Source organism: Candidatus Woesearchaeota archaeon (assembly GCA_021734105.1).
GTDB lineage: Archaea > Nanobdellota > Nanobdellia > Woesearchaeales > SKGA01 > SKGA01.
This window is the reverse complement of record JAIPJP010000003.1, coordinates 1-57,671: the sequence shown is the minus strand read 5'-3', so window position 1 is coordinate 57,671 and position 57,671 is coordinate 1. Positions and strand designations below refer to the sequence as shown.

Here is a 57,671-nt window from a genome sequence, read left to right as displayed (position 1 = left end):
TTATTGAGCATAAATTAGAGAATTATCTTTATCAAACAAAATATTTTACTGAATCTTTCATAAAATATAAGGAAAAAATAGTTAGAGATGTAGCTAAAGCATCTTTGTTTTATGGGACTCATTCGGATGATTCAATTAATTTGAATAAAGAAACTTCGTTGGTTCTACTAAATATGTTAATAGTTTCACCTTCGATTGCAGACTATGTTTTTTCAAATCCAAAATTTAGAAAAGAATCTTCAGCAAGGCATCACTTTGCTATTGAGTTTTTTGATTTGTGGTATGATAATAAATATGTTCATCCAAAGGATTACAAGCCTATTAAAACCGAAGACTTATTTGTTCGATTAATTCAAAATCATTTTTTTATTGAAGTGAAAGGTTTTAACAAAAGATTAGTTGCTAATTTTCTTGTTTTTTATTTATCTGATGTTGTATCAGGAAGAATATTGGATTCTCTTCTCCCACTCCAATGTGATTATTCAACTACTGAAGGTCTTGTTGAAGCAGTATATCTAAGAATAAATAAGGAGTTTAAATATAAAAAAGAAACAATAATTAATGAAGATTCTCGGGTAAGACTGGCACAATCAACAAGACCTGATCCTTTAAAGAGAAAATTAGAAGAAGATCTTGAAGCATATAGAAAGCGTAGAACCTCCAAACAGACAAAATAAAGTTAAATTTATTCCAGGTGTTCAACTAAACAAAGAAAATTATATAAAGAACCTACCACATAACAAAAAATAAGCATCCAAACAGAATACTGGTTTGGTGTCTTGATGACGTTCCGGGAATGCATTAAATTTCCGGCATGTGTTTATAAAGAAAACCTTTCAGAATTGATCGAAAATCTTTCGGACAAGAAGGCGTGAAACTTATAAATTTCGAGGATATAAGCGTTTTATGTTCTTTGAAATTTTACTGGCAATCATCATCGGGGTGAATGCCGGGATAATCACAGGCCTTATTCCTGGAGTTCATGTAAATTTAATTACTGCTATTGTTGTTTCTAGTGTTGGTGTTCTTTGTGGTGTTTCTCCGTTTTTAATTGCATTATTTATTATTAGCCTTGCGCTCACACATTCCTTTTTAGATAGTATTCCTTCCATTTATTTAGGAGCTCCTGATGAGTCGATGGTCGTGGGTGTGCTTCCTGGTCATCAACTTTTAATGCAAGGTAAAGGTCATTTGGCAATTACTTACACCCTTCTTGGTTCTTTAGCTGCTTTACTTTTAACTATTCTATTTATTCCTATCGGCATAAAAATTTTGCCTCCTGTGCAAGCATTTATCTCGCCTTATATTGGTAAGTGTTTACTAGGAATTATTATTTTTCTTATCATTCTTTCAAAAAAAATTTTTAGAAATTCTTTTTTCTTTTTAACTGCAGGGCTTCTTGGTCTAATTTGCTTTTCTTTAGTTTCTCAAAAACAAATTTTATTACCGCTCCTTTCAGGACTTTTTGGTACAAGTACACTATTATACAGCTTAGCAACGGCAAGTATTATGCCTGTGCAAAAATTATCTAAATTAATTATTCCAATTAAACAAAAATCTTTAGAAGGTGTAACACTAAGAGCAACACTTGTTGGTATGCTTGCTTCTTTTCTACCAGGCTTTGGAAGTAGTCAGGCAGCGCTCGTTGCCAGCACAACGCTTAAAGAAAAAACACCTGCTGAATATCTCTTGCTTGTTGGTGGAATTAACACGGTAAACTTTTCGTTCTCTTTAGTAACGATGATGGTGTTAGGGAAAGCTAGAAATGGCGCAATAGTTGGCGTGAAAAGTTTATTAGGAAGTATTTCCTCAAATCAGTTACTTATTTTTGTTTGTGTGCTTTTACTTGTGGGTGGCATTGCAACCATTCTTGGTTTAAAGCTTTCAAGAAGGTTAGCAAGATTTCTTCCGAAAGTTAATTATCAAAAACTTGTGTGGGGAGTTATTATTTTTCTAGTGATTATTGTTATATTACTTTCAAAACTTCAGGGATTATTAATTCTTCTCACTGCAACAAGTTTGGGAATTCTTGCAAGTAAATATGGTGCGCAGAAAAATATGCTTTTAGGTTGTCTAATTCTTCCTGTGATATTATATTTGTGGTAGATTTTATTTTCCATAGCTCCCATATTTGAAACTAACATATAATCCGATGCCCAAAGCAAAACTAGAAATAGTTTTAATGGAGTCCGTAGTTTGTTGAGCTATGGTGTGGCTATCATCTAAACCATAGCTAGCAATAACTCCCGCAAGCCCTGCAAAACCCAATATTCCCCCAATTAATCGGACAGGTTTATTTTTTTCCCATTCAGTTTTTTCTCTTGCTTTTTCGTGTGATTTGTAATTATACTCGCGTGTGTTTCTTGGTTTTAAATATTGTTGACTCTTCAAAGATGTGGAATATCGTTCTCTAATGTTATTCCTTTTTTGTTTAAGTATGTTTATTTCGTTATCGTTTGCTTCTCTTTCTTGTCTATCTTTTTCTCTTAGTTTAGCTAAGTTTTCTTTTTTTCTTTGTCTATTGTAATAATTGTTTAATTTTTGTTTTTCTCTTTCTTTCTTTTTTTTCCTAGCTAGCTTCTTTTTTTGTATTGCTTCTTGTTCTTTTTGCTTCTGTTTCTCTCTGAGAATATATACTTGCTCTCGCTCTTGAAGTAGTTCTCTGACCTTATCAGCAATATTTTTATCAGTCATTTTATAATTTTCTTTGTTGTGAGAGGAATAATAAAATTAATTTCAGCACCTTTTGTTTTTTATTTATAAAAGTAGGCTTATCTATCTTTTCTTGTCACTTTTTCTAATTCTTTTTCCAGTTTGTTTTTTTCTTTTGACAATGCAGGAAAATTTTCTTTAGCTGATTGATAACTGCCTTTATATTGTTGTTGTAGTTGTTTGAGTGAGTTTATATCTTGGTTTAGGGCTTGTATTGTTTCTTGTTGCTCGGGTGTTAGTATTCGGGTGCTTGTATAAAAAGCTCCAAGATATATTCCTGTACCAATAAGTCCTATGGTGAAATAATTTTTTACAATTTTGTTGTATTCTTTCATGGCACTTCCCTTCTTATTTGTTACATATTTTGAAACTTTTTTATGTATTGCTGATTATTTGTTTAGTTATTTCACGATAGTTCCTGTTTCCATAATGGCGATATCTTGAGGAATATTATTGCTAAAATTTGCTTTAACATTAATTCCTGCGTATTTGCTGTGACTTATTGCTCCTCCGCCTAAGTCTTTACTTGCTTTGTTGTTGTTAAAACGAGAGTTTTTTATGATTACATTTTGTGAAGTGTATATTCGAGGTTGTTTTGTTCCTGCGAGGTATCGTTGCATGTATGCTTCTGCTCCTGTACCCTTATTTTCTCCTATTCCTCGAGCTTCGTTAAATTGAATGGACATCGCTCCGCCTATTTGTGCATTATTATCTTCAAATGTGCATCCTGTAAATAATGCTCCTGTGTTGCCAAACATGAGGATAGCTCCGCCTGCATAATTTGCCTTGTTGTTGTTAAACTTGCAGTTCTCAAAATTAAACTCATCGGAAAGTTTACGTCCTGAACTTGTTCTGTGCACATAATCTACAAAGAAAACACCCCCGTTGTTTGCTTTATTATTTGAAAATGTTGAGTTTGAAAATTTTGCAGTTCCTAGTTGCACATAAAGCACGCCTCCATTGGCTTTATTGCCGTTATGATTGAATTCCGATTTATTTACCTGTATTGTTCCTTCTTTTAGAATCATTGCTTGTTGTCGGCTTCCTTCTATTTTACAGTCGTCTAATGCGAGGTAACCTCGTTGGATATATATTGCTGTAAGCGCATCAGTAATCATTGTATGGATAAATTGTTGTTGTGCTTGGCCGCTTTTTTGTTTTATTCCATATCTTTCTTCTGCTACTTGCGCTCTAAAATGTTTAATATCGTGGATGTGCGCTTCATTAACTGTAATTCCTCGCCAAAGGTTTTCTTCAGGTTCAAGATGAATCTTTTCTTCGCTTGTTCCCTTTGCCTGGATATATCCTCTTATGTCGATTCCTGCGGTTCTCGCAAAATAAAGATGTGTTCCTGGCTCAATTATTAATGTGCCTTGATCGGAGACTGTGATTGTTTTGTTTACTCGGTAATGTCCTGCAGAAATTATTTCTGTTCCTGAAATAGAGTATCGTTCAGTTGGCAAGTCTACTTTGTTGATTTTTTCTTCGATTGTTTGTTGATTGTTTCGAGAACTTGTTTCTTGATTATTTGCTGTATTGGTTCTTACTCTGTTAGTATTTCTTTCTACTGGTTTGGTTTGAACCCCTTCGATTTTTTCTAATGGGAATTGAAGGAGTGTTTTTTCTTTAGCAAGAACATTTTTTTTAGTCATTGGTTTGTAACCTTCAAGTCGAGCTGTTACACTGTCTATTCTCCTATTGTTTGTTGAAGATTCCCAAGAAATATCAAAGATTCCGTACTTTGCATCTTTTTGATCAATAATCTTTCCGTCATCCCAAATAACGATTTTTGCATTATCTCTTGTTGATCCTGCGATTGATAAATTGTATATTTTTGATTCTGGTTGTGTTTTTATTTCTTGTTTTTTTGTTTTGGCTATTTTTGTTGATTTCGAGCTTGTTTTTGTTGTTGTAGTATTTGTAGTTTTTTGTTTTGTTGATTTTTCGTTTTTATTATTTGTTATTGTTTCCCTTGGCGTGTTTGTTTTTTTATTTTCTTTTGCTGGTTCTGTTGTTATTTGTTCGTTTTGTTGTTTTAAACTATTATTTGATTGCCTTATTGTTTGATCGTTTTGTGGTGTTGTTCTAGTGTTGTTTTCTGGAACTTCGTATTTTTTCTTTACTTTGCCAAAAACATTTCTTCTTTCCTCTTCTTTCTCAATTTGATTAGTGAGATTGGCAATTTCATTTCGATAACTATTGTTTCTTTCTTTGGCGATGTTTGCTCTGCCTTCTTCAAATGTAACATCTTTTTTGAGTTGTTCTATTTGTTGTTCTTTTCGATTTATTTTATACTCAAGTGTTCTTGGTGGTAGTTGATTAATATATCTTGTTCCTAAAATAATCATTCCAGCAAGTACTGTTGTTATTCCTAGATTCTTTATTCCAAGATTGATTAATTGTTTTTTTTCTATTTGTTTTTCCCTTTCTCTAACTAGGTTAATTCGTCTAGTTGCTTCGTTCTTGACAAGTTCTGCAAGGTCTGGTTTCATAGTGGTTCACCATTGATAGTATTTGGATAGTTTGTTGAATATTTATTGCATGGTTTTCTTTGTTGTGAGAGGAATAATAAAATTAATTTCAGCACCTTTGATAAATTTTTTTTCTGGCAAATTATATTCTTCTATGCTGCCATGTGTATTAATGTCTTGTATTCTTCCAATAAGATTAATTGTTAGTCGACCATCATTTTTTGTTCTCAATGCTATACCGAATTGTGGCGACCAGCCCGTATAATCAACACGCATTTCTTCTTTTGCAGAAGTATAATTTTTAATGGAACCATATGTAGTGTTCTCGCAGTCCGAAAAATCTGCTTTCAAAATTGCTGTATAGTCTTGTTTTCCTAAACCTAAAATAAATCCCATTCGTGCCTGTTTGTTAAGATAAAATGTGAGTCCTGCTTCATATGCAGGCGTTGCTTCTGAGTTCCATACAAGCTCTGTTAATCCATTAAATTTTACGTTATCTTCTTCAGGTAAGTCTAGCGTATAAGTTCCCCACGCACGCAAGCTTCTATCTTCGAATTGAAGTGGCAAGCCCACTCCTACGTGAAACCATCTGTAATTTAGTTGAAAATTAAGATTTGGAATGTCTACTACAATATCTTCATTTTCTTCGTTGCTGTATGGCTGGTCAGGAACATCAATAACCGTTTGTCCAATATTCTCGATACCTACGCCAACACCCCAATGCATATATTGTTCTATTTTAAGGTTAATATCTTCTGAAACTGCTTGAAAATCCCTACTATTTATTTTTTTGTTTGATGCGCATCCTGTGCTCAGAAGCAAACTTGCTCCTGCGATAATACTTACTAATGTAGTTGCTTTCATTTTTTATTGTACTTTTCGTAATTCTTTTTCTAAATTATTTTTTTGTCTACGAAGGTTAGTATTTTTATTCTGTTCTAAACTGTATGTTTTTTCTAATTTGTTTACTTCCGTTTCAAGTTGATTAATTCGTTTATCATATTTTGCAAATTCAAATTTATTTTCTTCGGTTGGCAATCTAGTACTAACTGCTTTTACACCCATATAGCTTGCAATTACTACTCCTCCCCAAAGAAGATACTTTCCAACAAATTTGTTAATTTTATTTCGTTCTTCTTTTTCCCAAGGTGATAATTTATTGTTATTAGGGTTATAGTTTGCTTGTATCATTTTAATCATTTTTTATTTTTTTGTTTGATGCGCATCGTGTTGTTAACATGTTTGCTAAAGTGATAACTACTCTTGTTTTGATTATATGTGTGAGTTTCATTTTTCTATAAAATTATTTGGTTTGTTATTGGAGAATGGTTGTCTAAAGGAGTCTAACGAAGGGCCAATTTTAACAAAATAGCCTCCCCCTCCAGAAACTGTTGCGATATTGTTATGGATGTTACTAGTTCTAAAATCATAAGCGCCCTTTTCTCCATAAACTCCTGCACCGTATTGCGCTTGACAATGACTTATTTCAGTATTAGTTATTTTTGTCCCAATATCTATCAAACAAATACCTCCTCCTTTTGTTGTAGCGACACCTTGAGTAACTTCACTAGTAGTAATGACTATATATGGTTTTTCTGCATATGCTTTTTTACCTTCTTTTATATCTCTTATTTTAGTACTTTCAACGTAAATATTTCCTCCTTTTTTTGCCGAACCTTTGGTGATTGTAGAATTTGTTATGATGTATGGCGAATCGTAGATGTAAAGGTTTCCTCCATAAAACCCTGCCTTTCCTCTAACTAATTTACTGGTAGTAAGTTCAACGTCAGATCGATATGCTGCAATACTTCCACCACTACCCGCTGTTTGCGCATTATTAACAGTAAGGTTATCAAAGTAAATTTCTGTGTTTCGTAATGTAAATGCTCCTCCATCGTCGGTATCGTAATCTATAATATCTGAAAGAACTAAGTAGCTAACTTTATTTTTTTCTGAATTAATAAGTTCGATTCCTTCTCCGCCAATAATACCTACAGGGTTTTCTTGTGTGCCTTTAACATGAAGTGATCCTCCAGTGGCGTTAATTCCAAATCCTGGCGACTTTTGAATAATGACTCCTTTCTCAATGATAAGTGTTTTTCCTGAAGGGATATTAATTGACTGAATTTGTTCATACACGCCTGATTCAAGAATTAACTTATTTCCTCTTTCTTTTAAGGGAGCGGCTGTTAATTTCCGTGTTCTTTTTTTATCGCCGCTTTCTATTGGCATGTTTATTTCTTGTTCTAGTCGGGGTTTTGTTTGAATTATTTTATTTTCTTTTTCTGAAGAAATTTTTTCTAAAATGAAGTTCTGAGTAGTCTGTTCATTTACTTGCAAGTCGATTATTTTCATTCGTTTATATCCTTCTAATGCTCCTATTATGCTATCTATAACTATAGATTTAGAATTGCCAGTCCATGAAAAGGTATAGGTAGTTCCATAGTCTTTTGGTTTTAATTCCTTTTTATTATGCCAAGCCGTAATATTTGCACCTTTTGTTTTTTTTCCATTAAGAACTAAGGGGTATTTGGCTTGAGGCGTTATTGGAATTTCTTTTCGAGATTCGGGAATTTTTTTTAGTTGTAAATTATAACTAACTTTTTCTCCTATTGAGACATTTGTTGCTTTTGCTCGTTTGTATCCATCAAGAAATGCGATGATGCTGTCTGCGAGAAATGTTTTATTTTTATCTTCCCAAGTAATATTAATTTTTCCACTATTATTTATTATTCCGGTTTTAGCTTTTCCATTTTTATAAATTTGAACAGTTGTGTGCGGTATTCCTTTTCCTGAAAAATTATGTGTGCGAATTTTATTTTTTTCAACAATTATTTGATTTTGAAGTTCTTTATTAGTTTCTTCAAAAGTAGCATTCTCTTCTTGAAGTTTTTGAGTGCTTAGCACATAAGAGGCGCTATCTTTTTCTAACTCAATGATTTTATTTTCGTATTTTTTTATTTTATGTTTAAATTCTCGAGGAGGAACAGTATTAACTAACTTATTGCCTATCATTAAACCACCAAAGAGGAGTGCTGTTGTTCCTAAGAACTTAGCGCTGCCAAAGAATTTTTGTCTGTTTTTCTCCCAAGCTTTTTGCCTGTCGCGCCGTCGCTCCCATTGCTCGTGTATTTTAAGTCGTCTATTGGCTTCTTGCCTTACTAATTCTCCTAGGTCTTGCGGCATTTTTCTTTACTATAATTGTTTAATTTTATTGATGAGTTGTCTTGTTTCTAAAATATATTTATCATCTAACTTTTCAATGTCCTGAAGAGAATACATTTTTTCTTCTTTATTTAAGCCAAGTATCATTGCTTTTGAAAAGATTTCCCACATTGGCTTAGCAATTTTCTTATTTTCTAAATCTTTATTTTTTTGTAGGTAAGCTCTCATCTTTTCAAACTCGCTAAAGACAATTTGCTCTTTGATATCTTCAACTTCTTTTAAATGTTCTTTACTTTGTTGTAGAGGACTAACATGCTCGTTTGCATACCAAGAATAAACATTCTTGTATGTTGATCGAACAGCTTCAGCATTTTCTATCGTTAGCGATCCTTCAAGCCCGCTTGATTTTTGAGTCACTCTTTCTTTTAAGTCCTTGAAATCTTGAACGCTTTTTAGAAATGCTTGATAATCTTTATGACTTAGTTTTTGTTCAAGAAGTGAGTCTTCTCCTTTTTCAAGGAACCCTCTTGTCTCTTCAGTTGTTCTGAATCTGAAATCAGTGTATGTTTTTCTTTCAGGCAAGAGTTCTCCTTCAAGAACGTATCCCATTGTTCTTTGCATGAAATGACGATGAACTTCATTAGGAATTTGGTTAATCATTCCAAGAAGGCATTCTACTTGTTTATTTTTATCGGCAATTTCTTTTTCTTGGAAAATCACATTAGGTGTTGTTTCGTAGTATGCTTCGAAAAGTGTTGTTCCTACCGCATACCAGTCTGTAAGTATGGATAGAGGGTCATGAAGTTTGTCTTCTAATTGCCAGTCTGCATAGTCTTTTGTTCTTCCACTTGATGAGTGGCTACCTTCAACACGAAGTTTTGGATCAAATCGTTTACTTCCTAATGGTTTAAAACTCTCTGGATCGACTATCATCCACTCGTCATCTGAGAAAAAAACCAAATTAGTTGGCTTAAAATCACACACTATTGATTTATTTTGATGGAGTAATTGCATTCCTCTTGTTGATTGTTGAATTGCATGAAATGTTGTATTTGCACGTTCTTGCTGATTGCTTGTATGTTGAAAGTAATCTTGTAGATTATGATGACCTCGTTCTGTTACAATTCCATAAAGACCATTTAAGAAAAGAGGCTCATCGCGAACAATTCTAAACAAAATTTCATTTGCTAGAGGATTAACTTCGGTTAGAGCCTTTCTAAGCTGAACAACTCTTGTTATTTGCTGTTTGTTTGTTTCCGGCTCAGTAGGAAAAGGAATTTTTATGAACACAGAATTTCCTTTTGTATCTCTTGCATTAAATGTTATTCTTGTTTTTTTTGTGTCTCTTTCTACGCCTGTTTGTCTGTCGTACTCTAGTTCATATAATTTTGAATTCTCAAGAGCATCTATTAGTGTTTTTTCTTTTTTAAGAAGTACTTTATCTATATATTTTTTTTTGTTTGTCGAGCTATTATTTTCTTTTGTCATATGTATTACCTACTTGATATATTACGAAAGAAGCATTATCTCCTAAGTATTGTTGGAGTGTATGTTTTTTTCCTTTTTTTTGAAGTTCAATAAGTCTTCCTACAGGATTATTAACTCGTTCGATAATCTTTTTACTAACGTCAACTATTCTATTATTAGTAAAAATGTCAAGAATATCATCTGTTATTAATGGGTTAGTAACTCCATCAGTACAAGAAAATATGATATCTCCAGGTTGAAGTTTATATATGTTAAATTCGAATTTGTTTTCGGATAGTTTGCTGTCTCTGCCTAAGTAACTTGTAACAAATCCTGTTGTGTTTTCTTTATTACTATTATGTTCTTGTGCTAGTTTTTGAATTGAACCATGCATAGACCAGTTTACATAATTTTTTTCATTTGGTCTGATGATAAATGTCGCACTATCGCCTATGTGTGCATAATATAATCGGTTCTTGTAGATATGCAGTGCCTCAAGTGTAGTTCCTGTATTTTTGAACTGTTCAGTTTTATGGGAAAGCTCCGCGATAAGTTCATTTGTTTTTTCTAAACTTACTTTGAACCAATAGGTAATTTCGCCTTCTGAAATAATTTTCTCTTTAATCATATAATTATTTGATTCGATATGTTTTCTCATCTCTTCAACAGCTAATTGGCTTGCATAATCTCCTCGGAGATGTTTTTCTCCACCAAGTCCGTCTGCAACTAAAATTATTCCTTGTTCTAGGTCATAATAAGTTCTATCTTGTTGTTCAGATCGTTTGTTTTGAAATTCTGTTTTTGTAATAAACTCTAAATAATTCATTTTTCAAAAAACCCTCCAAAATCTAAGAACTGTGCTCCTGAAACTAAATTCACTGTTTTTAATTGTCCTAAATCGTTATGGCTTGTTGCAAAGATATTATCTTGATGAAATGTTATAAGAACATTTTTTCTTGGTGCATATATTTTCCAAGGATCTTCTAACTGGCTTTCTCTGATAAATCGTTCCTTACTTTCTTTAGAGACTGCTTCCTCTTTGCTTCTAAATTCTTGGATAACTATGCCTTCTTCGTTTGATGTTGCTAATTGCAAATATTTTTTCTCAGATGCAATAGTTCCAAGATAATTTGTAGTTGGATAAGAAGTTATCAAACCTTTTTCCAAATCAATAATGTTGGCCCTGTTTTCAGACATCGTTAAAAGAATATTTCTATCACTAAGCAGTTCATACTCCCGTCCTTTGTTATTTGGAGCAATTTTTTTCCATTTATTCGTGTATTGATAAACATTCTCCTCTCCAATAAGCAATAATCCTTCTTTATATTTTTGAAATCCATATATTTGTTCAGGCAAACTCGTGGTTTCTCTTATTTTTCCTTTTTGATCTATTCGTTCAAGAAACTGGCCATCGGGTGTTGAGACTATTGCAACAGTTTGATTTTTTTGAATGATAAATTCTTCTATAATTGAGTCCATTGGCTTTTCACATTGCCAGATAATTTGTCCTTCTAAACCATTGTTTTTTTCAAATTCAACCAGTCCTAGTGTGCAAAAAAGATTGTTTTTTCCTTGAGTTGCGATAGTTGCATAAATATGTTCTTTGTAATGGTTAATTTTTGTAATTGGTGATTTTCTGAGGAATTCTTTTTCTTCTTCGTAAGAAAGATTCTTGTTTCTCACTTGATATGGCTTGGAATTGAAGGGTTCAATTGAACCTGCGAATTCGTAATAAGTAAATCCTGTTTTATTGTTTGATTTTTTCAGAGCAAATGTGGTGTATAAACCTTCCTCAAGAACTTTTTTCATGTTTTTATTTTGAAGATGTTTTATGGTTGCTTCATCAACTTCTTTTATGTTGAGCTTTTTTCGCTTACCAAACTTCTCTGCTAATTCTTCATCGGTTGCTCGCGGGGTTTGACATGCTATTATTATTTTATCATGCTTGCTTCGTTTTCTATTAACTTCTTTAGTCGTTTCTTCAATGATTGTTTGAAGTGTTTTTGGCATTATTGAATTTTTTCTTTGATTTGGTGTTGTATGCTTGGAATCTACAATTGTTGCATCTATAAGTCGTTTGTCTTCTTCGGAGAGCTTTCTGATTACTTCTTCATCTCGTTGGGGAAAACCATTTTCAAATGTAACTGGTAAGTTTTTGAAATAGTATTTATCTCCTACTAGTTCAGGGATGCCTGTAATTGTTTTTTCTCCATTAATTACTGTTTGAGTAAATCTAAAAATTCCTGCACCTGTTGTTTCAATGGTTGCACCTTGTTGCCATTCAAACCCTTTTGCTTTTAAGTACGCTTCTAATAATTCAAAGTCTTCTTTTGCATATTTACTTACTTGTTCTCTAACAGCTCCTTCAAATCGAGGATCTCTTGCAATGTATTCGTTAAATGTTTTAAAATTTCTTTCTGTTGTGTTTTTGTTTATGGTGTAGCCAGTCCAAATTTTGGAGTGTTCTAAAAAGGGTATTATTTGATCATGAAATCCTGCCATAACTATTTCAAATCCTGTAAATCCAGAAATTTCTTCTCTTATTTCATTATAGATTATTGATTCTGCTCGAAGAAGATCAAGTGGAACATTTGCAGTTATTTGTCTTGGGTCAATATCTAGAATTTGTGTTGCATAAGCTGCTAAGACTTCTGGCAGATTGGAAACAAAATTGATGATTCCTGTAAAATCTGCTTTGACTTTACCTTTGAGTTTTTCTACTAAACTAATATTTTCTGCGGATAACTTGCTTCTATCATACTCATTAGATGGATTTTTATCTAGTGTAAAAAAGACTAAATCAGTTTTATTGCCTTGAAGTAGTTCTTCTAAATATTCAAAACTTCTTGGTTTGATCTTAATTTCATTGTTATCTATCCTTGTATGTATCTTGCCATCTCTAATTGCTTTTTCTCGTTTCTGTACACTTCCTTCTTGAACTCTTCCGACGATATAAATATGGTCGATATCAAATATGAATTTATTGGCATTATTTGCAATAAGATTTATGGCGTTTTGAGTAACGCCACCATCACCAATAAAAAGAATATTATATTTTTTTGGATTGAGATGATCCCAACCGCGTAGTGCTGCTTCAACTTGTTGTCGTTGTTGTCTGGCCATTAGTTGGTTTGCATCAAATACAGCTGTCATACGTTCTTCCCCGTGTACTACTTTACAGTAGAGGGTGGCAGCAATATTTATATATCTTTGCTGAATTATATAGTTTAAACAGGGTTATTTATAAATGAACGAAGATATTTTGGTCGATATTGGTCTGAGTCGCAGCGAAGCAAAAATCTACTTAGCACTCCTTCACGACGGTGTTTCAACGGTTACAAAAGTAGCAGATACAACTAAACTTCACCGTGCAAACATTTATGATGCTCTTAAAAAACTTGTTGCTCGTGGCCTTGCAACGTATATGCAAAAAGAAAAAGTTTCTTACTATGAAGCTGTTGAGCCAAGCGCTTTGATGAATATTCTAAAGGCAAAAGAAAATCAACTTACTGCCATTCTTCCGCAATTAGAACTTTCAAGACGATTAGTAGAAGATACGAGCGAGTCTTACGTGGCTGAAGGTCTCCAAGGTTTGTTTAATGCCATGCGTGGCTTTCTAAAGTACAACGATGATATTCGAGTCTATGGTATTCCTAATACAGTTCCTGAACTGGTAAGAACAAAAATTCCTCATTTTCACAAAGATAGAATACAGCAAGGTGTAAAGATGCTCCATATTTACAATCATGATGCGACTGATCGAATTAAATTCTTAAATAAAATGAAATTAACCCAAGCAAGATTTCTGCCTGAGTCTTTTGATTCGCAAGTTTCAACTTGGGTCTGTGGTGATGAGATAATGATTACGCTTTGGGAAAAACCTCTAGTCTGCATCGTTGTAAAAAATAAACAAGTCGCGCAGAGCTACAAAAAATATTTCGCACTTCTCTGGGAAGCTGCAAAAAAGTAACGCTAAGCAATATCTTGAAAATTTCTAAGAACTAAGTGTTTGAAGCGTCTTGTATGTCTCTTTAGCTGTTTTTACGGGGAAGTCTGGTTCTGGCTTCTCTGCTGCAAGATACATGCCTTCTGCAATTGACTTTAAATATGTTTTATCTTCTGTACTCATCTGAAGCACAGCTTTTGTCGCTGTTAAATTAGTAAGATATTTGTTAAATCGTTCGAATCGTTTCGGCCAAGCGTCTTGCTCAACAAGTGAGCTTCTAAGTGGAAAGTATTGGAAGTTTTGTGGATAGCCAATGGAGAACAGGTGCATGGACAGTGAATATTGAGGTGTTTTTTCTTCAGGCTCTAGAGCGGAAACTGGTTGCTTTGTTTCTTCTTGTTTTACTTCATAAGGTGTAATTGTTTCTGCTGGTTGCGTCTGTTGTTTAATTCGTTGTTGTGCTCGTTTTGCTACTTGATATTCTTTTGGGTGTTTTCGTGCATCTTTAAGTAGTTCGTGTAAGTCTTTAAGCTCTGCAACACCTTCAACATAGCCAATGGCCTTTGCGTTAGTAATGAGATCTTTTTTCCACCATTGTTTAATTTCATGTTGGAGTTCTTTGATATCTTTTTGACCTTTCTTTGAAAGTAAATCAGTGTATTCATATTCTTCTTTGATGCGCGCTATATTGCCTTTAATCTTGTTAATTTCATTACGGGTGGTGCTGTATTCTGTAATGGTCTGTTTATTCATGTAAGGGATTTCATCATCAATTTTTCTTCGCTGTGCAAGACGATGTAGGCCTACAACCACTTCGTGTATAGAATCAACTTGTTCTCGTTTTTTTTGAACAATTGATTCGTTTTTTCCATTTTTGAGATTTGTATAGAAAAAGTCAAAGTCCAGATAATTTTTTATCTCGGCACCAAGAATGAAATTATCATATGCATCTCCTAGCTTTATGACTCTGATAAAATGTCCGTGAAGCTCGAATAAATCAACTTTATCAGCAATATTTTTTTCTGCAGCTTCTATAGGTTCAAGGATTTTCTCTAATGCTGGAATGGATGGTTTAGTGATGGGTAGGCTATTTATTTTTTTAAGAAGAGGTTTACTTTGAAATGAAGCGATTTGGTTAATGGCTTGTGAACTAGCATCTAAGTCTTTGTAACCCATTATTTTAGTAGAAGAGGGTTTCTCGGGCTCAAGTCTTTTTAACTCGCCTTGCTCGTATCTTTTCCAAATTTCAGGAAATCGTATCATTTTTATTTAACTCGACGTTGCTTGTAAGTGTGAAAAGTTCACCAGTTTTATAATTCTTTGTGTATATGCTACTTTGGTTGAGTTGTCGTAACTCCCAGTTCTTTAAAAGAGTAGGATTTCTTTCTATTATTGTGTGTAAGGCTTCATTGTTATACAAATTTTCTCTTCCTTGCTCAAAACAGTCTTTCCAATCAGGAGCTGTAAATTCTTGTTTTGCTTCATCTTCTTGTGCTAAGTCATCAAGTGTTTTCATAAACTCGTTATAGTAGAGTGCATGAATGTACTGATGATCTTGGACTTGCGCGAGCAAATAATCTTGCCCATTAATATTGAAATGTTCTCTTTCTTGGTAATGGAAACGCGTGCAGGCGTCAACCAAGTGGTAGTAATGGTCGATATATCCGACCGATTTCTGTGTTTTTGGAATAAATGCTTGGAGGTATTCTGCGAATGGGTCAATCACCTGCACGGAAAAGTTACGAAGAGTGTGAAGATGATTGCTCAGACGTTGTGCTAAGTCTTTGCTTGTACCATTAGTTTTGAGTTGTAATCGAGCATTCGCTTTATAATTATGAATTGCTTCAAAATGTTCTGGTGATGAATCAGTAACTAGTCGCATAATTCTTCTGGAAAGTTCTGTATCTTTCTTAAACGAATTTTCTTTTGCAAGCGTGTAGATAATAATTTTATCTTTTGTAATAATAAATTCATCACTGCCTTCTAAATTTTTTGAAGTAACGAGTCGTTTTGCATCTCGACCTTCGGTAATATTTTTAATAAGCTCTAGAGCTGGTGCTGTTTTGTCTTGTAATGCTTTTTGTAATTCTGGAAAATAGAGTATTTTTGCTTCATTAATTCTGCCTTCATCGTGAAAGATTGCTTGCTTTGAAGCAAGTTCTGCTCGATAAATTTCTTCTTCAGGAATAAGGTCGATAATTTTATCTGTAAGAAATGTTTTTCCTGAACCACTATACCCTTCAACTCCCAAATGAATATTATGAGATAGTGCAAGGTATGCAGTAACTACTAATGCTTCTTCACCAACAATACCTTTGTTTTGTGCATATTTGACAATATCGTGTAGTTCTGGAGTTTTTAAATCTGAAAACCGTAAGGATTCTTCTTTATGTTCTGGAGTTGTTGTTATTGATGCTTCAGGAATATGCTCTCCTTTAGTAATAAGACTATCGATACTAACTGTTGAGGTCGGGATACTATTTTTTGGTGTCTGTTTGAATCTTGTTTTGATTGCATCGTCTACTGCTGGTACAGAACTTGTTGTTCTTATGACCTTATAATTTTGTTTTGATTTTTCTTCTTTCTTCTCTTTTCCATGCAAGAAATCCCATATTTCTTTTGCTTCTTTACTGCGAAGCATTTCCCGAGGGAGCATTATGCACTACCTCTAAATTGTTGATTGAGTTTATTTAATTTTTCGTCTAATTCTTTGGCTCGATGTATTAATGAATACATTTGTTCTTGGCCTACTTTTTGTGTGTCTTTTTTGATGATATCTATTACTTGATTTCCATCAGAATTAAAGTACACATCGTCTTCAATGAATTCATTATCTTTGTATACTTCACCTTTAACAAGTTCAGCAACTCCTGAAAGCGCTCTTGCACTAACTTTATCACTTCTTCTTCCTATTTCGTTCCAGTCAGTGATGTTGATATATTGTTCAACTTCGTGCTTTTTCAAATACTGTTTAATAAGTTTTATTCGTTCTTTTGCTGTTTCAGGTCCATTACAAAAATGAACGCCTCCTATTCTCGCATATCTATCCATTATTGCAGGGTCGATATTTTTTCCTCTGTTAGTTGTTGTTAAGATGAGGTAATTTCCTGCATTTGGATATATTGCAGGGTTATCGATTTGTAAAAACGTATTTATTGTTTTAATGATGTTTTGATCAATTGTTTCATTTCGGGAAGGGAAATATTTATCTGCCTCATCAAGGAATACTATTCGTATTTTATCTGGTTGGGTGATATAATTAAGTTGATGCTCAAGAATTTGTGTTTCTCCTGATTTCCATGCAGTATCAAAATCAAATTTTACAATTTCAACTTCTTTATTATATTTTTTTGCGATGCCAAGAGCATAATGAACTGCTGCTTGTCCTATCATTGACTTGCCGCTTCCAGGCATACCTGTAAGCATGATGAGTTGATTAAGTCCTCGTATTTTTTGCTCCGGATTAAAACCAAGCTTCGAGTCGTAAGTTAATAGTTTTCGGACATTCTTAAAGACATGTTCAATTGCATCCTTATTGCCGATAATTTGTTCAAAAAGAACTGGTTCGCTTAGATTAATGTTTTTTGTTAAACTAATTGGATCGTACACTATTTTGCTTTTTTCTTTGATGGCTAATGGTTTTTCGTCTGTCGTTGGATTAATTGTTGTAGTGCTGTTTCCGATACCTTCAACGGCAAAGAAATCGCTGATAACAGCATAGTTTTGCAAATCTTTTTTTAATGCTTGTTTTCGAAGAACTTTTTTTAATGCTTCATCGCGAACACTTGCTAAATAATTTGCCGCAATGATTGCTGAATTACCCAGACTGCTTTCTTCGAAGGCTCGAGTCATACCTTCCATAACATCGCTGATGAGGTTATAATTTCCTTGGTTAAATGATACTTCAGGTCTTTTAAAACTTTTACTGATTTCAATATCTTCATCTTTTGCTATGTATTGTAATACGCCTTCAGCCGCAACAAATGTTAAGTAACTTCGTTTAAATTCATCGGGAGCACTAGTAAATGGTTTTCTTTTGGCAACTTTACTTTCAAGAGAAGTATATGTTCCTGCGAATAGTAAACCTGCATCATCTACAAGAGTTTTAGCTTCATTTCCTTTTTCAATATCAAAACTAAATTTACTTCTTGCAGCTTCTTTGAGGATATGAAGCTGATCGCGATAAGTTATTTTAGCAATATTCATATCGTTAACAAGAAGATCTCTCTCCAATAGTAGTTCCAGAGTCATATTTATTCACCTATTAAAAAAATAAAAAATTGTTTAATTTCTATACTTATCTTTGGTTTTTTTGATAAGTTCCACTCGATATTTGCTATCTTCTAGTTTTGCCTTATCGTGCATGCCTTTTACAGATCCGCTGAAACTTTTTCCATTAATACCATTTGAAGTTGGAAATGCTCTTTTGTTCTTTGCTTGTTCGTGCTGTAAAACAGTTGTATAGCCTTTTAGGCCATTAGTAACTTTTCCAATACTCTGAATAACGTTTCCGTATTCAATAATGCCATCTGTTTTAATATAAAGGTCTAAGAATCTTCGTTTAGATTTTTCTTCCATCAGTTTTCTTTGTGCTTGAGAAAGATTATTTTTTTCATTCAAAAACTTAGTATCTGCAATTTCATATTCCATATCTTTTGCTTCTTTTAGAACAGAATAGTCTTCAATTTTGCCAATAACTTCTTCTTGTTTTTGAACAACTTCATCTTTCACATCTTCAAGTTCGCTGATAAGTGCGAGATTTCCAGGTGTAGTTAAAGACGTTCTTAGTTCTTCAATTTTATTATCTATTTCTTCTTCTTTAGCACTATATTGTAATAGTGCAACTTCCATATCTTGAATTTTACGCTCATATATTTTTGCTTCTCTTTTTGCTTCCAGAGCTTGATATCGAGTACCTTTTGATTCTTGAGGAGTACTTTCTTTCATGGAAACAAAATCATCAATAGTTCTTGTTGGCTGAAATTCAATTTCGCCTTCAAATTTACCAACAACTTGCTCAAGTTCTCGTTCAGCTTTATCGATGTTTTTATCGACTGTTTTAAGATGTTTAACAGACCGTTCTTTGTACATGCTTCTACCTGTGTTCATGTATATTGCATCATTTATTTTCTCTTGAATTCCTGAAACTTCTTTGCCGGTTAAAGCGGTGTAAACAGCCTTATCGTAGAATAATTGTTGATCTTTTGGATTTCCTTGTAGAGTTCTTGCCTGCTTTTCGATATCTCTCATTTTCTCATCGAATTTTTTTTGCTCTTCTAAGATTCGATCTGCTTCTTTTGTGCTGACTGTTTCTTGCTTGCCAGATTTTTGTTTTTGAGTTTCTTGACTATCTTCTAAAATACTCATCTTACTTACCTCCTTGGTAAACGTCCATGAATGATTTCTTTAATGAATCAGCACTCACTGTTCCTTTTGTAATTTCTTGACTTCCAAGAACGAATGCTCCTTCAAAGTTATGTGTTGCATTGCCCATGTATGTTTCTCCTTCTGTTCTGGTGAGTACATATTCTTTTTTAGTGTCTCTATCTTTTAAGAAGACGTCATCACCACTTCGCGTGATTTTATAGTCGTTATCCTTTGCTAAACCGGTACCGACAACGATACCTCCTGCAACAAGTGCAGTTCCCGTTAAAACTTTTCCAATTAATCCCATTTTGTTTGCCTCCGTGCAAATGTTCTTATGTAGTGTATTGTTTTATGTATATATCAAAAAGCGCAGTAGCGCTTACTACTTCTTTTCAAACACTCCTTTAACGTTTTCATACGATTCTATTGTTGTTTCTTTGATTTTATCCCAGAAATTCTGTTTTGTAAGTGAATCTCCTGACGTAATCTGGTCTTTTTTCTGTTGATAAAGAGAGTCTGCTTTCTCCCAACCTTCTATTGCTTTTTCTTTGATTTTTTGTTCTGTTGCTGCAGTCCACTTTGGTCCTCGAGCAAGTCGTTCAAAGATATCATCAATTCGTTCACCAAAATCGCCTGCTGTCCAGTTCGAGTTTACTTGCCAGTATTGTCTGGTTGCTTTGTTGCCAAAATACATTTCAACTCTTCCCTGCTCGTTAATCTTGTATGCGATGTCGCCGTTAAGAAAGTCTTGCGGTGTTCCTTCTGCTGCTGGTTTGTTTTTAATTGCTTCATACTGTAGTGCTTCTTCTTTACTTACTGGTCCTAATTCTTTATGTAAGAAATAGCTCGTACTATCATCAGTAAAACTGACTACAGCATCGTTGTTTTGGTCTTTAAGTACTTCTACGTGCCATAATTTATAATTTTCTGGCGTGCTTGGCGAGGCTGCTACATTATGAAATTTGATTGCTTCTGTGAGTTTGGTTACTGGTTGCGTCTTCTCTCCTAAATAGGTGAGTCCTAATGCGCCTAATGTGATGCCCCCTGCCACAAGTAAATTTTTTACTTTTCCCATAGTTGTTACCTCCACATGTTAGGGTGTTGTAGATGTAGTAAACAAAATGAGAGATATAAGAAAGCGCAGTAGTAAAGAAAACAACACCTTTGCAAGTAGTATTGCCTTGAAGTAGAAATAAGTTAAACTAATTTTGTGCAACGTAAGTTGTGCAAAATATTCTTGTTTAACGATTGGCATTTCGAGCAGAGTGAGAATAAATCTTCGCAATACGTTTAAGGAATGTAAATAATATTTTTCTGGCTGACTTGACCGTTTAAGTGAATACTATTTATTGCGCGCTCAACACTGCCATAACTTTTTCCTTGACTTGCAAATATACTCTCGAGCCATTTGTGGTCAATAACGTAGATTCCTTGGTCCAGTGCTGCTCGCACAAATTCTTTGTTAAAATATGTGTTTGTGATGGCAATACTTTGTTGTGCACCAACGAAGGCCTGTCGCTCAAGTATTTCTTGATCAAGTGTAGTGATGTGGGGATTGAGTTGTCCGTTCTTAGTAACTTCCGCTCGAAGCTTTCTTGTAATAGGTCCTCCTTGTGAGCTTTTTGCTTCAACAAGCACGAGTTCTAGTCCTTGAGGCGTTGCTATTTGGTAGGAAATATCTGCTTGGCGATAGACCCATCTTTCCTTATGGTATTCCACGTTATGCATGAGGTTGTAAATGCCAGAAATTCCTTTAAAGGCTTCCAAAACAAGCATTTCAAAGCGATAACCTCGTTCTTGCTTCGCAGTTAATTGGGCCATAAGGGTATCTTTGAGGAATCTTTTTAATAAGGTCTCGTTGTAGCGGCTGCAACGCCATAAAGCTTATAAATGTCTTTTTTGCCCAAATTGTTAGGTGATTATATTATGCCAGTAGAATTTGGTGAATTTAAAGGAAATAAGATGATTAAGCTTGTGAGCGATAAAGATGCAGAAGGCAAATGGCCTTTTAGTTTTGGTAAAAACAAAGCAAAATTAATCGTAGAAAACTACGAAGCAATCAAAAAATTTTCCGAAGAGGAATAATTTTTTGGTGCGCAGAAAATCTTTGATTTTCTTGCGAAATCAAAAAATTCTCAGAAGAAGAGTAAATCTCTTCTCTTTATTATTTTTTTTCATTGTGTTCAAAGTATTAAAAATTCTCTGAAGAAGAGTAAGATTCTTCAGTTTTTATTGTTCTTCTTTCTTCCATAAATTTATATACTTCCTTACTTCGATTCTTTTGTATGAGGTATTTACAATGATGCATGCAACAATGGATTACGTTCCAAATAAGGAAATTGCCGAGGTTCTTGGCGTAGTGCGCGGTAATAGTGTTCGAGCTAAGTGGTTTGGTGCTGACTTTGCAGCAGGCCTAAAAAATATGGTTGGCGGCGAGCTAACAAATTATATGAAGCTGTTAGGTGATGCTCGAGAAAAAGCGCTTGAGCGTATGGATAAGGATGCGGAGGAACTTGGTGCTGACGCTATTATTGCTCTTCGATTCACAACAAGTCAAATTGCGCAAGGTGCTGCCGAGATTATGGTTTTTGGTACTGCCGTGAAATTTAAATAAATGGGTTTTAGGTGATATATTATGGTTGAAAAAAAAGCTACGAAAAAAGTTGCTAAGAAATCTACTAAAAAAGCAACTAAAAAAGCCGCAGTAACAAAAACTGCGAAGCCGAGCATGGCAAAGCAGAAGAATGATTCGCAAATGATTAGTCATGACAAAGCAACAGAAATGTATGCAAAACGAAACAAGGCTTCAGGTCTTGATAAAGAATTGCATCCATTAGCGTTATGGGGTTTTATCTGTGCTGTGGCGCCTTTTGTTGGTTGGGCAATTCCTTTTCTTAATATTTTAATTGTATTCTTTGGTCCGCCAGTTGGCATTATTTTGAGTGCTATTGGTCTAAATAAAGTGAAAAATGATCCAAAAAGATACAAGGGGCGAGGTCTTGCTCTTGCAGGAATTATTGTTGGCGCTGCAGTAATTGTTTTAGGAACAATTGGAATTATTGCTGTAGTTATGTATGTTGCAAGCGCTGATCCTTCTTTGCTTATGATGTGAATTGAATGAGAATTGTTTCTGACTTGTATTCATAATTTTTCTTTTTTTTCTTTATATTTCTAAAGATGATTAGTCTAAAAATTAATTTTTTTTACTCTGTTGCTTCTTTGTATAATTCTGCAACATTATTCCAGTTTACTACGTTCCAAAATGCTTCGATGTACTCTGGTCGTTTATTTTGATACTTCAAGTAATATGCATGTTCCCAGACATCTAAACAAAGAATTGGAGTTAACCCATCTGTTAAAGGACTATCTTGATTCGAAGTTTTACTGATAACCAGTTTTGCAGTTCCCTGACTTCTGTCTACTACTAGCCAGGCCCAGCCACTACCGAATTGTGTTGCTGCTGCATCTTCAAATTGTTTTTTGAATTCTTCAACACTGCCAAAATCCTTTTCGATTGCTGTTTTTAATTCGCCTGTTAGTTCTGCTCCTTTTCCTAAAATGTGCCAGAATAATTTATGATTTACATATCCGCCACCATTGTTTTGCACTGCTCCTTTGACACCTTCAGGAACGCTTGCTAAATCTGCAATAATTTCTTCTGCTGTTTGTTCAAAGAGTTCCGGATGGTTCTCTAGTGCTGCGTTAAATTTATTGGTGTATGCTTGATGATGTTTAGTGTGATGTATTTTCATCGTTTCAGCATCAATGTATGGTTCTAGTGCGTCGTATTCATAATCTAATTCAGGTAATGCAAATGTCATGTTCTTTTCCTCCTTAACTGTAACCATTCATACAAATCCTTTTTGTACGGGTTATTGTTTTAGTCGTTCTTTGTTTGTTGTGCTCGATAATTTTTGATTGCTTCGCGAAGCGCGTTTGTCCCTAGTATCGAGCAGTGCACTTTTACTTCGGGTACTTCGCCGAGTTTTTCAACTACGTCTTTGCTGGTGAGTTTCTCTGCCTCATCAAGCGTCATGCCTTTGGCCATTTCACAGACCATGTCTGTTGAGGAGATTGCTGCAACGCATCCATAGGTCTGGAAGGTAATGTCGGTGATGATATTATCTTGTACTTTGATAAATATTTTCATGATATCGCCGCATTTGAAATTTCCTACTTCACCTATGGCGTCTGCATCTTCCATTTCTCCTGCAAACTGCGGAAATCTAAATCGTTGTATTAATGCGCTATTTTTGTACATATTATTTCTGCCTCCCCACTGGCGATAGTTCTCGTAGTCGTTGAACAATGTTTGGTAGTACTTCAAGGACTTTGTCAATATCTTGTTTTGTAGTGTATTTGCTGAGTGTTAATCGTAATGACCCATTACATTCTTCGTGTGTAAGTCCAATTGCTAAGAGGACGTGGCTGGGGTCAAGACTTTTTGCAGCACATGCCGATCCTGTTGAAGTAAAAATGTGTTCAATATCTAAAAAGCCCCCTATCGCTTCTCCTTCGATACTATGAAATGAAATATTTACATTATTGCATAGTCGTTCATTTCCTTTTGGACCGTTCAGTCTTACATGTGGAATGGTAAGTATTTGTTCAATTAAGTAATCGCGAAGTGTTGTTATTTGTTTGATGTCTGCATGATTTGCGATTTCTACGGCTTTACCAAATCCTACGATTGCAGGTACGTTTTCTGTTCCTGCTCGTTTGCGATTTTCTTGATCGCCACCATGTTGCCATTGTTCAATTCGCGTGCCTTTTCGAATATAGAGTGCACCGACTCCTTTTGGTCCGTGAATTTTATGTGCGTTAATGGTTACTAAATCAAGATGTTGTGCTTTAACGTCAAGGATTGTTTTAGTGTAGCTTTGACAGGCGTCAGTATGGAAATAGACGTTATGTTTTTTGCAGACGGTACCAATTCCTGCGAGGTCTTGAATGGTTCCTATTTCGTTGTTTGCGTGAGCAATAGAGACGAGTATAGTTTTATCGGTGATTGCTTTATCAATTGCTTTAAGACTGACAAATCCTTCATTATCAACTGGAAGGTAGGTGATTTCGAATCCTTGTTTGGAAAGCCACCTGCAACTATCTAGGATGCATTTATGTTCTGTTTTTGTTGTGATGATGTGGTTGCCTTTATCTCTGTTGGTGAACGCGATACTTTTTAATGCAAAATTATTGCTTTCTGTTCCGCCCGAGGTAAAAATAATTTCTTCTGGTTGTGCGTTAATGCTTTGTGCAATAATTGTTCGCGCAGTATCTATTGCGTCTTTTGCACTCATTCCTTTTGAATAAATTGCTGATGGATTACCATATTCTTTTTCTAAATAGGGCATCATTACTGCAACTACAACATCATCTATTTTTGTTGTGCCGCTATTATCTAAATATATTTCTTGCATTCACATCCCTAGTTATTTTTTTGTTTTATTTTTAAAAACGTTAATTACGGCGATAGTTTCGCCTGTATTGTCTTTGACTGGTTCAGAAATGACCTCGACATTGTTGCACAAAAGTTTTTGCTGTATGCCTGTTGCAAATGTTTTTTTTACCGGACAATCAGTGCATTGCTCTCCTTGGTGAGCCATAATCTCGTAACATTTTTTTGTCACGTCTTCTTCATTTTTGTTTGTCCAGATGATTTCGAATTCTTTACTTTGAATATTAATTCGTTCATCTAAGAGTCCGAGCATATTAGTAAGTTCTTTTCGAATGGGTGTATCTGAGGAAACAATTGAGAGGAGTGGCGAGGGCGTAAGTTTCCACATTTTTGATTTACCCACGTCTCGATGCATAACGATGCCTAAATTTTCTAGTGCTGCTAGGTGTTTTGCTGCAGTATGTCTATCTACGCCAACGTCTGCTGCGATGTGGTTAATAGTAATATCTTCTGTTTTATTTTGCAACGTTTTTATGATAGTAACTTGAATTCTGTTCATGTTATATTTAAGCAAATAGGTGTAGTTTATAAAATTTATGATAATGGTTACCATTAAAGGAAAATAAGAAAAATTAAGAATTATTTATTTAGAGAGCTTTTATATCCATTATAACTTCTTTATGGTGGGTTGCAGCTTTTACGTTTTCATAGGTTTTAATAATTTTTTTATTGGTATCAAGAAGATAACTACATCTGCTAATGCCTTTATATGTCTGCCCCATAAATTTCTTTTCGCCGTAGACGTCATACTTGGTGCTAACTGTAAAATCTTTGTCTGAAAGTAAGGTGATGCCTAGCTTATATTTTTCACAAAACGTTGTTTTACTTTTTTCATTGCCACCACTAATACCAATAATACTTACGCCAAGTTTATCAAATTCTGTTTTAAGCTTGTTAAATCCAATTGCTTCAAGTGTACAACCAGGCGTATTATCTTTTGGATAAAAATAGATTAAGGTATATTTTGTCTTTACATATTTTAAACTAATTTTATTGTTATCTTTATCTGGCAAAGAAAATGCTGGAGCTTTTTTTCCAATGGTTAACATAGTTATTCACCTCGAAATAGTTTTGCAAGAAAATAAAAATAAGAAGATAAAAAGCGAAGCGACAGTTCACTGAACGCTTCATGGCAATTATCTGCTTATATTTTTCCAACTAAGTCAATTCCTGGTTTGAGTGTTTTCTCACCAGGTTTCCATTTTGCAGGACATGCTATACCAGGATGTTTTCGAGCATATTCAAGTGCCTGTATTTTTCTAATGAGTTCTTCAGCGTTTCGACCAATGGGTTCATCAGTAATTTCAATTGCTTTAACGATACCGTCAGGATCAATGATAATTGTTGCTCTGTCTGCCAAACCTTCTTTTTCTCTTAAGACATCGTATGCTTTTGCGATTGTGTGGAGTGGATCTCCTGCCATGGGAAATTGAATTTTTCTAATTGCTTCGCTTGCATCATGCCATGCTTTATGTACGAAATGTGTGTCTGTTGAAACAGAGATAACTTCTGTATTAAGTTTTTTAAGTTCTTCATACTGTTCTGCCATATCTTCTAATTCTGTTGGACAAACGAACGTAAAGTCTGCCGGATAAAAAAAGAGAACAACAAATTTTCCTTTCTGCTCAGTAAGAGAGAGTTCTTTGAATTGGTTATCGACATAGACTTGGGCACTAAATGCTGGCGCTTGTTCATTTATTTTTACCATTTTGTGTATACCTTTTTTTGTTTTTATTACACTAGTGAGTAATTTAAGCACTTATAAGTGTTATGTAGGTGTGCAATTTATACTTGCTCTTTTGCACAATTGACTGCTTGTTATATGTTCTTATTAATGGAAGAAACTTTTTTGCTAAAGAAAAATTTTCTTGTATTTATCGCGGTATTAGTGGATGTGATACTTAATTTCGTGCTGGTAGTTTGCATCCTGTAAGTGCGCTTAATCGTTCTAATGTTTGTCCGCCAAGATATTGTTCTCCTTGAATAATCCATGTCGGATAAGCAGTAATTTGTGCGTTTATACATTGTTGTTTTTCTTCTTCACATTCAACATAATTTACATACTTCATTGCATCACCAAATGTTTTCTTTTGGTTACTACAATGTGAACACCAATATGCACCATAAAAAGTTGCATCATTATCTGTTAAACATTGTGCAAACTCATCAAGTGTTGTTGTTTGCATTTTTGTATTTGTTTCTTGAGTTGTTTGGGTGTTTGTTCCATAAAGAATAATTTCTGGTGTGGTCGTGCATGCTGCAAGAAACAGTGTTGCAATAATAATTAAACTGATTGGGTATTTCATATATTCACCTTTTTGTTTATCATGTTGGATTTTTTTTATAAATTTTATGTAGTAGGTGACCTGCTTTAAATGTTAGGGTTATGTCTAGTCATGTTTAGTTGTAGAATACAATTATTTAGAAAACTCGTTTTTGTAATTGTTTAACCATACTATCAATAGAACTTGTTTTGTGGTTTTCTTCAAATACTCCTTCTATTGCATCGCCTACTAGTGAATAAAGAAGATTTCGTAGTCTTCCTTGGTTTTTTTGTAGATATAAGTTCCAATCAGGTTTAAGGTCTGAGAATTGCATAATATAAATGGGTTTTTCTTTCTGAGAAATAAGTTCAAGCGTGTATGGTCGGCCATATTTTTTATCAAATGCTAAATCGACAAATTTTTTTTCTGTTTCATTGTAGTATTGAATAGGAACGCCCACACAATCTCTAGTTGTTTTTTTTGGGAGTGTCGTTGTAAAATAAATTCTCTCGCCCTGTTCTAATGCACTGTATCTTTCGCTTGATTTTGAAAATAGAACGAGTTTTTCTGTAGGAACAGTTTGTTTTTTAAGTTGCTCATAACTTGTAATAATGCTTTTTATTGCTTCTTTGTACTCTTTTGCTGTAATATGATTGTAGAATGTTTTGAATTGTTCCATTTCAAAAACATTGAGATAATGTGTTGGGTGGTTAACGACCTTCATATTTTTAAATGTGCCAAAAATATTATAATAAATTCGTTGATTGCTGCGTTGCATATTTTGTTTTGTTTTTGTTGCGTTATGAGTAATTAGAACATTATCAAATGTTTTGATGACCGGGTAGGGGTAGGTTTCTTCAAAGCTTGTTTTATCGCCGTACATGTAAAAATATGGTCCTTCTTGGTGAATAATTTCCATGCCGAATCGTTTTGCTGCATCTTGCGCCATACTTATCGTTGCACCAATAGCACCGTTAACTTCTTCATAGGTTGCCTTGTACTCTTGTTTGAATCGATATTTTCTTCTGTTGAGTTTTTGTTTTGTGTTAATCATTTGGGCTATTGTTTGTACGATGTTTGTTTCGTCTAGTGGTTTTGGTTGTTCTTGATCTGGAAATAAACTCATTTGTCCTTGAGGTGTTGTTGTTTGTGATTCTTGTTTTGCTACTAAGGCTATTTCTGGATGTAATTCTTTTATGACATCTTTTGGTTCTATATATCCTTTTTTTATTTTTTCTTTTATAGTTGAAGATTTGTTCCATAGTTTCCAGAATTGTTGATTATACCAAGTACCAAATGATGGATATTTTTTCTCGATTTTTTCTTCTTCGCGAAGTGATACTTTACAAAGTTTGTAAATTTCTGCATAATCTGCAATCATCCAGTCAGCAAAGACATTTCCATATCTACTCAATAAATAACTGTCTTCTTTGCTTCTTGCTTTTTCGCTAAATACGATGTTTGCTTCAGGAATGGTTCTTGTAATGATGTTTTGTAATGCATGACCATAACGTAAAAATGCAAGATGAACATTATTGTATAGTCCTGGTTCTGCAATAAAATTTCTTTTCTCATTAAGTATTGTTCTGAAATATTGTTTTGCATCAGCATATTTTTTTCGAGCATCCTTTTGGCTAAAAAAAACCATATCTTTTTCTGTTTTTGTTCGCTGAAGAAAAAAACGTTCGTTAACTTTAAGGAGTGCGCGTTCAGAGTATGCAAGATGCTCAAAAGGTATCTTAAATTCATTTGCAAAAAAAGTAACTCGTTTTAGGTAATTATCGAATGCGTGGCTTCGTTTTATTTGAGGCATAATTTGAACATCATCAATAACGTATGAAGCAATTTTTCTTGCTGCTGCTTGACTTTCTTCTAAGGTGTCTTTAATTGTTTTTCCAGTAAGTGCGAGTGCGTGCTCAATATTTTTTTTATTTTTAATTTTTTTATATCGTTGTGCGATTTGTTCAAGTTCTTCCATTTCATCATAGGTGATGCTTTTGCTAAATGCATCTTGTCCTAACATAACTTTTGCAACAAGGTCAAGTTTTTTGTTAGGAAGAAAATGATATTGTACTTGTGCAAAGCGAAGGAGATCAATAATTGCTCGAGATTTAATGCCGATTCGTTCAAAAAACCTAGTAGATGCTTCATGAACTGGTTCAGAATATCCTTCTTCATCCGGGGTAAAATTTTCATCATGATTGTTGAGTTCCTCTGCTTCTCGAAGTTTAATGAAATCAAATCGTCCATTATAAGCGACAAGAAAATAGGTGTGTTGTGTTCGTAAAGCATCTCGCACGCCTAAAACTAAGTCTGCTTCCGAATTATATTTTATAATATCATTTCCTTTGAATATATCAACACCTAAATTACTTAATGTATGTAGTTCTTCTTTGTATGTTTGTCCATCTGTTTCATAATGTATTTCTACCCAACTAATTTCTGGTTTTTCTTTTCTAAAAAGAGGTATTTCAATATCCAAATATGCCCATGATTGGTTCAAACAGTTGTTGTAGTCAAGTTGTTGTTTGGGTTTGAGTTGCGTTGCATCGTTTAGGATTACTTCAAGTGTTTGGTTTTTTTGTCGTTGCAGAGAAATATGTTCTTGTTGAGCAAGTGTTGTGCGTAATTGCTGTATTTTTTCAAAGTCTTGTAGAATATCTGTTGAAAGATGTTTTGTTAATTTATATTCTTGGCTATTTTTATCTAGTACATTTTGTTCTTGTGACGCTTGATGTAATGAGTTAATAATTCTTGTTTGTTGTCCTTTCTTTTTATCAGGCAATTGCATTCTTATTTTTTGCTCAAGTAAGCGAACTTGTTGATTATGTGTTTTAGCAAGTGTAATTGTTTCTGCAATTGATTTTGGCATAGTTACTATTGTTGATTCATTTCCAAATCGTGCCCGTGCAGTCTGGGTGTAGTTTTTGGTGCTAAATATTGTTTTGCCAAATTCTTCTCGCAGTTGTTTTCCTAGCGATGGTGGTCCGGTAACTTGTATAATATTAAATGGGTTCTTATTTTTACTTCGGGGAAAGGTGTTTACTTTTACATCTGCAAAACAAGGATTTGTTGCAAGAACCTGTTGCACACGCTTAAATGTTTCTGGCTGTAAGTCTCTGCTTACAAATATGTGTTTGTCTAATGGGGCGTGCACTTGGCCAGTATCGCGAAAATACAGTACAGCTCTATCTTTTTGAATGTCTGCTCGTATATCGGTTAGGAGTCTTTCAAGCATAGTAATGGTCTAATTTAAGCCAACCATATAAACATTTGCACTCCTTTTGAGTGGTTTTAATACTAGAAAGGTTGCTTTTTAAGGTAGTCGAAAGAAATTTAAATAACTAGTTAACTTTCTGAACTCTATGTATCCAGATGAGGAAGATTTTGAGGAAGTGTATAATGGTGAGGGCCGAGAGGACCTTGTTGACAACGACGCTATTAGTTCTGAGGAAGAGGCTTTTATGCACGGCTATGATGAAGACCGGGAAAATACTGATAATGAATCAGTAGAAGATAAGGTCTATGAAGATGCGTTTGAAAAAAAGACGCGTCGATCAAAACGTCGGCAAGAATCGTTTGATGAAGAAGAACTTGAAGCTGAAGTAACGCTTCACTAAGGTGTTATTTTATGGTTGCTAAGCGTGCTGCAATTTATGTAAAGCCAACGGCATACATTCAACAAAAGTGGATGGATTGCGGGGCTTATGCTGTTAAGGCGGTGATGAATTTATATGGTGAAGACTTAGATTTGCCACCTCGTAAATATCTTTCTTCTTTAGGTAAGATTTTCTTTGGTTTCATGTTTCCTTCCACGATTAAACATGTTTTTAGTAAAACTAAGAAGTTTACTGCGCCAATTTTGCGTGCAAAAAAATCTAAACATAAGTTATTGCTGCTCAAAAAAGAGCTTGAGCAAGGTCATCCGGTTATTATTTTAATTAATAATATTTATACTAAACAACGAAAAAAAGCACTTATTAAAAAGTATTACGCGCTTCATTGGGTGACGCTTCTAGGCTATGATGATGAAAAAAAAATATTTTATGTCTACGATTCTCTTCCTCATACAAGCACGTATCAAAAAGGACTTCCTGCCGGAAACTTTGCAATTAACTATGGTGATTTTCTTACATTTTGGAAAGGTCGCTTTATTTCAAAAATGGTGAATTATTTGTATATTCCTGTGCGTAAATAATAAGAAAATTCTGGTTTCACCGATTTTTTTTATGGGTGAATTTTTTATTCAAGTTATAGAGTGCGACAACAAAGAGTGATTCGGCCCACCCTAATGGCGTGTTTTCATTTGGCTTATCGGTATTTGAGTAATAGAGTTCCGGAATGCCATCTTTAGTATCTGTTTTAAGCATGTTATCAACGTATTTTTTTGCTTTTTTCTTGTTGCCAAGTTTTTCATAAATAATGGCTAGCCAACTAAAGCCAAACGTCCATTCTGCTTCCTCACTGTAGCCATCAGGATTTTTGTTATAGTAATAATCATTTTTGTATCGTATTACTCCTTTTTTTCGTTCAAGCAGATATTCGACATGATCTAAGATTTCATCTCGTTGTTTTGCTGTTACAACATTATATGGATAAATAAGTGAAAGAAGGGCGAGATCAACAAATTTTCCTGCCGATTCTCGTGGAAGCATTTGATTAAGTGTCATTTCACCTTTTTTAATCAACTCTTTAGGAACTTGTATGTGTGAAAGTTTTGCAACTGCTTTAAGTCCCGCAACGCACGCACCAACACTTGATGCGTGTATTTCTTCATTTTCTTCCCACATACCATTATCTTCATCATGCCAGTATTCAATAGAATTTAAATACTGTACGAGTTTGTTGGTGATGCGTATAAAATTCTCGTTTTTTAACAGGCATCCTGGTCGGTTTCGTTCAAGTTCACCAATTCTAAAGAGTATTGCGCCTACAGCGTCATTTTGTTTATTACCCCAGTCTTCCCAGAACTCATCAAATGTTTCTGGATGTACTCGTGCGTGAATATATTCGTGTTTATATTGTGGTTTTCGCTCAATTGCGACATCTATTTTGTATTCATGTTTAAGAAATGCCTTAAGAAGTGCTGTATAGGTTTTCTCTACCGTGTCCCAATCACCTAATACTTCAAAGGCTAAACACTCGTAGAAATTATCTCGTAGCCATGATTTATCATAGCCCGTGCTCACGTTTTTGTTTGATGCTGCAAAGAGTCCTGACTTGTACTGTAGTCCTCTGAGAATTTTCATATGATGTTTAATAAGTTGTTTATGACCTTTTGACTTTGTAGAACGCTTCATTATACTCCATTATACCTTTTATCGCTTTAAAATAATGTGTTATCTCGCTAAGGTAGCAATCACTTTTGTTTGGCTGGTTTTAAGGCAAAGAATATGGTGAAGAAAATTAATGTTAATCCTAGCATAGGTCCAACTGCTCCCCAGTTAATGTATCCTCCTTTCCAAGGAATTGCAGGGATAAGTGCAATGAGCATAATGATTCCCATTACCAAGTTAAAATATGCTGCACTTGTTCTTGACTTATTTCTTTCAGCTTTATCTTCGTCTGGATTGCTCTTTACATATGGCTTATCTTTTGCTAGGGCAAAATAATATATGAGGCCTCCAAAACCGCCAACAAACAAACCTAATGCTGCATATGCTTTTGATAGTTTTCTTTTTGCTGCATCTTCAAAGATAAATGCAATAACCAAGATTGATGAAATTAACGCCAGCGGTATAAGTATCATGCCAAAAACTGTTTCAAGAGAAATAATGTTGAGCAATGCGCCAATAAGAAGATTAATAATACTTGTTATGATTAATTTTGTTGCCATTGTGTTCACCTCAAAAAAATAATTAAAAAAATAAAATTAATAATTGCTAATTCGTTTTTCAGCAACTTCAGCTAAAAGCTCTGCTTTAAACTCATCAAGTTTCTTTTCGCCAAGTACTTCGTTATTCCGCTTGCGAACGTTAACAGTTTTTTCTTCTGCTTCTTTATCGCCAACAACGAGGATGTAATTAAACTGGCTAAGTTGCGCATCACGTACTTTTTTATTAACACTCTCACTTCGTGCATCAACTTCTGTGCGAAGCCCTGCTACTTTAAATTCTTGGGCGACTTGTTGTGCATAGTCTAGGTGTCTGTCTGCAATTGGAAGTATTGCGATTTGGTTTGGACTTATCCAGAGCGGGAATTTTCCTGCGAATTGTTCAATAACGTTACCTAAAAATCGTTCAACACTGCCAAGGACTGCTCGATGGAGCATGACTGGTTGATGTTTAGTGCCATCTTTTCCTTCATAGGTTAGTCTGAATTTTTCAGGCATTTGAAAATCAAGTTGTATGGTGCCGCATTGCCAGCTTCGACCAAGCGCGTCTTTGATGTGGAAGTCTATTTTTGGTCCGTAGAATGCTCCATCTCCCGGATTTAATTTCCACTCTTTTTCTTGCTCATTAAGCACTTCTTCTAATATGGTTTCTGCAAGTTCCCATTTCTTTGGATCTCCCATTGCCTTTTCAGGTTTGGTAGAAAGTTCCATAGCGTAATCAAAACCAAATGTGGTGTACACAATGTTCATCAGTTCGATGAGTTCTTTGACTTCTGACTTAATTTGTTCTTCTGTGCAAAAGACATGCGCATCATCTTGCGTGAACATTCGTACTCTAAAGAGTCCGCTTAATACACCTGATAATTCGTGTCGATGAACAAGTCCAAACTCTCCCATGCGTAGGGGCAAGTCTCGATAAGAGTACATTTTATTCTTGTAGACAAGTAAGTGTGCTGGACAGTTCATGGGTTTAACTGCGAAGTTTTCTTCATCACTATCAATTTTGGTAAAGTACATATTTTCTTTGTAATGATCCCAATGTCCTGATTGGAGCCATAATTCTTTGTTCAATATATATGGTGTTTTGATTAACTCATAGTCTCGTTGTGTTAATAATTCTGTTAGGTAGTTAACGAGTTGGTTCCACATAAATGCTCCTTTGTCGTGAAAGAATGGCATGCCTGGCGCTTCGTCCTGAAATGAAAATAAATCAAGATGTTTCCCAATTTTTCTATGGTCGCGCTTTTCTGCTTCTTCAAGCAGGTGTAGATGTTCTTTGAGATCTTTTTTATCTGGAAAACTCACGCCATACACTCGGGTCAGCATTTTGTTCTTGCTGTCTCCTCGCCAGTACGCGCCTGCTAGTTTCATGAGCTTAAATGCCTTGATAACTTTTGTATTTGGAATATGTGGTCCTCGACAAAGATCGATAAAATCTCCTTGTTGATAGGCGCTGCTTCCCTCGTCAAGTCGATTAATCATTTCAACCTTGTATGGATTATCCTTAAATGCTTCAATTGCTTCTTCTTTGCTTGCATACTCAATACGCTTTGGCTCAATGCGCTCTTCCACAATTTTCTTCATTTCAGCTTCTATTTTGGGAAAATCGTCCATCGTAATGTTTAAATTATCAAAATCGTAATAAAAGCCGTTCTCTACTGCCGGACCAATGGTGGGGAGCGCTTCTGGGTAGAGTCTTTGAACGGCGTGCGCTAAAAGATGGGCACTAGAGTGCCAGAAGAGCTTAACTCCTTCAGAGTCCCGAAACGTGATAATACGGACCTTGCAGTCGGTTGTGATGGTAGTAGTTATATCGACTAATTTGCCATCTATTTCGACGGCCAGAGCAGCTCTTGCGAGCCCCTCGCTGATGTCTGTTGCTACTTGCAGGCCCGTTACGCCTGCTTCGTACTGTTTTTTATTCCCATCAGGAAAGGTTATTTCTACCATTGTGGCTCTAGAAAGGCTCTCCTCGTATTTAAATCTATGGCGCTAAAGAATATGTCACTTAAAAGTAGTTACAAATAGAAAACTATATAAATAAGTTCTACTACAAACAATACTTATGAACATACAAGTAACTTCAAATTATGGCGCTCTTATTAATGGATTGCAGCATGGCGATGTTATTCCTTCGGGTATTTCCTTTATGGGTGCTAATCCTGAATTGCTGTTTGATATAGATAATTTGGATGCTCGTGTTCTAAAGTCTTTTTTTTCTCCTGAGAAACGAGAGCTTATTGATAATCGTTTTATGCCTAAGTTTACAAATCTTTTTGAACATGATTATTTTAAAAAAAGGGATAGTAAACTTGATGCTCGTCTGTTTGCAATAGCTGAATATGTTGCTTTGAGTGCGCAACAACTTTTAGGAATGTCTAATAAACAACCTGATCCCTTGTTAAGAAATAAATTGTTTCGCAAGGGTATTCCTTCGTTATCTGATTTGAAAGGAAATGCGATGTGTACAGAATTAGCTTCTGTTGGTCAATACCTTATTCATCATCTTCTTAAAGACACTTCCGATTCAAATTACGAGAGTAATTTGGCAATTGGGTATGTTGAAAATTATCTCGGGGATGATGAGTCGCATGCATTCATTCCTATTTTTGATAAAAATACTGATAAACAATATGTTTTTGATATTGCTAGGCCTGATTATCAGGGTGCTCCTCGAATATCTTTACTTAACAAACCGTTCACTATTGATTTTTTCCTTCAAAATCCAAACCATGTAATTGGGGGAGAAAGCATGTGTAGTGGTCTAAAAGAAAAATATTTTATGTAATGATGATTTGGTGAATAGACAATGAATAATATATCTGAATATTTACAAGACGCACGGGCTCTTGAAGAAGGCGAGCTAAAAAATTTAGCAAAAGCAAGTATTGAAACATTATTTTTGTATGATTTTTACACTGATAAACCTTTTTCACTTTCTGAAAATGGTCGTACTTTTTCGTTGCGTCACGTTATTCCTATGAAACTAGAAAACATTCGAGCACTTCGTGATTTTGCACATAAACAATTATTATATGATAAATTATATGTGCCATTTAATATTCAAGAACCGCAAAAAACTCCTGGTATTCAAGAAAGTATGGTCATTACTAATAAAAAAGATTTGTTTCGAACCATTCTTAATAAGAAAGTTCTTTCAAAAGATTTAGAAGCTCGATTAAAAAAGTTTCATGCTGATGCGTTGAAAGAAAAAGTTCGTTTCAAAGATAAAAATGTTTCTGTTGATGATCTTGTTGATTTGCGTAATAATTTTGAAGAAAAATTCGGTCCTTATCGTTCATGGATTGCGGATGGTGTTGACTTGCGAGTGAACATATTTGGTGGGAAAAACAGAGAGTCTATTGTGTATTCTCAAGAAAAGCAAAAGCGAGCAATTAGTTTAACAAATAAATTTGCAAAAGAAGCATACAAAGCGAAAACAAAAGTTGGTGCAAATTTAATTATGACTGCTGAGAATATGAAAAAAGATCTTGCTCGTTTAGATAAGGATGGTTTTCTTAAGGGGAGATTGCCAACACCATATAGTCTTGAAATGTATATGCGTTTAGCACAGCACGTAGCAGGTCGCGATAAAAGAAAAAAAACTCAGTTGGAAACAAATCCTTTTATCCAAACATTTACTCGTCCGATTAAAAATCTGGCTTTTAGTGATGCCTTAAAATATAATTTGCTCTCGCAAGCCGAAATAGATTTTATTGCTGATATGAATCTTAGTAAAATTAGTCTTGATGATTATTTTGGATTTATGATAGTAACTCCTTTTGGATACAGTAATTCTAAAACAAAAGAGCTTGATGCTCATTTGCGTTCTTGGCAAAGAATTCTGGCTTGTGATAGTAGGTATGAAGTAATGGTGAAAGAAGATTCTTATCGAAATGATCCTTCTCCTGATACCGATAAATATATCCGGTCTATTCATTTAGCTGTTCGTCCAAGCGAATCATTTGTATATGATGTGGGTAAAGAATTATCCAACATTTTACCTCATCCAAGACATTTCTCAGAAGATGATTTATCTTCTTTATCTTTTAGTGTACATTTACAAGGTCTACTTGATAAATATGATGCTGAGTTTGGTCCTAATGCACATGATTTGTTTAAGGCTAACTCAGATCCTTTTAGGATGTTAGATAAACCTGCTAGAAAGATTATGGATAAAGAATATTTTGGTCCTCTTTCAACTATTGTTATGCAAGTTATTCGTTAACTAGTATGTTCTTGTTTTTTCTTGCACAATATTTATATATATTCGCCGCTAGCTTTATTTTACTTAGGTGAATAATTATGGTCGACTTATCAACTACATATATGGGAATTACTTTAAAAAATCCGATTATCGCTGGAGCAAGCAAGCTCACTGCAAATATGGATGAAATTAAAAAACTAGTTAAACATGGTGCTTCAGCAATTGTTTGCGCTTCACTTTTTGAAGAACAAATAGAACTTGAACGTCATAAACTCGAACAAGAAACAGAAGCTTTTGATGAACTTCATCCTGAAATGATTGACGTATTTCCAAAAGTAAATCATGGTGGTCCAAGTGAACATCTCATGTGGTTGAAAAAAACTAAAGAATCAGTTGATGTTCCTGTGATTGCAAGTTTGAATTGTATTCGTAAAGAAACCTGGGTTGAGTATGCTAAAAAAATACAAGAGACTGGTGTTGATGGCATCGAGCTTAATTTTTACTACACGCCAAAATCATTTGATATTTCTGCTCAAGAAATTGAAGAAGAACAAATTGCTGTGCTTATGGCAGTAAAAGAAGCAGTTTCCATTCCTGTTGGGGTGAAGCTGAGTGTTTTTTATTCTAACCCGCTTGCAGTTATAAAATCTTTTGATGAGATTGGTGTTGATGGGTTTGTATTATTTAATCGATTTTTTCAACCAGATATTGATGTAGAAAAAGAAATACATGATGTAAATTTTCATTTGAGTAATCCTCATGACGTTCGTTTAGCAATTCGTTTTGCTGGTTTATTATTTGGTCAAGTTCAAGCGCCAGTTGCTGCAAATAATGGTGTTTTTGATGCACAAGACGTTATTAAAGTGATTCTTGCAGGTGCGAGTGCAGTGCAAGTAGTAAGCACTGTTTATAATAATGGTCCTGAGCATATTGAGAAAATGATTGATGAATTACGTTTGTGGATGAAAGATAAAAGTTATATGGCTCTTACTGATTTTAAAGGAAAATTATCTAAACAAGCAACCAAGGATCCGTTTGTGTATGATAGGGCGCAATATGTCGACTTAATCCTTAAGTCTGATAAATTAATGAAGTGATGAAAAGAATTAGTTTCAGTCTGGCATTAATTTTAGTTTACATTTTTGTTTTGTTTCAAATAAATACAACATCATCTTCTTTTGTTTTAATACCGTCGATAATAAGATAATTCCATAACGCGCCCTTGATTTTTCTTATTTTAATAGCAAATCCCGCTTTTCTAAATAATTCTCTAAGTCTGTTCATATCGTTAAGAATTTCTTTATTTGGAATAAATTTATACATGTCTACATAATCAAATATATGTATTCTTCCATGTTCAGGTAGTAGTTCTCCTAGATCTTTAAGATACATTTCTTCATTATGTAAGTTGGTTAGTATTCCAAAACTAAATATTTCATTTACTTCTTTTATTTCAGGGTGTACTCTTGCTGTTAAGTGTTCATCATAAATGCATCTTACATTGTGTGCATGTTTTAATCTTTTTTTGATAAACTTTGTTAATGCTTCTGATTGTTCAATAATAATTTGTTCAGCAGGATCTTGTTTAGCTATTGCTTTACTTATAAGTCCACTACTTGCACCTAGTTCTAATATTTTTCTTCCTCTGATTTGAGTGTTTTCTAGAAATTTTCTTTGTATTCTTTTTGGAAGAAAAAATCTTTCGAACAGATAAGATAATATTGATGTTTTATTTTGGAATCGTATAGTTGCCTCAGGATCATAATAAAAGATAAGGAGTAAATAGATTGGTATTCCAAAAAAAATGAATGAAAAGATAATAAGTGTTGCGTGCATTGCTCCTGGCGTGTGCAATATCCACATAACAACAAGTGCGAGCGCAAACAAAATAAGGAGTATTGGTCCGAGTTTTCCTCCGGGCGCTTTGTAGGTGTCGGTGTGAGGATATTTTCTTCTGATAAATATGAGGCTAAGTACGACGCTTGAATATAAGATTAATACAAGTGGCACGAGAAGATGCAAAAGTGTTTCATAGTTTCCAGCGCCAAGGATAACTAAGATGCTTGTAAGAATTGTTTGAAAGATAATTGCTTTGTAGGGTGTGTTTGTTTTTGGATGTTTTTTTGCAAGTTGTGTTAAAAAAAGTTTATCTTTTGCAAGTGCTAAAATAAGATTTGGCGTTGCAACTATCCATCCTGCAACGCTACCTATGATTGCTAAATAAACGAGTATTCCATAAATAGGTACTGCTTGTATACCATATACGGTTGCTGCAAGATCTGATAGTGGTGTGATTGATTGACCAAATGTTTGCCAGGGAATAAGTGAGAATGATGCGATAACAAAAAGCAAACAAAATATGGCGATAAGTACAGTTGCAAGCTTCATAACTTTAGGCATGACTTTTCGAGGGTTTTTTACTTCTTCAGCAAGAAACGTTGCTGTTTCCCATCCAAAAAATGTTTCTGCAATAAAAAAAATAACAACAAATATTGCAATACCCATCCCTAGTATTCCTCCTGTTGCAATATCTGCTGGTGCAAAACTTCCTGAAAAAAATCCTGAAAAATTATCTATGTTAAAATGAATGAGTCCTGGAATCATAATGCCAAAGACTGCAGTAAGAGTGATAAGTGCAAATGCAACAAGCATGACAGCTCCAGTCTTTAAACCTTTAAATGCCATGAAGTTAAACATGATGATAAATATGATGCTTGCAATGATAAGATAGCTGTTAGGAAGAACTGGCCCAATGTATTTGATTGCGCCCACAATAAGCATGGCGATGGTGACGTTTGCTGCAATAAAGCTCATCCAACCTAAAAGAAAACTGGGGAAATGCCCGAATGCTTCCTTTGCGTATTCATAGACACCTCCTTCTTTAGGAAATCGTCCTACGAGTTCTGCAAACATCATACCAAAATAAATGGCAACAAGACCCATAACAATCCAGGAGAATATGGAGAGGAGTCCTCCTTCTCGAGCGCCTACTGCAGGTAAAAAGAAGATACCTGTTCCCATAATGGAGTTAATAGTGATAAGAAGAATCGTGAGAAAGCCGAGTTTTCCTTTCTCGTTTGGAATGGTTTGGTCTGTTGCCTCTTCTTGTGCTACAGTAACTTCGGGTTGTCCTGCTCTCGCCCCTACCTCTTCCATATACTATTTGCTCATACTTGTTCTTTATAAAGAATTCTATTGTTTTTGGGCTCTGTTCAAAATACTTTGTGTATACTGCCTTGAAGTAATGTAAAGGCAAACAAATTTTATGCTTATGCGTAAAATAAACTTGTTTGTCGATAAAAATTTTGAAGCGTAGCAAGAATAGTGCTTCGCAGTATACAATAGTATTCCTTTTAGAACAAAGCCTATTGTTTTTGTTCTTTTTTTACTTGCATGTATGGTTTGCAGATATTCCATGCCTGTTGCATGGCATCTCGTGCTTCATACAGCTTTTCAGCTGTTTTGTATAATTGTGTTGCAAGTTGCACTCGCCCTCTTGCTTTATCGGCATCTGCTTGTCGCGTGTAGTCATCTGCAAGCTTTCCTAAAACGTCCACACTCACATCATATGTCGTGTTACCGATGGCGTATGCGAGCTCATCAATACTTCCAGTAAACCCTTTGATGTGGTTTGGATGTTTGATGTGGCAAGGAATTTCCTTTACAGTATGCTCTTTTTTTTGTTCTTCTTTCTTCATTGCACTGGACAGGTGCCTTCATAAACTATATAAAAACACCTCTTTTCCATCAGGGTATGAAAGATATTGTTGTCAAGGGTGCTCGAGAGCACAATCTGCAGAATGTTTCAGTAACGCTTCCTCGTGATAAATTGGTAGTAATAACTGGTCTTTCGGGTAGTGGGAAGTCTTCATTGGCCTTTGACACGCTTTATGCTGAAGGACAAAGGCGTTATGTGGAATCGCTCTCGGCGTACGCAAGGCAATTTCTTGGTTTAATGAATAAGCCCGATGTGGATAGTATTGAAGGACTCAGTCCGGCAATTTCTATTGAGCAAAAAACAACAAGTAAGAATCCGCGAAGTACAGTAGGTACGGTCACTGAAATCTATGATTATTTGCGTTTACTCTTTGCTCGTGTGGGAACGCCGCATTGTCCGGTCCATGATATTCCTATTAAAGGTCGTACTGCTGAGCAAATCACTAAAGATATTACTAAAAACTACAAAGAACAAATTACTATTTTATCACCAATTGTTCGCCAGAAAAAAGGAACATACCAAAAACTTGTTGCCGACCTACATCAAGAAGGATATGCGCGTGTTCGTATTAATGGGAAATTGCAACGAAGTGATGCAAAGTTTGAACTGGATAGATACAAAAAACATGATATCGAGGTGGTGATTGATAGACTTGAAGCGAGCGATGCAACTCGTCTTGCTGATGCCGTTGAGCAAGGACTTGCAAAAAGCGGTGGCTTATTACTTGTTATTAATAGTAAAAATAAAGAAAAACTCCTATCTTCACAACATGCGTGCCCTACGTGTGGCTTAAGTTTTCCAGAATTACAACCACGGATGTTTTCATTTAACAGTCCGTTTGGCGCGTGTGAGTCTTGTTCAGGTTTAGGTGTGCAAATGGAGTTTGAGCCAACGCTCATGATTCCTGATCCTTCATTATCTATTGTTGATGGTGCAATTGCTGTATATCGTAACGCTGTTGATGGCTGGCGTGGTCAACACTTAGCTGCTGTTGCTAAACATTTTGGTTTTGATGTATTTACTCCTATAGAGGATTTAACAGAAGAACAATATGACGCGCTCATGTATGGTTCTGGCGAGAACATTCATTTTAAGATGAGTATGAAAGGCGGTGAAGCAAACTGGTCACATCATGGTATGTGGGAAGGGCTTGTTCCGCAATGTGATAGGCTGTATCAACAAACAGAGTCTGATTATCGTCGTCGTGAACTCGAAAAATTTATGGAAGTTTCTCCTTGTCCGGTGTGCAAGGGAAAGCGGCTTAATAGCAAGGCATTGTCGGTGCGTATTGCTGAAAAAAATATTATTCAAACAACTGACTTTTCAATCTATGACGCGCTAGAATTTTTTGAAAGTCTTAAACTTTCAGAAAAAGATAAAGAAATTTCTAAACAAATTCTTAAAGAAATTCGTGAACGATTAACGTTTCTGAAGCGTGTTGGTTTGGGGTATCTAACGTTATCAAGAAGCGCGGGAACGCTTTCTGGTGGTGAAGCGCAGCGTATTCGTTTAGCAACGCAAATTGGTTCTAATCTTACGGGTGTCTTATACATTCTTGATGAGCCCTCTATTGGTTTGCATCAAAAAGATAATAAAAAATTAATTGATACGCTTAAGCGTCTGCGTGATATTGGAAACACCCTCATTGTTGTTGAGCATGATGAAGATACTATCCGTGCTGCTGATTACGTGGTTGACTTAGGTCCTGGTGCTGGCGCTCAGGGTGGAAAAATTATTGCCGAAGGTACGCCAAAGCAAATTGAAAAAAATCCTCAATCTTTAACAGGGAAATACCTTTCAGGAAAACTTTCTATTCCAACGCCAACTAAAAGACGCGTAAGTGAATCGTTTGTGCATGTTTTTGGGTGTACTGAGCACAATCTAAAAAATATTGATGTGAAAATTCCGCTTGGTGTTTTAACTACTATTACTGGTGTTTCTGGTAGTGGAAAGTCGACATTAATTGGTAATATTTTGTATCCGGCACTCATGAAGAAAATTTATCATTCGAAAAAAAATATTGGCGCGCATAAATCAATAAAGTTTGATAAGGATGTTGATAAAGTAATTGAAATTGACCAATCACCTATTGGAAGAACGCCTCGCAGTAATCCTGCAACGTACACAAAACTCTTTGATCCTATTCGTCAACTCTTTGCTGATACTAAAGAAGCGAAAGTTCGCGGGTATAAGCCTGGACGTTTCTCGTTTAATGTGAAGGGTGGAAGGTGCGAGCATTGTCAAGGTGATGGCGAGATTAAAATTGAAATGAATTTCTTACCTGACGTATTTGTTGAGTGCGAGGAGTGTAAGGGAACAAGGTATAATAAAGAAACTTTAGAGGTGCATTACAAAGGAAAAACAGTTGCAGAAGTCTTAGATATGACGGTTGATGAGGCTGCTGTTGTGTTTGTTAACGTGCCTATTGTGATGAATAAACTTGCAACGCTTCAAGATGTTGGTCTTGGTTATATTAAACTTGGTCAGGGTTCAAACACGCTTTCTGGTGGTGAAGCGCAGCGAATTAAATTAACGCGTGAGCTGGCTAAGCGTGGAACAGGAAACACTATTTATTTGCTTGACGAACCAACAACTGGTTTGCATTTTCACGATACAAGAAAGCTTATTAGTGTGCTAGATAGTTTGGTTGCAAAAGGCAATACGATTATTGTGATTGAGCATAATCTTGATGTGATTAAATCGGCTGATTATGTTATTGACCTTGGTCCGCATGGCGGTGATGCTGGCGGGGAAATTGTTGCAGAGGGTACACCTGAAGAGGTCGCAAAAGAAAAAAAGAGTTTCACCGGCCAGTTCTTAAAGAAATTATTGTAAGTTTTAAATAGTTCGAATTTGAACATTGTTCTTATGGGTCTGTTCTCTAAATCATCAATGGATTATATTGTGCAGATTATTCGTTTAGTAAAGCGTGCCGAACAGGAAATTCAACAAACGAACGTTGCTCAAACAAAACGATTGTTGCAGCTCATTTTAAAATTTGAACGAAAGGAACTTCTTGCAATAAAAAAAGAAACTGGTTCTACTGAGTTATATTTAGAATGCAAACAATTACAGGTGTTAGCACAAGAAGCATTATTGGATGTGGAAAAAGGATCGTTTGAAAAAGTTTTAGTGCTCCTTGAACGAATAAAAGCTTTAGAATCTCATGAACTTCTTCAAAAAGTTAAAACGTATCATCGTTTAAAAAAAGAATTGGATAAACGTGATGTCCACATTGATAGAATTGGCGATGCCTTAGGGCATGGTGTTGATCCGTTAATTAAGCCGCTTGTTGCAACGCTTTCTTATTTTGGTTTTAAAACAGAGCAATCTTGTCAAGGTCATGCTGATCATGGTAATCCTTATCCTTGGGTGAGAATTAAAGAATCTTCTCAATTGAAAAAATTAGTTTCCGTCATACGTAGTTATAATGAACAAAATGTTATTAACTGGTATTTTGAAAGACTTGTAGGTTCTTCTTCATTTATGTCTACAGTCGGAATTACAAAAAAAGATAGGTCTGAATTTTCAAAGCATGAGATTGATTACGTTGGGCAGATCTGCAAGCATCTTGTAGGTGAGAATGGTTTTGCATTAGAAATTGGCACTCAAGATGTGTGGGCTGTGGTGTTGTTCCCTCATCAGGGGAAAATTCATCATGATGATATTCGCAAAGTTTTTCCTTTGGTTAAAAAAGCATTGCATCGTAAAGGTTTCTCCTTTCATTTAACTATGCCCAGTCAATCTGGTGAACGTGATTCGTTAAATTTATTTCCTAAAGGTGTGTCGCTAGAGGCTATGCAACAAGATATTATTCATTTAGCTGATTTTATCACGCAGCATTTCAAATGATCTCCTTCATCTTAGTTTTTTCCCACAACCTTTAAATCCCTTAAGGATTTACCTTTTTAAATGGCTTCAGAGACTGCTATTGACCTCTCCTCGCTTCCTGCCCTTCCTGGCTGTTACTTATTCAAAGATGGCAAGGACATCATCCTCTATGTGGGTAAGGCTAAGCATCTTAAGAAGCGAGTGAGCAATTATTTCCAAAAAAAAGACCACGACCCTAAGACGCAGGCTCTTGTGGGAAGAATTAAACTCATTGACTTCATTGTAACTAAAACCGAGGATGAGGCTTTAATTCTGGAAAATAATCTTATCAAAAAACATCAACCTAAATACAATATCAACCTCAAAGACGCTAAGCGTTACGCATACATCAAACTCACTGCTGAATCTGTTCCTCGTCTCATTCTTGCTAGACAAAAAACTTCTAAAGGAAAATTCTTCGGACCATTCGTCTCTGGCCAAATTCGTGATGAAATTCTAAAAACTCTCAACAACTCTTTCCAACTCAGAACCTGCAAGACGTTACCAAAACGTCCTTGTTTACGTTATCATTTAGGACTTTGCACAGCGCCGTGTGTCAACAAAGTTTCCAAAGCGCAGTATCAACAACAACTCAACAAGGCTGCAATGGTGTTAAGAGGTAAAACCAAAGAACTTTCCAAACAACTCTCAACAGAAATGCAGTCTGCAGCAGCAACACAAAACTATGAAACTGCATTATTATTAAGAAATCAAATTGCAGCTATTGATTGGTTACAAGAACGCCAGAACATGGAGCGTGACAAACGCTTTGATGAAGATATTATTAATTACATCATTGATGATGATCAGGTATATCTCTTCCTCTTTAACATTAAACAAGGAATATTACACAACAAACAAGAGTTTGTTTTTCCTGAGACTGAAAACTTCTTAGAACAATTTCTTATGCAGTTTTATGAAACTAATAAAATTCCTAAAGAAGTTATCTTGCCAATCAAAGTGAGTGATGTACTACAATCATTTTTTTCAAAAACTACGTTCACTAAGCCCGAGCGTGGTTCTAAGAAACAATTACTTGACCTTGTCAAAACCAATATTACAGCACAATTCTTTGCAAGTAATGAAAAATTAGCTGGATTACAAAAAGCATTAAACCTCTCCCAGCAACCAGCTGTTATGGAGTGTTTTGATATCTCGCACCTTTCAGGAACGTCAACTGTTGCTTCTATGGTGCAATTTAGAAACGGTAAACCCTTCAAAGATAATTATCGTCGCTTCAAAATTAAACTTGATAGAAACGATGATTTCGCTGCTATGGCTGAAGTTGTCACGCGCAGATACAAGCGACTCAAAGAAGAACGCCAACCTTTCCCTGACCTTATTATTATCGACGGTGGAGCGGGCCAACTCTCAGCTTCACTGGAAGCCTTAAAACATCTAGATATCAAAATTCCTATCATTGGTCTTGCAAAGAAACACGAAGAAATCTACATTCCAGGGGCGGAAAAACCTTTACGACTTAGTAAATCAAACAAAGGTTTACAACTCTTGCAAAACATTAGAGACGAAGCGCATCGCTTCGCTATCACCTACAACAGACTATTAAGAAAGAAATCTTTATTCAAATAACTGGTCAAGCCCACGTAGCGCTTTTAACAAACCAATTCTCATTTCTTTTCATACAACTTTTTTTAAAGGATGTAGAAACACTTATATACTTCGGTATACCTCGGTATACTTATGACGGCGACAACGATTAAATTGCAACCTGAAACTAAATCAAAACTTGACACATTCAGAGAATACAAGAACGAAAGTTATGATGAGGTTATTAACAAATTAGTTTTCATTGCAAAACATGTTGAAGATGAACCTGAATTAAGTGAAGAAACAATTCGCAATATTCAAGCCGCAAGAGAACGCTACAAACGAGGCGAATATTATACTGAAGAAGAAGTAAGAAAACGTTTAGGTTTGTAAATTCAAATGTATATATTATCTTATGGTAAAAACGCAGGAGATGTTTTAAACAAACTCCCTCGCTCTGCTAGTCAAAGAATTTTCAAGAAGTTAGAGGAAACAAAAGAAAATCCTCATCGTTATTTCATCAAACTAACAAATCGTCCGGAGTATAAATTACGAGTTGGTGATTACCGAGTCATCGCAGATATTGTCGACAACAAACTCATCATTCTTGTGCTTGAAGTTGGTCATCGAAGTAGGATTTACAAAAAATAACTGGACACACCTCCACAATCCTTATAAGCTCCTTCTTCCCACCATTAGCCATGGATTTTAAGCTCGTTTCAGACTTCAAGCCTAAGGGCTCTCAGGAGGATGCAATCGCTGACCTAGTTTCTGGCATGAAAAAACCTCATTCCACACAAACCCTCCTTGGTGTCACTGGAAGCGGTAAAACCTTCACTATGGCTAATGTCATCGCAAAGGCAAACAAACCAGTTCTCGTCATCGCCCATAACAAGACGCTCGCACAACAGCTTTATCAAGAGTTTAAAGATTTCTTTCCAGAGAATCGAGTGGAATTTTTTATCTCCTATTATGATTATTATCAACCAGAAAGTTACATTCCTTCTAAAGATCAATACATCGAAAAAGATGCGCAGATTAATCCACAAATTGAGCGTATGCGTATGGCGGCAACTGCATCTCTTCTCTCAAGAAATGATACAATTGTCATCGCATCAGTTTCCGCAATTTACAACGTAGGTAATCCTGAAGATTTTCACTTAATGGGTTTTGAAGTAAAGAAAGGAGAACAACTTTCAAGAAAACAATTAATTGAAAAATTTGTCAACGCACAATACGAAAGAAATGACACAGAACTTGCTCCAGGACGTTTCCGAGTGAAAGGTGATACGATTGATTTTGTTCCAGGCTCGCATGTCAATGTCATGCGTATTGAAATGTTTGGTGATGAAATAGAACGTATAGCAGAACTTGAAAACACAACAAGTGATACTATTACAACAGTAGACTATTATTTTGTCTATCCTGCAAAACATTTTGTCACACCAGATGATAAACTCAAAAAAGCAATGATTTCGATTAAAGATGAACTTGATGAAACATTGCCTGAACTGGAGCCTTTAGAAGAACATCGCCTTAAACAACGAACCATGTATGATTTAGAAATGATTCAAGAAACTGGTTTTTGCAAAGGCATTGAAAACTATTCGCGCCACATGGACGGAAGAAAACCTGGCGAGCAACCATTCTCCTTATTAGATTATTTCCCTGATGATTCCATTATCATTATTGATGAAAGCCATCAGACTATTCCTCAGCTTCATGCTATGGCAAATGGTGACCGTGCAAGAAAGAGAAACTTAATTCAATACGGTTTCCGACTTCCAAGTGCATACGACAACAGGCCTTTACGTTTTGATGAAACAGAAAAATATCTCAAAAAGAGAACAACAATCTTCCTTTCTGCAACCCCTAGTGAATATGAAAAAAAACAATCACAACAAATTGTTGAGCAAATCATCAGACCAACAGGTTTAGTCGATCCAATTGTTGAAGTCCGACCTATTGAAGGACAAATTCACGACCTTAAAGATGAAATTCAAAAAACAATCAAACGAGGCTTCAGAGCATTAGTAACTACTTTAACGAAAAAACTTGCTGAGGAACTCGCAGAATTCCTCGCTAAAGAAGGCATTAAAACCCGTTATCTTCATTCAGAAATTGACACCTTAGAGCGAACTGAAATTTTAAGACAACTTCGTCTTGGAGAGTTTGATGTGTTAGTAGGAATAAATCTTCTTCGTGAAGGTCTTGATATTCCAGAAGTTGCGTTCATTGGTATTTTAGACGCTGATAAAGAAGGTTTTCTTCGCGACGCAAGAAGTCTTATTCAGACCATTGGTCGCGCGGCAAGAAACGCTGATTCTCATGTCGTGTTGTATGCTGATAAGATGACTGATTCTATGAAGGCAGCAATTCACGAAACTAATCGTCGTCGCTCTATACAACTTAGATTCAATAAAAAACATAACATCGTTCCTAAAACTATTATTAAACCAATTCGTGAACAAACAACAATTGTTAAAGACACCAAGCACATTCCTAAAGCGCAACTGCCCGAGCTCATGGCTCAAATTGAAGCTGACATGAAGCGTGCAGCTGACCAGCTTGATTTCGAATTAGCAATTGAGCTTCGAGTAAAACTTAAGCAACTACAACAGCGCTTAGAAAAAGAGTAACGTTCTTGTTAAGAACATGATTTCTACCATTTTCAGGTGTTGTGGAAAACAGAACGCTGAAAACCTAACTAGTAGAAATAGGATGATGGTGAGCCCGGCGATAGTGTCACTAGTGTTCCGGTTCGCCGTGCAGTTGCAGAATAGTTTGTGCAGAATAGGATGATGGTGAGCCCGGCGAGATTTGAACTCGCGATCCCCAGCTTGCTTCATGCCAAACGGCAAGTAGAAGGCTGGTGCCCTATCCAGGCTAGGCTACGGGCCCACGATATATAAATAGAATAATATGTTGTTTTTAAAGCTTATCCTTCAGAATAGAAAATAAGTGATTTTTACGCAGTTCCTTTCTTCTTTTTCTCGGTTACGAAGTGAGTTGCGTTCTCTAGATGAGCTAGTTCTGCAAGTAATTCTTTTTGCAGGGCCTTTAGTTTTTCTTTTTCACCTGGTGAAAATTTATAATTTTCAGCAACTATCCAGCCTCGACAGCCTTTTGCGCCGCACAGGCAAGGGTATGCTTCGTCAGGTTCATCAAATCCGTAGTTGTACGTGAGTTCTTCTCCTTTCTTAATATCGCGTGTTGCTTCTATCCAGAGTTCTTCATCGTCGTAATTAACGGCCTCGCAGTTTGGCTCGCAACTATGGTTAATGAATCGTGCATCATTGCCTTGTCTGCTTGCATCTATGTCGTATGCTTTATTGAGTGTGAATATCCAGAGTTCTCCTTGTTTGCGGTGTTCGTTTGCTCGCTTATCGGAGAGTTCTTTAGAAATAAGCTTTCCTTTGTATTCGATTATTTGTGTGCCTCGAGGTATGTCTCTAAGTGCGAATGCTCCTTTAACTCCCGGCAGCATTTTTGATTCCCTAACTATAAACCAATCATTCATACGCTCACGATTAAGTTTTGTTTTATAAACCTTGCTTTTTAAATGGTGTTGTGCTATTGCCTAGATTTGTATCTTATGAGTTACAACGTGGCAAATAATATTTCGGTAGTGCATTTTTCACCCACTGGTGCACACTCGTTCGCTTTATTTATAAATATGGTTGCATTCTCTACCTATACAGAAAGGTGACAGTTATGGCAATTAAAGATTTATTTGATGACGGAACAATTACGCTTGCTAAGCAGCCAAAAAACAACCAGTTAGATTTGGAAAGGTTAGCAGATTATAACTTATTACTTATTCCTATTGACCATGATTATCCCGGTGGATCAGCTGCCATGCATAACGCAGTGTTTGACCAATTCTTACCTAACTATAAAACGGCATTTGTTGTAGCAAACCCAAAGAACGCACAAAAGATTTTTGAAACGTTTAGAAACGATCCACTCTATGTTGGTGGCGGTGTTGGTTCAGGGTTTAAGGATAAAGCAATTGCGTATCTTGATGCGCTTGATGACTCTGCAAAAATAACGGGCAGTGTGAATGTTGTTAAAAAAGAAAATGATAAACTCATTGGATACAATACTGACGGTGTTGGTTTTTACAAAGGGTTAACAGCAGAATTTCCTGATGCGGTAAAAGACAAAAATATCGTGCTTCTTGGTGCTGGCGGAACTGCTCTTCCTATTGCGTATGAATTAGCGCGCGCTCATCCAAAACAAATCACTGTTCTAAATAGAACCATTGCAAAAGCGCAAAAGATAGCACAATTAATTAGTCCGTACACGACTGCTTTTGCAGGTGGCGAAGAAGATATCGGTGCACAACTAGCTACAGCTAATCTAGTAATTAACACCTCAAACAAAGGCGCCGATCCTTTCAAAGCGTATAGCGCGTTTGGTCCAATAACAAATGATTACAATCAAGACCTGGCTATTGCTAAGAAGAACATATCTCATTTGCCAAAAGATGCTATTGTTGCTGATATTTTACTTGAAGACTTATCAAAAACTTTAGAACTTGCAAAAAATGCAGGATATAAAATTCACAATGGAAAAAGTATGAATCTTTATCAAGCAGTACCCGCACTAAAGATTATGGCGCCATTACAAGATGTGCCCGATAGCAAACTAGAAAGTATTATGAGGGATGCTCTATGAATCGTTTAGAATTACCTCGGGATGAAATAGCCTTTAGAAAAGAGTATGAATCATTAGTAGAACATGGTTTATTGACAACTATTTATCGTCCAGGTAATAGAATTTATCCTGAATGGCGTGGTTATAAACCAGGCGAATTAGTAACTGCAAGGGTTATTCAGCAGCCGGGTAACGATGCGTTAATGATTCCTCCACGATTCAAGGATATTGCGCGCCCTGTAAAGATAAAAAATATTCAACTCAAATCTTTAGATGAATTGTCTGCACAAGACTTTATGGGGAGTTCTCCTGATGTTCAGTCAGTAAATGATTTAATTAATCATCTTCAGTGGATTTATACTAAAACTCCTGCTGAATATAATAATCAAGTAACAAAAATTGAATTAGAATATCTTCCGCTAGCAAAAGAATTTAATTTTAATGCAGTTACTTCAAGCTATAAATCTGCATAAGAATTGTTTATCGTTTAAATCCTTCCAGCACGTTGGAGTGAACTCCTTTCATTTTTGCTGGATCGAATCTTTTCTTATTTTTCTCTAGTTTATCTTTGAGGGCTTCAAGCAAGTCAATATTATTTTTATATGCGAGAATAATAAGAAAAGAAAAAATATCTGCGAGTTCTTCAGAGACTTTAGTTTTCTTTTCAGGTGTTGCTAAGACCGTTTCTAGTTCGCCTGGCTCCAGCCAGCGGTAAAGGTCTGCAAGTTCACCTACTTCACTCATCATTGCAATTAACAAATCTTTTGGGTTGTGGTATTGGTCCCAGTCTCGCTCTTTGTTAAATGCTTTGATTTCTTTAATGAGCGCATAAAAGTCTTCGGCCATTTTTTAGAATTTAATAACTTTTTCCAAAGTAGGTGTAATACTGAGCTGGTTCGCCGCTATACACGCATTTTCCAGATGTTTTTGCTGGCTCCAGTTCTATATTAAGAACTTTTGCGCCGCCTGTTTCTGCCTTGATATTTTCTTCATCATCAGTTCCAGGTTTATTTCTGTAGAGTGCGCGAACAATTTTTTTGTTATTTATTGCTTCTTTGAGTTCATCATATGTTTCTACAGTTACGACGCTTTGCTCGAGGAGTTGTTTTGCTTTGGTGAATAGATTGTTTTGAATTTCATTAAGTAGTTCTTTTACTCTAGTTTCCACCTTTGACATTTCTACAAATTCTTTTTCACCTGTATCTCGTCTTACAAGGACAACTTGATTTTTTTCTATGTCTTTAGGTCCTATTTCTAATCGTATTGGAACGCCTTTTAATTCTAATTCATTGAATTTATATCCTGGGCTATATTCGTCTCTATCATCTACTTTAACTAAAAAGTTTTTTTGTAGTTCGTCGCGAAGTTTATTTGCATATTCTAAAACTTTTTCTTTGTCCTTTGCAAAGATAGGAACTATACCAACATGTGTTTCTGCAAGTTTCGGTGGTAGAACAAGTCCTTTGTCATCGCTGTGTATCATGAGCATAATACCTATTACTCTTGTTGTAAATCCGAAGGTATTCTGATAGACATAATCTCGCTCTTCTTTTTGATTAGTAAATGTGATGTCAAATGCTTTTGCAAATATTTGTCCATCGTGGTGAAAGTCAGGTCCTTGTATTGCTTTTCCATTGGGTAATACTTGTTCTAAAGAAATAGTATATTCTGCGCCTGCAAATTTTTCTTTCTCACTTTTTTTACCAATAATGCTCGGTATGGCTAAATAATTTTCCATAACTTCGTTATATATGTTAATAATTTCTTTTCGTTCTGCTTCTGCCTCTTCTTTTGTTGCAAATGCGGTATGTCCTTCTTGCCATAAGAATTCTCGCCCACGAAGAAAGGGCACTGCGTGTTTGAATTCCCATCTGACAACATTATTCCATTGATTAAGTCGAAGTGGCAAATCTCTGTATGAACGAATCCATTTTTTATAGGAGTCATACATAATGGTTTCGCTTGTTGGTCGTATTGCTAATCGTTCGTTAAGTTTAGTATTTCCTGTGTGGGTAACCCATGCGACTTCAGGGCTAAATCCTTCAAGATGTGTTGCTTCTTTTATTAGCAGGCTTTCAGGTATAAATAGTGGAAAATATGTATTTTGTATTCCTGATTTTTTAAATCTTAAGTCAATTGCGTGTACAATTTTTTCCCATATTGCATATGATCTTGGCCGATACACAATGCATCCTGAGACGAGTGTGTAATCTGCCATTTCTGCCTTTTGAATGACTTGCGTATACCATTCTGACATGTCATCTTCTTTTTTTACTGTAATACCAACTTCGTTTTTCATGATGGTTCCACCTACCTCTGAATGTTTTTTTGATAAGGTTCTTAATAAATGTACCTACTTGTAATTAGGTTTTTCGTGAGGCAGTGATCGCTTCACAGAAATAGGTATTTTGCCAGCTGCAAATTCTTTTTTTGCAATTTCAATAGGATTGTATTTAAGTTCTTCAAGCTGTTTTTTACTGAGTTTAATAAGCGTTGGAGCTCCTTGTGCAATTTGTAATGATCGAGAACCGATGATACGTGCCTTTTCGTAGCGGGTAAATTCTCCTTCTTTGAGCTCGTTATTAATTTCTGCAACGTATTGTTCGCCTGAAGAATTTTTAGCTTTAGCTGCCATAGTATGGTCAAGGAGTCCGTTTCTATTTATAAAGGTTACTCTGAAAGGAGACTAAATGCGTTTTGTTTTGTTGTGGTCGCTTTTTATAGTTGTTCTATGAGGGCTTGTATGCTCTTTTGCTCAGCACCTATGCTGCTTGGTCTGCCGTGTCCTGGATAAATACTCAGCTCATCGTCTAGTTCAGCTAATAATTTCAAACTTGCCTTCATCTCCGAAGTGCTGGCGTGAGGAAGGTCTGTTCGGCCACAGGTGCCGCAAAATAAGGTATCGCCCGTGAGAACGAATTTCTCTTCAGCAAATAACAAGCAAACGCCTCCTTTGGAGTGTCCTGGTGTGTGGATAATTTGAAATGAGAATGCTCCGATATTCATACGCTCTTGTAATGGTTCTATTTGTTCAGGAAGTATTATGTTTAGGTTTCGCTTTGCTTGATAATAGGTACTGTTCTCTTCAAGTGTGTTTATATCTGCTTGATGCATGTAGTGGGGAACATTCTTGAAATAATATCCGCCCATAACGTGATCAAAATGGTTATGCGTGTATATGACTGCTCGTAATTTTTTATCGTTAATGCCTGCTTGTATTGTTGCAATATCTTGATGGTTATTGCTACCAGGGTCAATGAGCAAACACTCATCACCCGCTATGAGCAAATAACAATTTGTTTTTAACTCGCCTACTTTACACGTGAGAATGTTTATAGTCATAAACAACGCCTATTTATTGATTCTATTAAACATAAATTGAAAAGGAAAATTAAACGCTCAAAAACATTTTGGTTTTTGGCGTCTAGAGCAAAGCTCTACTAATTAAAAAAGAAAATTATGTAGTTGGGTATATTACTTTAAGCATAGTATTTATGATACTACCCAAAATTATAGGTATAATAAACTTTTTCGTCGTCAGCTCCACCACTTCCTGATTTTAGACATCGTAGCCCTACGTCTCTGCTTCTATCCCAATCCCAACCTTTTGATTTACATTCTCGTCTACTCATCTTAACGACTTGACCGAACATATTTTCCGCTTCACTATCATTTATTACTTTTGGTTGCCATATCCAGCCGAGTAGTCCACGATCAGCTTCTTGTTGTGCTTCTTGCAATACTCGTTGTGTTTCTTGTTTGAGTGCTTCAATTTGTTCTTCATAAATTACAAGAGCGTCTTCGTCAAGTGTTGTTTCTTGTTTGAGTGCTTCAAGTTGAATAATTTTTTCTCCAAATTCTTTTGCTTGTTTATGAAGTTCTCTTGCTGCTTCTTTATCTCCACCTGCGAAGAATCGTGCTAAGCCGCTTTTTGTTGCAGCTTGTTCTTTAAGTGAAGTAATATTTTTAATTCGATTGTTCATTTCTTTTGCAAGTGTGCTGATATTTTCTCCAATACTGCCTGCCATGTTTTCCATTGCAATCATTGATTGGACTGCCACGTGAACACGATTTTGTTCTTCAAGAATGGTTTGTTCTTTTTTCTTAAGTTGTTCTCTTTTTGCTTCTACTTCTTTAGCATAGAATTCTTTTTGTGCTTGAACATATCCTTCAAGTTCTTCTTTATTCATTGCTTTATATTCTTCTGTAAGCTTGTTGACATCTCCTTTGTAAGATTGAATTATTTCTCTGGCTTGTTCTTGATATGCTGTGCGTATTGCTTGCGTATCGTTACCGTATGTTGCCATAATTTGATTTTTAAATACTTCAGCTTCTTTACGATAGGTGTTCATTATTTCATTTTTTTCTTCTTCTAGTCGTTTTTCTAGTTCTTCTGTTACAGGTATTATGTCTGTTGTTTGATTAAGGAATCGTTCACAGCCCTCTGTTTGAGGATTTTCTTGACAGTATTTATGGGTGGTCATTCCTGCGCTGCATGCCAAACAATCTGGAGTCATTGCTAGACAGCAAGCAACGGCATCTTCTTGAGTGGTTATTATATCTTCGGTTGAGCGGAGTATATCTTCGCTTGGTGCAAGAACCGTGCTTGCAAGAAATATAAAAAGTATCATTGTTGTAACAATTGTTGTTTTCATCATATCACCTTGTATTATGAGTACGTATGCTTGTATTTACAGTTCTTATTGTTTTTAAATGTTTTCTTCGCAGTGGTTTTGCACATAAAGTGGCTGTTGCCTTGAAGTACAAACAGGAGTCGACACCATTCGTCGGTAGGTGTGCCAAAACTGTTCTGAATTTTTGAGCATGTGCTGCGAGACGATGTCTTTCTCGCGTTCATAGAACGCAATACCTCTTCGCGACAGTCAGAAATGATTAAATGTGCAAAGCACTTCGCAGTAGAAAAATTAATTCTTTTCTAAACGGAGCTATTGAAGGTATTAAGGGGTTGTAAGGCTTGAGTGTATGGGTAACATTTAAAAAGGGCTTTCTGTCTCTAAATCATACTTTGCAGGGCTTGTTAGAATTTTACATTCACTCGTCTCAAGAAACCAAAGTATATTCCTTTGCGGGGGTAGCGAAGTCTGGTCAAACGCGCAGGACTTAAGATCCTGTCTCTTAGTGAGTCCGAGGGTTCGAATCCCTCCCCCCGCACCATTTTTTTTTATTGTTCTGCTTGTTTTTTTTGCTAGGATTTGAACTTGTTCCCTTTAGGGTGCCGAAAATGTTTGTTTTCGTGCACGAATCCCTCCCCCCGCATACCTTTATTTCTCCAGTGAACAACACCCACCACATTTTAAGCGGAGATTATTACCTTGGGCGGTTTCTCGCCCGGGGCTTTGTACCTTTTTGTTCGGTTTTTAGGAGTTTATTTTTTTGTTAATGTTTGACTTTTTTCTATAAAGAACTTACCCCCACGGGGCTATCTCATATTATTTGCGATTGAAGAATTATTTATTCTACTATTTGTCTAGTTGAGAATGGTAATATGTGTTTTTCATCTTGTTTTATTAAATTAATTATGTAGCATCTTTTTATTTTTTCTTTTATATATTTAATTCCTTGATAATCTTCTGCTTTAAGTTTTTCTTTGTATTTTATTTCTAGTCCAATTTGTTCGTGTATTTTGTCAATTATAAAATCCACTTCGTGTTTTTGTTTGTCTTGCCAAAATTTGATTTCATAATCAGAGTTTTTTATTATTTCTCCTAAAATAAATGTTTCAAATAAGAATCCTCTATCATTTCTTATGTTCATTTCGTTGAAGTTGTTGCAAAAGTAGTTTCTTACTCCTGGGTCTATAAAGTATTCTTTATATGCTTTAACTATCTCTTTATTCTTATTAGTAAAGAATGGAGTAACTCTTTTTAGAATGAATGTTTCTTCTAATACTTCAAGATAATTTTCGATTTGTTCTCTTGTTAAGTTTAATTGTTGTGAAATATCTGTTATGTTTAGCTTTCCACCGTTGTTTATTGCTAGGTATTGTATGAGTTTTTTTACTCCGAGTATTTCTTTTATGTTAAGATAATCTACGAGGTCTTTTTTTATGAATGTGTCAAAAATGCTTGCGAGAATTTCTTTTTTGTTTTTACTTAAGACTACTTCTGGGTATCCGCCGTATTGCATGAATTCTTCTATTTCTTTTTTGTATTCTGTTTTAGGGAGATCTCCTTTGAATTTAGTTAATCTTTCTAATTTATCTGGATTTATTTCTTTAAATGTTAAAAATTCTTCAAAATCTAAAGGATATATTTTGTGTAGTATTTTTCTGCCAGCTAAAGATTCTTGTATGTTGTTTTTTATTGTTATTGATGATGAACCTGTAGCGTAAATTTTAATGTTTTTATGATTATCGTATATATTTTTTAGAATTTTTGTAAGATCTGTGTACTTCTGAAATTCATCTATAAATAAACAAAATTGTTTCTTTTCGTTATAACCTTCTAATTGAAGCGAATTTATGAATTTAGTATATGTTTCAAATCGTTCTACATTTTCAAGTATGTCAAAATCTACATATAGGCCTCCTAATTCTTCGTGAAGTTGTTTTAGAAGAGTTGTTTTTCCTACTTGTCTTGGACCGATAATTATTGAAATTTTTTTTGAATCTTTTTCTTTTAGGAGTTTTTGATATAATTTTCTTTTCATATTCATATATGGCACCATAACTAATATATAAATATTTCTAAAATAGTTATGACTATTTTTTAAATTATCTTAAAATAGTTGGTTTTGGAGGTCCTTAGAAATCGCTCGATTGGTATCCCGTTGGGCGGGGCTATTAACCTTTTGGAATGATGCGGGGAAGACTGCTTGGTTTTCCTTGTTTTCTAGGGGTTTGTCCCAAGTCTCTAACTTTTTAGAAAGAAATATATGCTCCCACTGCCAAAAGTAGCATTGTGGGAGGGAAAAACAGATTGAGGCTGTTTTTCCAATGAAGAAAAAAGATAGATTAATTAAAAAAGTTA

General features: G+C 35.3%; 55 protein-coding genes, 2 tRNA genes and 1 pseudogene (1 of these 58 running past the window's edge). 20 read left to right on the top strand and 38 right to left on the bottom strand.

The genetic code is table 11. From position 1 onward, the window contains the following. Both K9M74_00915 and K9M74_00910 read left to right on the top strand, forming a co-directional pair. Positions 1–677, top strand: the 3' portion of a protein-coding gene (locus tag K9M74_00915) for a hypothetical protein (GenBank protein MCF7798442.1). 466 nt of this gene lie to the left of the window's left edge; the window shows 677 of its 1,143 coding nt (coding positions 467–1,143); its start codon lies off the left edge, out of view; the stop codon is at positions 675–677. Positions 678–906: 229 nt separating this feature from the next. Beyond that, positions 907–2,106, top strand: a complete 1,200-nt coding sequence (locus K9M74_00910) for a tripartite tricarboxylate transporter permease (protein MCF7798441.1) — start codon at positions 907–909, stop codon at positions 2,104–2,106. Positions 2,107–2,109: 3 nt separating this feature from the next. On the opposite strand, the gene K9M74_00905 is transcribed toward K9M74_00910, so the two are convergent. The 9 genes from K9M74_00905 to K9M74_00865 all read right to left on the bottom strand — a co-directional run bounded on the left by K9M74_00905 (position 2,110) and on the right by K9M74_00865 (position 12,968). Beyond that, positions 2,110–2,694 (bottom strand): hypothetical protein, encoded by a 585-nt coding sequence (locus K9M74_00905; GenBank protein ID MCF7798440.1) that lies wholly within the window; start codon positions 2,692–2,694, stop codon positions 2,110–2,112. A 77-nt stretch (positions 2,695–2,771) separates the two neighbouring features. Then, positions 2,772–3,047 (bottom strand): hypothetical protein, encoded by a 276-nt coding sequence (locus K9M74_00900; protein ID MCF7798439.1) that lies wholly within the window; start codon positions 3,045–3,047, stop codon positions 2,772–2,774. 66 nt (positions 3,048–3,113) lie between these two features. Next, a complete protein-coding gene (locus K9M74_00895) occupies positions 3,114–5,204 on the bottom strand; it encodes a hypothetical protein (GenBank protein ID MCF7798438.1) in 2,091 nt (696 codons plus the stop codon). Between the two features lie 42 nt (positions 5,205–5,246). Then, positions 5,247–6,047: a hypothetical protein gene (locus K9M74_00890; protein MCF7798437.1), complete on the bottom strand. Its 801-nt coding sequence runs from the start codon at positions 6,045–6,047 to the stop codon at positions 5,247–5,249. 3 nt (positions 6,048–6,050) lie between these two features. After that, entirely contained in the window at positions 6,051–6,383 is a 333-nt protein-coding gene (locus tag K9M74_00885; protein MCF7798436.1) for a hypothetical protein, read from the bottom strand. A gap of 87 nt (positions 6,384–6,470) precedes the next feature. Then, positions 6,471–8,369: a hypothetical protein gene (locus tag K9M74_00880; protein MCF7798435.1), complete on the bottom strand. Its 1,899-nt coding sequence runs from the start codon at positions 8,367–8,369 to the stop codon at positions 6,471–6,473. A gap of 9 nt (positions 8,370–8,378) precedes the next feature. Continuing rightward, the gene (locus K9M74_00875; protein MCF7798434.1) at positions 8,379–9,836 is read right to left on the bottom strand and encodes a hypothetical protein; all 1,458 of its coding nucleotides are present in this window, start codon (positions 9,834–9,836) and stop codon (positions 8,379–8,381) included. Continuing rightward, positions 9,820–10,641 (bottom strand): protein phosphatase 2C domain-containing protein, encoded by an 822-nt coding sequence (locus tag K9M74_00870; GenBank protein ID MCF7798433.1) that lies wholly within the window; start codon positions 10,639–10,641, stop codon positions 9,820–9,822. Before K9M74_00870 ends, K9M74_00875 begins: the two co-directional genes overlap by 17 nt. Next, the gene (locus K9M74_00865; GenBank protein ID MCF7798432.1) at positions 10,638–12,968 is read right to left on the bottom strand and encodes a hypothetical protein; all 2,331 of its coding nucleotides are present in this window, start codon (positions 12,966–12,968) and stop codon (positions 10,638–10,640) included. The genes K9M74_00870 and K9M74_00865 overlap by 4 nt, the downstream gene beginning before the upstream one ends. 94 nt (positions 12,969–13,062) lie before the next feature. Between K9M74_00865 and K9M74_00860 the strand changes: the two genes are divergently transcribed. Further along, on the top strand, positions 13,063–13,785 hold the full coding sequence (locus K9M74_00860) for a helix-turn-helix domain-containing protein (GenBank protein ID MCF7798431.1): 723 nt from the start codon (positions 13,063–13,065) through the stop codon (positions 13,783–13,785). Between the two features lie 24 nt (positions 13,786–13,809). On the opposite strand, the gene K9M74_00855 is transcribed toward K9M74_00860, so the two are convergent. The 7 genes from K9M74_00855 to K9M74_00825 form a co-directional block, all read right to left on the bottom strand. Continuing rightward, positions 13,810–15,024 carry a hypothetical protein gene (locus K9M74_00855; GenBank protein MCF7798430.1) on the bottom strand — a complete coding sequence of 405 codons (1,215 nt, stop codon included), beginning with the start codon at positions 15,022–15,024 and terminating at the stop codon, positions 13,810–13,812. Next, positions 15,008–16,417: a hypothetical protein gene (locus K9M74_00850; protein ID MCF7798429.1), complete on the bottom strand. Its 1,410-nt coding sequence runs from the start codon at positions 16,415–16,417 to the stop codon at positions 15,008–15,010. The genes K9M74_00855 and K9M74_00850 overlap by 17 nt, the downstream gene beginning before the upstream one ends. Further along, a complete protein-coding gene (locus K9M74_00845) occupies positions 16,417–18,012 on the bottom strand; it encodes an ATP-binding protein (protein ID MCF7798428.1) in 1,596 nt (531 codons plus the stop codon). The genes K9M74_00850 and K9M74_00845 overlap by 1 nt, the downstream gene beginning before the upstream one ends. A 33-nt stretch (positions 18,013–18,045) precedes the next feature. Then, on the bottom strand, positions 18,046–19,128 hold the full coding sequence (locus K9M74_00840) for a hypothetical protein (protein ID MCF7798427.1): 1,083 nt from the start codon (positions 19,126–19,128) through the stop codon (positions 18,046–18,048). A 1-nt stretch (position 19,129) separates the two neighbouring features. After that, the gene (locus K9M74_00835; GenBank protein ID MCF7798426.1) at positions 19,130–19,435 is read right to left on the bottom strand and encodes a hypothetical protein; all 306 of its coding nucleotides are present in this window, start codon (positions 19,433–19,435) and stop codon (positions 19,130–19,132) included. 75 nt (positions 19,436–19,510) lie between these two features. Further along, entirely contained in the window at positions 19,511–20,203 is a 693-nt protein-coding gene (locus K9M74_00830; GenBank protein ID MCF7798425.1) for a hypothetical protein, read from the bottom strand. A gap of 215 nt (positions 20,204–20,418) precedes the next feature. Then, positions 20,419–20,949 carry a hypothetical protein gene (locus K9M74_00825; GenBank protein ID MCF7798424.1) on the bottom strand — a complete coding sequence of 177 codons (531 nt, stop codon included), beginning with the start codon at positions 20,947–20,949 and terminating at the stop codon, positions 20,419–20,421. 105 nt (positions 20,950–21,054) lie between these two features. On the opposite strand from K9M74_00825, the gene K9M74_00820 reads away from it, so the two are divergent. From K9M74_00820 to K9M74_00810, 3 genes and pseudogenes are all read left to right on the top strand, one after another. Beyond that, complete coding sequence (locus K9M74_00820) at positions 21,055–21,213, top strand: hypothetical protein (GenBank protein MCF7798423.1); 159 nt, start codon at positions 21,055–21,057, stop codon at positions 21,211–21,213. Between the two features lie 214 nt (positions 21,214–21,427). Then, on the top strand, positions 21,428–21,742 hold the full coding sequence (locus K9M74_00815; GenBank protein ID MCF7798422.1) for a YbjQ family protein: 315 nt from the start codon (positions 21,428–21,430) through the stop codon (positions 21,740–21,742). Between the two features lie 21 nt (positions 21,743–21,763). Continuing rightward, positions 21,764–21,832, top strand: a pseudogene (locus K9M74_00810) (histone H1). Between the two features lie 499 nt (positions 21,833–22,331). On the opposite strand, the gene K9M74_00805 reads toward K9M74_00810, so the two are convergent. From K9M74_00805 to K9M74_00770, 8 genes are all read right to left on the bottom strand, one after another. Further along, on the bottom strand, positions 22,332–22,949 hold the full coding sequence (locus tag K9M74_00805) for a superoxide dismutase (GenBank protein MCF7798421.1): 618 nt from the start codon (positions 22,947–22,949) through the stop codon (positions 22,332–22,334). A 59-nt stretch (positions 22,950–23,008) separates the two neighbouring features. After that, on the bottom strand, positions 23,009–23,389 hold the full coding sequence (locus tag K9M74_00800; protein ID MCF7798420.1) for an iron-sulfur cluster assembly scaffold protein: 381 nt from the start codon (positions 23,387–23,389) through the stop codon (positions 23,009–23,011). Position 23,390: 1 nt separating this feature from the next. Then, complete coding sequence (locus tag K9M74_00795) at positions 23,391–24,545, bottom strand: cysteine desulfurase (protein MCF7798419.1); 1,155 nt, start codon at positions 24,543–24,545, stop codon at positions 23,391–23,393. A 12-nt stretch (positions 24,546–24,557) separates the two neighbouring features. Continuing rightward, positions 24,558–25,082 carry a winged helix-turn-helix domain-containing protein gene (locus K9M74_00790; GenBank protein MCF7798418.1) on the bottom strand — a complete coding sequence of 175 codons (525 nt, stop codon included), beginning with the start codon at positions 25,080–25,082 and terminating at the stop codon, positions 24,558–24,560. Between the two features lie 88 nt (positions 25,083–25,170). Further along, a complete protein-coding gene (gene bcp, locus K9M74_00785; protein ID MCF7798417.1) occupies positions 25,171–25,632 on the bottom strand; it encodes a thioredoxin-dependent thiol peroxidase in 462 nt (153 codons plus the stop codon). 95 nt (positions 25,633–25,727) lie between these two features. After that, positions 25,728–26,291: a peroxiredoxin gene (gene ahpC, locus K9M74_00780; GenBank protein MCF7798416.1), complete on the bottom strand. Its 564-nt coding sequence runs from the start codon at positions 26,289–26,291 to the stop codon at positions 25,728–25,730. 193 nt (positions 26,292–26,484) lie between these two features. Further along, complete coding sequence (locus K9M74_00775; protein MCF7798415.1) at positions 26,485–26,889, bottom strand: hypothetical protein; 405 nt, start codon at positions 26,887–26,889, stop codon at positions 26,485–26,487. A 115-nt stretch (positions 26,890–27,004) separates the two neighbouring features. Then, complete coding sequence (locus K9M74_00770; GenBank protein MCF7798414.1) at positions 27,005–30,085, bottom strand: hypothetical protein; 3,081 nt, start codon at positions 30,083–30,085, stop codon at positions 27,005–27,007. A 127-nt stretch (positions 30,086–30,212) separates the two neighbouring features. Between K9M74_00770 and K9M74_00765 the strand changes: the two genes are divergently transcribed. Continuing rightward, positions 30,213–30,467 carry a hypothetical protein gene (locus tag K9M74_00765; GenBank protein ID MCF7798413.1) on the top strand — a complete coding sequence of 85 codons (255 nt, stop codon included), beginning with the start codon at positions 30,213–30,215 and terminating at the stop codon, positions 30,465–30,467. Positions 30,468–30,478: 11 nt separating this feature from the next. Continuing rightward, the gene (locus K9M74_00760) at positions 30,479–31,045 is read left to right on the top strand and encodes a C39 family peptidase (protein ID MCF7798412.1); all 567 of its coding nucleotides are present in this window, start codon (positions 30,479–30,481) and stop codon (positions 31,043–31,045) included. A gap of 16 nt (positions 31,046–31,061) precedes the next feature. Here K9M74_00760 and K9M74_00755 read toward each other — a convergent pair whose 3' ends face one another. From K9M74_00755 to thrS, 3 genes are read right to left on the bottom strand one after another with little or no spacing between them, the layout of a single operon-like run. Beyond that, complete coding sequence (locus tag K9M74_00755; protein MCF7798411.1) at positions 31,062–32,147, bottom strand: glycoside hydrolase family 15; 1,086 nt, start codon at positions 32,145–32,147, stop codon at positions 31,062–31,064. A 59-nt stretch (positions 32,148–32,206) separates the two neighbouring features. Next, positions 32,207–32,683 carry a hypothetical protein gene (locus K9M74_00750; protein MCF7798410.1) on the bottom strand — a complete coding sequence of 159 codons (477 nt, stop codon included), beginning with the start codon at positions 32,681–32,683 and terminating at the stop codon, positions 32,207–32,209. Between the two features lie 36 nt (positions 32,684–32,719). Further along, positions 32,720–34,630: a threonine--tRNA ligase gene (thrS, locus tag K9M74_00745; protein ID MCF7798409.1), complete on the bottom strand. Its 1,911-nt coding sequence runs from the start codon at positions 34,628–34,630 to the stop codon at positions 32,720–32,722. A gap of 115 nt (positions 34,631–34,745) precedes the next feature. Between thrS and K9M74_00740 the strand changes: the two genes are divergently transcribed. From K9M74_00740 to K9M74_00730, 3 genes are all read left to right on the top strand, one after another. Then, complete coding sequence (locus K9M74_00740) at positions 34,746–35,468, top strand: hypothetical protein (GenBank protein ID MCF7798408.1); 723 nt, start codon at positions 34,746–34,748, stop codon at positions 35,466–35,468. Positions 35,469–35,489: 21 nt separating this feature from the next. Beyond that, positions 35,490–36,908, top strand: coding sequence for a hypothetical protein (locus tag K9M74_00735; GenBank protein ID MCF7798407.1), 1,419 nt, complete (start codon positions 35,490–35,492; stop codon positions 36,906–36,908). Between the two features lie 77 nt (positions 36,909–36,985). Continuing rightward, positions 36,986–37,984, top strand: a complete 999-nt coding sequence (locus K9M74_00730) for a dihydroorotate dehydrogenase-like protein (protein ID MCF7798406.1) — start codon at positions 36,986–36,988, stop codon at positions 37,982–37,984. Positions 37,985–38,039: 55 nt separating this feature from the next. Here K9M74_00730 and K9M74_00725 read toward each other — a convergent pair whose 3' ends face one another. Together K9M74_00725 and K9M74_00720 are read right to left on the bottom strand one after the other, a co-directional pair. Further along, positions 38,040–40,043 carry an amino acid permease gene (locus K9M74_00725; protein ID MCF7798405.1) on the bottom strand — a complete coding sequence of 668 codons (2,004 nt, stop codon included), beginning with the start codon at positions 40,041–40,043 and terminating at the stop codon, positions 38,040–38,042. A gap of 209 nt (positions 40,044–40,252) precedes the next feature. Then, positions 40,253–40,585: a hypothetical protein gene (locus tag K9M74_00720; protein ID MCF7798404.1), complete on the bottom strand. Its 333-nt coding sequence runs from the start codon at positions 40,583–40,585 to the stop codon at positions 40,253–40,255. Between the two features lie 56 nt (positions 40,586–40,641). On the opposite strand from K9M74_00720, the gene uvrA reads away from it, so the two are divergent. From uvrA to uvrB, 6 genes are all read left to right on the top strand, one after another. Further along, entirely contained in the window at positions 40,642–43,440 is a 2,799-nt protein-coding gene (gene uvrA / locus K9M74_00715; GenBank protein ID MCF7798403.1) for an excinuclease ABC subunit UvrA, read from the top strand. 33 nt (positions 43,441–43,473) lie between these two features. Further along, positions 43,474–44,457, top strand: coding sequence for a hypothetical protein (locus K9M74_00710; GenBank protein ID MCF7798402.1), 984 nt, complete (start codon positions 43,474–43,476; stop codon positions 44,455–44,457). A 60-nt stretch (positions 44,458–44,517) separates the two neighbouring features. Beyond that, positions 44,518–46,065 (top strand): excinuclease ABC subunit UvrC, encoded by a 1,548-nt coding sequence (uvrC, locus tag K9M74_00705; GenBank protein ID MCF7798401.1) that lies wholly within the window; start codon positions 44,518–44,520, stop codon positions 46,063–46,065. A gap of 111 nt (positions 46,066–46,176) precedes the next feature. Continuing rightward, positions 46,177–46,416: a hypothetical protein gene (locus tag K9M74_00700; GenBank protein MCF7798400.1), complete on the top strand. Its 240-nt coding sequence runs from the start codon at positions 46,177–46,179 to the stop codon at positions 46,414–46,416. Positions 46,417–46,422: 6 nt separating this feature from the next. Continuing rightward, positions 46,423–46,674 carry a type II toxin-antitoxin system RelE/ParE family toxin gene (locus K9M74_00695; GenBank protein MCF7798399.1) on the top strand — a complete coding sequence of 84 codons (252 nt, stop codon included), beginning with the start codon at positions 46,423–46,425 and terminating at the stop codon, positions 46,672–46,674. A 50-nt stretch (positions 46,675–46,724) separates the two neighbouring features. Beyond that, positions 46,725–48,662: an excinuclease ABC subunit UvrB gene (gene uvrB, locus K9M74_00690; GenBank protein MCF7798398.1), complete on the top strand. Its 1,938-nt coding sequence runs from the start codon at positions 46,725–46,727 to the stop codon at positions 48,660–48,662. Positions 48,663–48,825: 163 nt separating this feature from the next. On the opposite strand, the gene K9M74_00685 is transcribed toward uvrB, so the two are convergent. Together K9M74_00685 and K9M74_00680 are read right to left on the bottom strand one after the other, a co-directional pair. After that, positions 48,826–48,924 (bottom strand) — tRNA-Arg (locus K9M74_00685). Between the two features lie 67 nt (positions 48,925–48,991). Further along, complete coding sequence (locus tag K9M74_00680; protein ID MCF7798397.1) at positions 48,992–49,543, bottom strand: SET domain-containing protein-lysine N-methyltransferase; 552 nt, start codon at positions 49,541–49,543, stop codon at positions 48,992–48,994. A gap of 194 nt (positions 49,544–49,737) precedes the next feature. Here K9M74_00680 and K9M74_00675 point away from each other — a divergent pair, with 194 nt between their 5' ends. Beyond that, on the top strand, positions 49,738–50,703 hold the full coding sequence (locus tag K9M74_00675; GenBank protein ID MCF7798396.1) for a hypothetical protein: 966 nt from the start codon (positions 49,738–49,740) through the stop codon (positions 50,701–50,703). Beyond that, a complete protein-coding gene (locus K9M74_00670; protein MCF7798395.1) occupies positions 50,700–51,155 on the top strand; it encodes a hypothetical protein in 456 nt (151 codons plus the stop codon). Before K9M74_00675 ends, K9M74_00670 begins: the two co-directional genes overlap by 4 nt. 7 nt (positions 51,156–51,162) lie before the next feature. Here the strand turns inward: K9M74_00670 and K9M74_00665 are convergent, their stop codons facing one another. From K9M74_00665 to K9M74_00645, 5 genes are all read right to left on the bottom strand, one after another. Continuing rightward, positions 51,163–51,528 (bottom strand): nucleotide pyrophosphohydrolase, encoded by a 366-nt coding sequence (locus K9M74_00665; GenBank protein ID MCF7798394.1) that lies wholly within the window; start codon positions 51,526–51,528, stop codon positions 51,163–51,165. Positions 51,529–51,538: 10 nt separating this feature from the next. Next, complete coding sequence (proS, locus tag K9M74_00660; protein MCF7798393.1) at positions 51,539–52,981, bottom strand: proline--tRNA ligase; 1,443 nt, start codon at positions 52,979–52,981, stop codon at positions 51,539–51,541. 54 nt (positions 52,982–53,035) lie between these two features. After that, positions 53,036–53,317: a DNA-directed RNA polymerase subunit K gene (locus K9M74_00655; GenBank protein ID MCF7798392.1), complete on the bottom strand. Its 282-nt coding sequence runs from the start codon at positions 53,315–53,317 to the stop codon at positions 53,036–53,038. Between the two features lie 83 nt (positions 53,318–53,400). Then, positions 53,401–54,024, bottom strand: a complete 624-nt coding sequence (locus K9M74_00650; GenBank protein MCF7798391.1) for an MBL fold metallo-hydrolase — start codon at positions 54,022–54,024, stop codon at positions 53,401–53,403. 158 nt (positions 54,025–54,182) lie between these two features. Then, positions 54,183–55,340: a hypothetical protein gene (locus K9M74_00645; protein MCF7798390.1), complete on the bottom strand. Its 1,158-nt coding sequence runs from the start codon at positions 55,338–55,340 to the stop codon at positions 54,183–54,185. A 428-nt stretch (positions 55,341–55,768) separates the two neighbouring features. On the opposite strand from K9M74_00645, the gene K9M74_00640 reads away from it, so the two are divergent. Further along, a tRNA-Leu gene (locus K9M74_00640) sits at positions 55,769–55,857 on the top strand. 297 nt (positions 55,858–56,154) lie between these two features. On the opposite strand, the gene K9M74_00635 is transcribed toward K9M74_00640, so the two are convergent. Beyond that, complete coding sequence (locus K9M74_00635) at positions 56,155–57,351, bottom strand: ATP-binding protein (protein MCF7798389.1); 1,197 nt, start codon at positions 57,349–57,351, stop codon at positions 56,155–56,157. A gap of 69 nt (positions 57,352–57,420) precedes the next feature. After that, positions 57,421–57,671 (bottom strand): hypothetical protein (locus tag K9M74_00630; GenBank protein MCF7798388.1); only part of this gene is annotated, 251 nt, incomplete at its 5' end.

What these genes read in the sequence shown, in the direction of transcription:
- K9M74_00730 (MCF7798406.1), top strand. Translation starts at nt 36,986, where the DNA reads ATGGTCGACTTATCAACTACATATATGGGAATTACTTTAAAAAATCCG.
- K9M74_00840 (MCF7798427.1), bottom strand. Translation starts at nt 19,128, where the DNA reads ATGAGTATTTTAGAAGATAGTCAAGAAACTCAAAAACAAAAATCTGGC.
- K9M74_00910 (MCF7798441.1), top strand. Translation starts at nt 907, where the DNA reads ATGTTCTTTGAAATTTTACTGGCAATCATCATCGGGGTGAATGCCGGG.
- K9M74_00735 (MCF7798407.1), top strand. Translation starts at nt 35,490, where the DNA reads ATGAATAATATATCTGAATATTTACAAGACGCACGGGCTCTTGAAGAA.
- K9M74_00830 (MCF7798425.1), bottom strand. Translation starts at nt 20,203, where the DNA reads ATGGGAAAAGTAAAAAATTTACTTGTGGCAGGGGGCATCACATTAGGC.
- K9M74_00870 (MCF7798433.1), bottom strand. Translation starts at nt 10,641, where the DNA reads ATGAATTATTTAGAGTTTATTACAAAAACAGAATTTCAAAACAAACGA.
- K9M74_00890 (MCF7798437.1), bottom strand. Translation starts at nt 6,047, where the DNA reads ATGAAAGCAACTACATTAGTAAGTATTATCGCAGGAGCAAGTTTGCTT.
- K9M74_00875 (MCF7798434.1), bottom strand. Translation starts at nt 9,836, where the DNA reads ATGACAAAAGAAAATAATAGCTCGACAAACAAAAAAAAATATATAGAT.
- K9M74_00855 (MCF7798430.1), bottom strand. Translation starts at nt 15,024, where the DNA reads ATGATACGATTTCCTGAAATTTGGAAAAGATACGAGCAAGGCGAGTTA.
- thrS (MCF7798409.1), bottom strand. Translation starts at nt 34,630, where the DNA reads ATGGTAGAAATAACCTTTCCTGATGGGAATAAAAAACAGTACGAAGCA.
- K9M74_00835 (MCF7798426.1), bottom strand. Translation starts at nt 19,435, where the DNA reads ATGGGATTAATTGGAAAAGTTTTAACGGGAACTGCACTTGTTGCAGGA.
- K9M74_00805 (MCF7798421.1), bottom strand. Translation starts at nt 22,949, where the DNA reads ATGACATTTGCATTACCTGAATTAGATTATGAATACGACGCACTAGAA.
- K9M74_00675 (MCF7798396.1), top strand. Translation starts at nt 49,738, where the DNA reads ATGGCAATTAAAGATTTATTTGATGACGGAACAATTACGCTTGCTAAG.
- K9M74_00775 (MCF7798415.1), bottom strand. Translation starts at nt 26,889, where the DNA reads ATGAAATACCCAATCAGTTTAATTATTATTGCAACACTGTTTCTTGCA.
- K9M74_00680 (MCF7798397.1), bottom strand. Translation starts at nt 49,543, where the DNA reads ATGAATGATTGGTTTATAGTTAGGGAATCAAAAATGCTGCCGGGAGTT.
- K9M74_00670 (MCF7798395.1), top strand. Translation starts at nt 50,700, where the DNA reads ATGAATCGTTTAGAATTACCTCGGGATGAAATAGCCTTTAGAAAAGAG.
- K9M74_00905 (MCF7798440.1), bottom strand. Translation starts at nt 2,694, where the DNA reads ATGACTGATAAAAATATTGCTGATAAGGTCAGAGAACTACTTCAAGAG.
- K9M74_00845 (MCF7798428.1), bottom strand. Translation starts at nt 18,012, where the DNA reads ATGACTCTGGAACTACTATTGGAGAGAGATCTTCTTGTTAACGATATG.
- K9M74_00865 (MCF7798432.1), bottom strand. Translation starts at nt 12,968, where the DNA reads ATGACAGCTGTATTTGATGCAAACCAACTAATGGCCAGACAACAACGA.
- uvrB (MCF7798398.1), top strand. Translation starts at nt 46,725, where the DNA reads ATGGATTTTAAGCTCGTTTCAGACTTCAAGCCTAAGGGCTCTCAGGAG.
- K9M74_00750 (MCF7798410.1), bottom strand. Translation starts at nt 32,683, where the DNA reads ATGGCAACAAAATTAATCATAACAAGTATTATTAATCTTCTTATTGGC.
- K9M74_00795 (MCF7798419.1), bottom strand. Translation starts at nt 24,545, where the DNA reads ATGCAAGAAATATATTTAGATAATAGCGGCACAACAAAAATAGATGAT.
- K9M74_00655 (MCF7798392.1), bottom strand. Translation starts at nt 53,317, where the DNA reads ATGGCAGCTAAAGCTAAAAATTCTTCAGGCGAACAATACGTTGCAGAA.
- K9M74_00790 (MCF7798418.1), bottom strand. Translation starts at nt 25,082, where the DNA reads ATGAACAGAATTCAAGTTACTATCATAAAAACGTTGCAAAATAAAACA.
- K9M74_00765 (MCF7798413.1), top strand. Translation starts at nt 30,213, where the DNA reads ATGTATCCAGATGAGGAAGATTTTGAGGAAGTGTATAATGGTGAGGGC.
- K9M74_00770 (MCF7798414.1), bottom strand. Translation starts at nt 30,085, where the DNA reads ATGCTTGAAAGACTCCTAACCGATATACGAGCAGACATTCAAAAAGAT.
- K9M74_00895 (MCF7798438.1), bottom strand. Translation starts at nt 5,204, where the DNA reads ATGAAACCAGACCTTGCAGAACTTGTCAAGAACGAAGCAACTAGACGA.
- K9M74_00880 (MCF7798435.1), bottom strand. Translation starts at nt 8,369, where the DNA reads ATGCCGCAAGACCTAGGAGAATTAGTAAGGCAAGAAGCCAATAGACGA.
- K9M74_00700 (MCF7798400.1), top strand. Translation starts at nt 46,177, where the DNA reads ATGACGGCGACAACGATTAAATTGCAACCTGAAACTAAATCAAAACTT.
- K9M74_00860 (MCF7798431.1), top strand. Translation starts at nt 13,063, where the DNA reads ATGAACGAAGATATTTTGGTCGATATTGGTCTGAGTCGCAGCGAAGCA.
- K9M74_00885 (MCF7798436.1), bottom strand. Translation starts at nt 6,383, where the DNA reads ATGATTAAAATGATACAAGCAAACTATAACCCTAATAACAATAAATTA.
- K9M74_00710 (MCF7798402.1), top strand. Translation starts at nt 43,474, where the DNA reads ATGGGTCTGTTCTCTAAATCATCAATGGATTATATTGTGCAGATTATT.
- K9M74_00740 (MCF7798408.1), top strand. Translation starts at nt 34,746, where the DNA reads ATGAACATACAAGTAACTTCAAATTATGGCGCTCTTATTAATGGATTG.
- K9M74_00825 (MCF7798424.1), bottom strand. Translation starts at nt 20,949, where the DNA reads ATGGCCCAATTAACTGCGAAGCAAGAACGAGGTTATCGCTTTGAAATG.
- K9M74_00665 (MCF7798394.1), bottom strand. Translation starts at nt 51,528, where the DNA reads ATGGCCGAAGACTTTTATGCGCTCATTAAAGAAATCAAAGCATTTAAC.
- K9M74_00695 (MCF7798399.1), top strand. Translation starts at nt 46,423, where the DNA reads ATGTATATATTATCTTATGGTAAAAACGCAGGAGATGTTTTAAACAAA.
- uvrA (MCF7798403.1), top strand. Translation starts at nt 40,642, where the DNA reads ATGAAAGATATTGTTGTCAAGGGTGCTCGAGAGCACAATCTGCAGAAT.
- K9M74_00720 (MCF7798404.1), bottom strand. Translation starts at nt 40,585, where the DNA reads ATGAAGAAAGAAGAACAAAAAAAAGAGCATACTGTAAAGGAAATTCCT.
- K9M74_00800 (MCF7798420.1), bottom strand. Translation starts at nt 23,389, where the DNA reads ATGTACAAAAATAGCGCATTAATACAACGATTTAGATTTCCGCAGTTT.
- proS (MCF7798393.1), bottom strand. Translation starts at nt 52,981, where the DNA reads ATGAAAAACGAAGTTGGTATTACAGTAAAAAAAGAAGATGACATGTCA.
- uvrC (MCF7798401.1), top strand. Translation starts at nt 44,518, where the DNA reads ATGGCTTCAGAGACTGCTATTGACCTCTCCTCGCTTCCTGCCCTTCCT.
- ahpC (MCF7798416.1), bottom strand. Translation starts at nt 26,291, where the DNA reads ATGGTAAAAATAAATGAACAAGCGCCAGCATTTAGTGCCCAAGTCTAT.
- K9M74_00645 (MCF7798390.1), bottom strand. Translation starts at nt 55,340, where the DNA reads ATGATGAAAACAACAATTGTTACAACAATGATACTTTTTATATTTCTT.
- K9M74_00760 (MCF7798412.1), top strand. Translation starts at nt 30,479, where the DNA reads ATGGTTGCTAAGCGTGCTGCAATTTATGTAAAGCCAACGGCATACATT.
- K9M74_00850 (MCF7798429.1), bottom strand. Translation starts at nt 16,417, where the DNA reads ATGCTCCCTCGGGAAATGCTTCGCAGTAAAGAAGCAAAAGAAATATGG.
- K9M74_00725 (MCF7798405.1), bottom strand. Translation starts at nt 40,043, where the DNA reads ATGGAAGAGGTAGGGGCGAGAGCAGGACAACCCGAAGTTACTGTAGCA.
- K9M74_00900 (MCF7798439.1), bottom strand. Translation starts at nt 3,047, where the DNA reads ATGAAAGAATACAACAAAATTGTAAAAAATTATTTCACCATAGGACTT.
- K9M74_00815 (MCF7798422.1), top strand. Translation starts at nt 21,428, where the DNA reads ATGATGCATGCAACAATGGATTACGTTCCAAATAAGGAAATTGCCGAG.
- K9M74_00755 (MCF7798411.1), bottom strand. Translation starts at nt 32,147, where the DNA reads ATGAAGCGTTCTACAAAGTCAAAAGGTCATAAACAACTTATTAAACAT.
- bcp (MCF7798417.1), bottom strand. Translation starts at nt 25,632, where the DNA reads ATGTTAACCATTGGAAAAAAAGCTCCAGCATTTTCTTTGCCAGATAAA.
- K9M74_00820 (MCF7798423.1), top strand. Translation starts at nt 21,055, where the DNA reads ATGCCAGTAGAATTTGGTGAATTTAAAGGAAATAAGATGATTAAGCTT.
- K9M74_00650 (MCF7798391.1), bottom strand. Translation starts at nt 54,024, where the DNA reads ATGACTATAAACATTCTCACGTGTAAAGTAGGCGAGTTAAAAACAAAT.
- K9M74_00635 (MCF7798389.1), bottom strand. Translation starts at nt 57,351, where the DNA reads ATGAAAAGAAAATTATATCAAAAACTCCTAAAAGAAAAAGATTCAAAA.